Here is a 47,695-nt window from a genome sequence, read left to right as displayed (position 1 = left end):
GTTCTCGACCACGATCGTGTAGTCGATGACTTGCCCTGCGGCGGTCACCGGGTTCGGGCCGCCCGTCTGGGTCTTGGTGATCGTCAGGCTCGCCGCGGCGTTGACGGGCGTGGTCGCGGTGTCGGTGGTCGGGCCCGGCACTTCGTTGGTCGCAACCGATGCGCTGTTGATCAGGTCCGCGCCGGCGTCGATGTCCGCCTGGCTGACCGTGTAGCTGATCGTGTAGGTCCAGGTCTCACCGACGTCCAGCTGACCGTTCGCCGAGATGGACTCGGTCGGTCCGATCAGGGTGCCTGCGCTGCCGTTGGGCAGCGTGTCGGAGGTGCTGACGCCGGTCTGGGTCACGCTGCCGGTGTTCTCGACGACGATCGTGTAGTCGATCACCTGGCCAGCAGCGGTGACCGGGTTCGGGCCGCCCGTCTGGGTCTTGGTGATCGTCAGGCTCGCCGCCGCATTGACCGGCGTCGTCGCGGTGTCGGTGGTCGGGCCAGGAACCTGCGTCGTGGCCACCGAAGCGGTGTTGACGAGATCATTGCCGGCGTCGACGTCCGCCTGCGTGACCGTATAGCTGATCGTGTAGGTCCAGGTCTCACCGACGTCCAGCTGACCGTTCGCCGAGATGGACTCGGTCGGTCCGATCAGGGTGCCTGCGCTGCCGTCGGGCAGCGTGTCGGAGGTGCTGACGCCGGTCTGCGTGACCGCACCGGTGTTCTCGACAACGATCGTGTAGTCGATGACTTGCCCTGCGGCGGTCACCGGGTTCGGGCCGCCCGTCTGGGTCTTGGTGATCGTCAGGCTCGCCGCCGCGTTGACCGGCGTGGTCGCCGTGTCCGTGGTCGGTCCAGGGACCTGCGTCGTGGTGACACTCGCCGTGTTGACGAGGTCACTGCCCGCGTCGATGTCCGCCTGGGTGACCGTATAGCTGATGGTGTACGTCCAGGTCTCGCCCACGTCCAGCTGCCCGTTCGCCGAGATGGACTCGACCGGTCCGGACAGAACTCCGGCACTGCCGTCGGGCAGCGTGTCGGTGGCGCTGACCCCGGTCTGGGTCACGTTGCCCGTGTTCTCGACCACGATCGTGTAATCGATGACCTGGCCGGAGGCAGTGACCGGAGCAGGACCACCGCTCTGGGTCTTGGAGATGGTCAGCGATGGGGTCAATGCCACGACCGGGGTCGTCACGTTGTCCGTGTCGTTGCCGGGCACGGTATCGATCACCGTCGGCGGTGCGAAAACCGTCGCTTCGTTGTCGACCGACGTCTGCGCCTGCGCGCCCGTCGCGGCAAACAGCGTCAACCAGAGTGTCGCGGCCGCGGCGCGGGTAATCATCGTCTTGGTCGTCTGCATGATCATGTCCCGCTCGCGGTAACGGTGGCCTGGACGGTGAACGTCACCGAGGAGCCGACCGGGAAGGTCGGAATGACCACCCCCGGACCGGTCAGATCACCCACGGTGATCGGCCCTGCGGGGCAGACGGCGCCGCCCGACGCCGAACAGCTCACGCTGTTCAGGACAAGGCCGGCCGATGGTGTGTCCGTGACCACAGCACCGCCGGCCGCCTGCGGCCCGTTGTTGGTCACCACGATGGTGTAGGTGGTGGTCTGGCCCGAGATGAACGGCGAGGTCGGGTTCGACTTGTCGATCGCGAGATCCGCCCGGCAGGCCCGGCCCGCGTTGCCGCCCGGCCCGTCGGTCCCCGGGGCGATGACCACCGCCATCCCGGCTGCACCGGGACGCGCGCCGTGGGTCGGCCCACCCGGCGGCGAATCCGCCGTCGTGGTGACGCCCGGCGGGCCGCCCGCGACGTTGACCGATGCCGGCGCAGCGCTGGTCACGACGAAGCCGCCTCCACCGCCGCCGCCGGAGCCGTGCGCGGACGCTCCGGTTGCCCAGGCGTCGCCACCGCGTCCCCCGTCCGCTCGCACATCGAGCGTGGCCGACCATGTGCTTGCGATCACCGCGATGCTGCCTCCGGCGCCGCCGCCGCCGGCGCCGTCGTTGAGCGGGTTGTCGGTGGCGCGACCGCCACGGGCCGAGACGACCCCCGTTCCGGACAGCGTGCCGGCACGGATCATCACGATTCCGCCGCCGGCCGCCGCGCTGGACTGGACCGCCGTGCTGTTGTTGTTGTTGTCGCCGGCACCACCGCCGCCGCCGAGCACCAATCGCGAGATCGAGGCCGGTACGGAAGCGCCGCCGAAGCCCCACTTCTTGTCGGTCATGTTGCTGTAGTCGGGCAGGATCCCGGCATAGCCGGCACTGCGCCAGCCCGCCGCGCCGCGACCGCCGGCCCCGGCATTGCCGCCGCCACCGCCACCGCCGTTGTCCGAGCTCCCGTTCCAGAACGCCCCGCCGCCGCCGGCATTGCCAGGCGCGCCGCGGGCGTTGTTGCCCGACGTCGCGGTACCGGTCGGGTAGCCGCCCCACCCGGCACCGAGGTCGATGATGGCTGCGGTCGCGCCATCGGTTGCGGTCCGCTTCGTGCTCAGCAGTCTCGGCGTGCCTGCAATGCCCTCGCCCTTGCTGCCATGACGGGTCGGGTCGTCCCAGCGGAAGCGCTGGACCGCGTCGTTCGTGGCGCGCACGTCGCCGGCCCCGCCGCGGAATCCTGCGCCGTCGGCCCGGACGGCAAAGCCGTTGAAGTCGAAGCCGAATGCGGCGTCGATCGCGACGATGCCGCCCGAGAAGCCGTCCCACTCCAGCGCAGTCACGTTGCCGGTCAGGATTGCATTCAGCGCCTGCGGAACGCGCACGACCTGGAACGTCCGCCGACCCTGGGTCGGGGTCGCCGCCGCCTGCTGATAGGACAACGTGAGGGGCGTTGCCGAGAGATTCAGCAGCGAGGCGCTGCTCCCGGGACCGGCCCGAACGAACTCGTGGCGACCGGCGATGCAACCGGAGGCCGGGTCCGTGAACCCGCTGGCCGGCTCACCCGCCGCGCCGTTGCCGTAGAGCAGCGAGTCGCTGCTGTTGATGTTGGCGCACTGCATCTGGATGACCAGCACGAGGTCGCCCGCGGCAATCGGGGCCGCAGCGCCCCGGGGGCTGGACAGCGGAATGCTCGTCGATGCCGGACCGTAGCTGCCGGCCGACGGCGTGTAGTAGGTATTCACGACCCCCGCCAGCGACAGGTTCCCATCGGCTCCCGGCGTCGCGCACCGGTTCTGGGCATGGACCAGTCCGGGGAGCAGCAGGGCGGCCGCAAGAAGCGAGACCAGGAACCCGGGCGTCCGGCCCCGTGGGCGAACGTGGGATCTCGGGCCGGAAAACGGTCGTCGGGACGGCAGGTACGGCATCGGTCTGTTGGCTCCGGTTCGAACGCGGCGCCGGGTCGGAATCCGGCTTGCCGCTGGTCGACCCCGTCCGGCGTGCCTCATGCCGGCGTGCGATCGACCACGGTTCATGGAACCGACGCAAAACAACGCGTCGGCTGGATGCCAACAACTCGATGAATTCCCCGAAACCCCTTTGGTCGCGTGACGGTCGGCACGTTCCGGTACCCGGGAAGTGCCGGGCTTTGCGCCCTGCGACGGGAAAGGAGTATAGCGTCAAGGCGAGAGATGTCCAGCCATTTCTGAACCGAATGATGATGTCCGTAGCATATCGGGACCCAGTTTTGTGACGCGTATCACCGTCAAGCGTTCGGCGACAGGGGCGAGTTGGGTCAGTCGCAGGCCTTCGCAGGCGGCCTCGTGCGGCGATCGGAGCGGGGCCAACCGGAACCGGAACGAAAGCAGTCAATCGAAACGCGCCGGCCCGGGGCCGGCGCGTCGGGGGTGGAACGACCCTCGGCCGGTCGACCGAGCGTCAGGCGGAACGATGCGCTCCGCGGAGGCGCTCTCGCGACGCCGCGACGCCCGCCAGCAGCAGGATCAGCGCCAGCGCAACGACGCCCCACCGCTGCATCGTCGGCACCGCGATCGGCATGTTCAGCAGCGTAACCGCGCTGTCGCCATCATCCACGGCGCCGCCTCCCGGACCGGTTCCGATCGCGGTGGCGAAGTTCTGCAGTACGCCCTGTCGCAGCAGGACCGGCGTGATCTCGATGCTGCCGGTGCAGACGAGCACCTCGCCCGGAGCCAGCGTGGTCGGCTGGGCCGGCGTGCAGGCCAGCGTGTCGATCAGGCTGTCGACGATCTCGACATCGGCCAGGGTGACGTTGCCGACGTTGGTCGCGGTCAGCGTGTAGTCGACCGTTTCGCCGGCATCACCGAGGCCGTTGCCGTTGGTGTCGTTCAACACCGCATCCTTGACCAGGTCGATCGCCGGATCCTGCTGGATCGGCACGATCACCTGGGTCGAGGTCGGCGGGGTCTGGTCGCTGTCGGCCGTTGCATCGTTGATCACTTCGCCGGCATCGACGTCGGCCTGGGTCACCGTGTAACTGCCGGTGCAGACCAGCGCCTCGGTCGGCGCCAGCGTGGCCGGCTGGGCCGGGACGCAGGCCAGCGTCGGCAGCAGGCTGTCGACGATCGTCACGTTGGTCAGCGTCACGTTGCCCGCGTTGGTCGCGGTCAGGGTGTAGTCGATGACTTCACCGACATCGATCTGACCGTTGCCGTTCGGGTCGTTGACGTTCGCGGTCTTGACCAGGTCCAGAAGCGGATTCTGATCGATCGGCACCACGACCTGGTCGCTGCCCGGAGGCGTCTGGTCCGAATCGCCGGTGGCATTGTTGACCACGCTTCCGTTGTCGATGTCGGCCTGGGTGACGACGTATTCGCCGATCAACGTGCAGGTACCGCCCGGAGCGACCGATGCGCAGGGCGCGCTGCCGCCGGTCGGCGTGATCAGGTCGTCGACGATGGTCACGTTGGTCAGCGTCGCGTTGCCCGTGTTGGTCACGGTAACGGCGTACTCGAGCACGCTGCCGACCTCGATCGGGTCCGGCGCCGACGTCAGCACCTTGTCGACCACCAGTGCCGGGTTGTTGTCGACCGGCGTGGTGTCGCTGTCGTCGTTGTCGCCGGGCGTCGGATCCGGACCGTTGCTGCCGTCGTCGGCAACCGAGGCCGTGTTGTCGACCTGGTTGACGGCTACCGGCAGCGGATCGTCGATACGGACGCCGAACGCGACGCTGCCGCCCGAACCGGCGGGCACAGTACCCACCGCGAAGGAGCAGCTGCTTCCGGCCGACCCGTCGGGCACGCACGTCCAGCCCGCCGTGCTCGATCCGGCTTCGAAGGACGTGTTGGCCGGCACCGTATCGGTGATCACGACCCCGGTGGCGTCCTGGTTGCCGACGTTCTGGAAGTCCAGCGCGTAGACGACCACGCCGTCCGGTACACCGATCGCACCCCCGTCGTCCTTGACCAGCGTCAGGTCCGGCGTGGCGTCCAGGGGCGTGGTATCCCCGTCCGTGTTGTCGGCCGGAGTCGGGTCGGCGCCGTTCGCGCCGTCGTCGCCGACCGCGGCAGTGTTGTCGATCTGGTCCAGGCCCGGCGGTGCCGGATCGTCCACGGTCACTGCGAACAGTGCCGAGCCGTTGGCCCCGGCCGCGAGCGGCCCGATCGCCAGGGTACAGGCGCTGCCCGCGGACCCGTCGGGCACGCAGGACCAGCCCGGCGTGCTGGCACCGACCGCGAAGACCGTGCCGACGGGGACCGTGTCGGTCAGCACGACGCCCGTGGCGTCCTGATTGCCGACGTTGGCGTAGTCGAGCGTATAGACCACGGTGCCGCCGGGCACGGTGCTGACACCGCCGTCGTCCTTGACCAGCGTCAGGTCCGGTTGTGCGTTGACCGGGACCACCGTGGGGTCGTCGGCGCCGGGCGGATCCGGATCGTCGCTGACGCCGGGCGGCAGCTCGTCGCTGTCGAAGGTCGCCTGGTTGACCACTTCGGTCACACCCGGGGCCAACGGATCATCGATCACCGTGTCGTAGGTGATCGTCGCCGATCCGCCGGCCGCGATGCTCGGGATCGAGACCTGGACCACGGTGTCGCCGGCGGTGTTGCCGACGGCGACCGAGCCGCTGGACGTCGTGACGCTGCCGACCACCAGCGAGCTGTTGGCGTCCGGCACATCGTCGATCACGACATTCGACGCAGCACTCGCGCCGGTGTTCTGCAGGACCAGCGTGTAGCGAAGCGTGTCGCCCGGCGAAACGTCGCCGCTGCCGTCGGCATCGACCTGCAGCGCGTCGTCCTTCGACAGGGACAGGTCGGGCACCGCGATGCTGGCCGTCCCGTCGTCCGGCGGCAGGTCGCGCGCCGCCGGGTCCGCACCCGGAAGCGTATCGCCCCCGACCAGGTCGGCCGTGTTCGGCAAGGGGTTCGGCGATGGCGGCAGGACCGCCAGCGGGATATCGAATACCGCGCTGACGCCCGCACCGGCCGGCAGGGTGCCGTCGGGAGAGACGGCACCGGCGGCAGTGCGGAAGTTCAGGGTCTGCTGACCGACCGCCGGCGTGTCCGGCGAGAGCACCAGCTCGAAGCCGGCAGGCACCGACACCGGCGAGAACCCGGACAGGTCCCAGTCGGCCTCGTCGAACACGTCGCTGACATCCAGGTCGTAGGCCGGTGCGGTGCCGCTGTTGTCCAGCGACAGCGCGATCCGGACCACGCCGTCGTTCTGCAGCGTCATGGTCTTGTCCAGCGCTACGGCGGGCTCGACGACCTCGACGTCGGCCGTGTCCTCGAGGCTGTCGCCGACGAACGTGAACACGCCGCGATTGGTCAGCAGCGTGCCGTCCACGTTCGCGCCGACGTCGACCACGCGACCGACGATCTCGACGACGATCCGGTCGGCCGGACTGTCGATGCCGTCCGGGGCATTGGTCACGTCACCGAACTGGAACCGCACCGTATCGTCGAGTCCGTCGCCGAGCTGGTTGTCCTCGAACACCGGTGTGCCCGGCAGTGTGGTCGTGATGTTTCCACCGACCAGAGTGACGGTCGCACCGATCGCTTCGACCACGCCAGCGGCGGACGCCGGCAGGAAATCGACCAGCTCGGCCGAGTTGGTGACACCCTCGGGGAACACCAGGGTCAGCTCGTAGGTGACGGTCTCGCCGACGGTCAGATCGAGCAATGCGGGATCGTTCTGCGCCATCCCCGTATCGGGCTGGCTCGTATCGACCGCGACCTTGACCAGCGTCGGCGCGATGACGGTGACCTCCGCGGTGTCCGAGTCGGCGCCCTGGCGCGTTTGCCCGGCCACGAACACCGGTTGCGAGTCGTAGAGCAACTCGGCCATGTTGACCAGCGTGTCGCCCGGCGACACGGTGTTGTCGACGGTGAACTGGTACTCGATGAAGCAGGTCGCGGTGGCCTGGTCGAGAACCGGCACATCGAAGGCGATGACCGGTGCGCCGCTGGAGTCGGTGATCAATCCGGGGCAATCGGACACCACGGAGCCATCGCCGCCCCAGCTCAGGCCCGTCGGCAGCGTGTCGGTGATCGTGACGTTGAACGCGTCCGCGGTACTGGCTGGCGTGTGCGTCACGACGAGTCGTGCAGTGACGGTGTCGCCGGCGTCGACGAACCCGTCGGCAGGATCGGTGACGGTCTTGGTCAGGGCCACGGAGGGCGCGACCAGGTCGACCGGCGCCACACCGCTGACCGTGCTCGAGGTGGTCGACAGGGTCGCTTCGTTGAGCTGGTCGACATCGCCGCTCTGGTTGGCGGCCACGTCGAGAACCACAGCGATCACCTCGAACACCATCTCGTCGTCGGCATCGGTGACGCCGTCGGCGGTGTTGAGCACGTCGCCCAGCGTCCAGGTCGCCCGGTCGTCGATCGTGTCTCCATCCATGTCGGACGGTGTGCCCGGGTCATTGACTTCCGGGAGGCCGGCACCGGACAGGTTGGCCCCGACCGACACGACCCGCGAAGACAGGAGTTCCAGCACCGATGAACCGGTCGGCAACTGGTCCGTGACCACGGCGGACTCGCTGGTGCCTTCCGGGAACTGCACGGTGAAGCGATAGGTCACCTGTTCGCCGATGGTCAGATCATCCGGCGCGCCGAACTCGCCGTTGCCGGTACTCGGCTCGCTGGTGTCGAACACCTGCTTGACCAGGCCCGGCTCGGTGACCAGGATCTGGTGGTCGTCGTTTGCGCTGTTGGTGCGCTCGTCGGCGTTCGCACCGACCGCCGAGGTCCAGCTGACGTCGGCGGTGTTGGTCAGGGTTTCACCGGGGGACACGGTCGGGTCCAGCGTCGCCGAGTACTCGATGACGATGATTTCGCCGACGGGGATATCGGTCCAGCCCAACGCCACGGTATTGCCGCTGCTCGTGTTGGTCGCGAAGGGCGGAGAACCCGAGGTCTGGGTGATGCTGCCGACATTCAGGGTCAGATCGGCCGGCAGCACGTCCTGGAGCACGACGTCCTGGGCGTCGGCCGCGGAGCTGCCGCTGTGCTGGATGCTCACGGAGTACAGCACGGTATCGCCGGCGTCGCCGGAGGTGATGCTGCCGCTCTTGACCACGGTGAGGATGGGCTCGACCACGTCGATCCCGGCATTGGCCGAGGCGTTCAGGCCCGGACCGAACTGGACCAGGGCGGTGTTGGTCAGCGGATCGCCGTTGGCGTTCGCCGGCACGTCGACCAGGGTCGCGTCGACCTCGATCACGATGCGGTCTCCCGCATCGACCACGCCGTCCGGTGCATTGGCGACCTGGCCGAAATCGAAGCTGACCGTGTCGGCGATCCCGTCTCCGAGCTGCGCATCGCTGATCACGGCCGGCGGCGAGGGGTCGTCGGCGGTCAGGTTGGAACCGATCGGGAGGACGCGAGCAGCGTCGATCCGCATCACGCCATTGGTGAACGGCAGCGTGTCCGTGAGGACGACCTGCGGCGTCGTGCCTTCCGGCAGGGTCGCGACGATCTCGAAGGTCGCCTGCTCGCCGATCACGAGGTCCTCGACCCCGGCGCGGAACCGGCTGTCACCGGTCTGGGCTTCGCTCGTGGCGATCACGCTCTTGACGATGCCCACGCCGGGGATCGACACGGGCGCCGGGTCGGACGCGCTGTAATCGTTGACGCCGCCGGAGCCGTCGCGTTCGCCGTCGGCGGCACCCGGGCCACCCGGGACGATCGAACCCGTCGGATTCGGTGCGGTGCCCGCGGCCGGCAGCGAGGTCCAGACCGCGTTGGCAACGTTGGTCACGGTGGTTCCCGGCGCGACGCCGTTGGTCAGCGTGGCGTCGAAGGTCACCTGGATCGAGCAACCCGGGGCGACCTCGTCGAAGGTGATGTCGATATCGTCACCGACCGTGTTGTCGATCGTCGTGAGACCGGGGCAAGCGCTCGGCGTCACGGTCAGGTTGCTCACGCCCGCCAGACCGGACGGCAGCGAATCGGTCAGCCGGAATTCGTGGGCCGGACTGACGTTGCTGCCGGCGGCATTCGCGATGTCGATGGTGAAGGCGATGACATCGCCGGCGTCGCCGGTCGTCGGCGACGCCGACTTGGCGAAGGCGATGGCCGGTTCGGCGATGCGCACGGCAACGTTCGGTGCGTTTGCAGCGATCGGCGATCCGCCGCTGCGGATCTGGAAGCTGTTGTTGCGCGTCACGCCCTGCTGGTTGCCGGTGCTGTTGAGCACCAGTGCGTTGAACTCGACGAGCAGGAACTCGTCGTCGACGTCGTCGTCCGCGTTCTGCACGTCGCCGAAGGAGAAGATCGGATCCGTGCCGTCGCCGAACGGTCCGCCGAGGACGTTGGCCGGCGGGATGGCCGTGGCCACCGCCGCGCTGGAAACGGAGCCCGGATCGCCCGACGCGCCGTTCACGTTGCCCACCGGGAAGCCGCTTGCGCTCATGCCGCCCCCGTTGCTGACGAAGGTTGCGCGCGCGGTCCCGTCGTCGACGAAGCGCAGGCCCGTCGGCAGCAGGTCACGCAGGTCCAGCGACGCAATCTCGCCCTCCGGGATGCGTGCGGCCAGGCGGTAGCGAACGATCTCGCCGATCGCCGCGCGGGGCGGGCTCGCGCCGTCCGACGTGCCTGGCTCGGAACTACTGATGAAGTACTTGCTTGCAGCAGGCGGTGCGGTCGTCACGCGCGCCTGGTCTTCCTGGAACGGGAAGGCGGGAGCGCCCGGTTGGCTGGCCCAGTCCATGCGAGCGGTGTTCGTGATCGTGGTACTCGGCGCCACCGTGCCGACCACTTCGCAGTCCTGCGTGACCAGCGCCGTATCGGCGCCGAAGGGCGGACCGCTGCCGCCGCTCGCGGCCAGCGGATCGGTCAACTGCAGGCCACCGGCCAGTGTGCCGGAGAACGCCAGCGGCGCGCCCGTGCCGTCGGTGACCGAAACCAGCGTGCAATTGGTCAGTTCCGGCGCGCCCGCATCAAGAATGGTGACGTCGAAGGCCTGCGCGGAACCGACGTTCTCGGCGGTGATCACGTAGGTGATGCGATCGCTCGCGTCGGCGCCGACCAGGTCGCCGTCGACCGGCTGGCTGGCCGGCGGAGGAGAAATCGTGCCGTTTCCGTCGGTCCCCGATACGCCCTTGGTCACGCGCATGCTCGGCGCGCCGACGTTGAAGTTGACCGGACCGGTGCCGACCGCGACCGCGCCCGGCGTGTTCTCCGAACGCGCCAGCAGGATATTGGTCAGGAACAGGCCGTCGGCGAAGGGGTCGTCGGTGACCGTGACGAACAGATCGACCTGGATGGTTTCACCGGTCGTCGAAGTGAGATCCGGCCAGTCGATGAACAGCGCGTTCTGGGCCGCGTTGATCGAAATGCCGGTCGGCGTCAGCCCCGCCGTATCGTCGGGCCCGTAGACGACGTCGTTGCCGAAGGTCAGGTTCACGTCCGTGACGTCGAAAACCGGCAGCGGCAGGTAGTCTTCGAAGCGGATCGCGCTCGTGTCGCCGGCCGGCACCTGCTTGGTCAGGCGGAACTGGACCACCTCACCGGGCACGTAGAACGGCTGCGGGTTGACGATCTCCTTGGTCAGGCCGACGGGAATGATCCCGACCGACGCGCCGCTGCCGTTGTTGCACGAGTTCGCGCCCTGGACCAGCGAATAGTCCATGTCGACCGTGTTCGGCAGCGCATCCGACGACAGCACCGGCTCGCCGGTGTTCTGGTAGTCCTGCCGGATCTGCGCGTCGTAGGTCAGCGAAATCGACGTGCCGCGACCGAGCGTCCCGGCGGCTGCGCCGATGTCGTAGACCACCGTGGTGGTGAAATCGCCGTTGACCGTGACCGTCGGCGTGATCGGGACGGACCCGCCGTTGACGACCAGGTCGTCGTGACCGACGAAATCGATGCCGTCGGGGATGAGGTCGGTGACGACGAGGGCGTCGGCATCACCGGAATCGGTCACCTGGAACGAGAGGGTGTAGCGAACGGCGTCGCCGGGCACGCCCTGGCCCGGCGATGCGCCCTTCTGTACCACCACGTGCTCGGCCGAGACCGTGGTGTCGGCGGTCGCCGCTGGCAGCGCCTGGGCCGGGCCGGACGGCGGTACGTAGCTTGCCTGGACCGACGCGTCGTTGACCTGCGAGCGGACGTCGCAGAAGGTCTCGTCCAGGATGTCGACGATGTACCCGGAATAGGTGACCTGGACATCGCTCCCCGAGGTCGTGCCCACGGTCGCGCCCGAGCAGGTGACTTCCAGCGAGCCGCCCGGGCTGGCCAGCGACGGGGTCTGGGTCACGCTGCAGCCCGACCCGCCGGTCACGTTGACGCTGCCGATGAACTGGAAATCCGCCGGTAGTTGATCGCGGATCGTCAGCGGCTGAATCGTTGCCGTATTGGCGATGTCGACGGTCAACGTGTAATCGTAGGGCCAGCTCGTGCCAGGCGGCCGCTCGGACTCCGGCGCCGAATCGGTCTTGTCGAACAGCAGCACGGTCGGCGTGACCGGCCCGATGACCTCGGTGCCGATGATCGGACCGTTGTCGCCGGTCGCCGTATCGCCGAACTCGTAGACCGGGGTCAGCGAGACCGGCAGCGGCGAGCCGACGGTTGCCGACGGATCGATTTCGAGGCAGATGTCGACCGGAAGCGGCGGGCCGCCGGCGACCACCGACCCGACCGGAAACTCGAGGATGCGCAGCGAGTGCCCCTCGGTGCCGGTGACCGGCTGATTGATCAGCGGATCGGTCAGTTGATTGCCCGGGGCAGCCGGAAACGTTCCGACATCGATCACCGACCCGGCGCCGAACACATCGGCGCTGATGAAGTTCAAGCCCGGCGGCAGGTCCAGCCGCAGGTAGGGCCCGTAGCCCGGCGATCCGGTGTTGGTGAAGTTGGCCTGGAAACAGAACGATTCGCCGAGAAAGGACTCGGCCGGCACGTTCTCGTTCACGTTCGGCGTCTGGGCCAGCGCTGCACTCGGCAGCACGGCGAGGATCGGAAGAAGGCCAAGCGCAAGCAGACCGTTGCGCACGAATCGGCAGGTCGAAGTCGACGGCATGTATCTCGAATCCCGGGAAGTCTGGAGTATCAGCATAGCAAGCGGCGTGCCAAGCCGGTCAACCGGGGATTTCCCTCAGCGCGTCCGACGCCGGCCTGACACTAAGCGTCAGTTTGTGCCGGCGTCGGCATTCACCGATGCCGCCACGACGCTCAGTCGCGCAGCTCGGGCCGATCGCGGAAGTGCTCCAGCGCCTCCGGATTGGCCAACGCCGAGGTGTTCTTGACTTCCCGTCCGTGGATGACGTCGCGGACCGCCAGTTCGGTGATCTTGCCGGAGACCGTGCGCGGCAGTTCGGGCACGGCGAGGACCTTCGCGGGCACGTGGCGCGGGGTCGTGTTCTCGCGGACCCGGGTGCGGATCTTCGAGATCAGCGCTTCATCAAGTTCCACCCCGTCGCGCAGCACCACGAACAATACGACCCGCACATCGCCGTCGTGGTCCTGACCGACACAGAGCGACTCCAGCACCTCGTCGAGCTTCTCGACCTGGCGATAAATCTCGGCGGTGCCGATCCGGACCCCGCCGGGATTCAGCGTGGCATCGGAACGGCCGTAGATCACCACCCCGCCCTTCGGCGTCAGGCGCGCGTAATCGCCATGGCTCCAGACGCCGTCGAACTTGTCGAAGTAGGCCGCGCGGTAACGGGCGCCGTCGGGGTCGTTCCAGAACCCCACCGGCATGCACGGGAACGGTCGTGAGCAGGTCAGTTCTCCGGTCTCACCGACGACCACATCGCCGTCGTCGTCGCGGATCTCCACCTGCATGCCGAGGCCCCGGCACTGCAGTTCGCCGACGCGGACCGGCAGCAGCGGGTTGCCCAGCGCGAAGCAGGAGACGATGTCGGTGCCGCCGGAGATCGAGCTGAGCTGGACATCCTGCTTGATGTCGCGATAGACGTACTCGAAGGATTCCGGCAGGAGGGGCGAGCCGGTGGACAGGATCGCGCGAAGCTGTTCGAGCCGATGGGATTCGCGCGGCTTGATACCGGCCTTGTCGCAGGCCGCGATCCACTTCGCGCTGGTACCGAAGACCGCGATGCCGAGCTCGTCGGCCAGGTCCCAGAGCCGGTTCCCGTCCGGATGGAACGGCGAGCCGTCGTAGAGCACGAGCGTCGATCCGACGGCCAGGCCGGAGACCAGCCAGTTCCACATCATCCAACCGCAGGTGGTGAAGTAGAAGAAGCGGTCGTCGCGCCTGAGGTCGGTGTGCAGCAGCAACTCCTTCAGGTGCTGGAGCAGCGTACCGCCGGCGCCGTGGACGATGCACTTCGGCACCCCGGTGGTGCCCGAGGAATACAGGATGTAGAGCGGATGGTCGAAGGGCAGCTGCTCGAACTCGAGGGGCCCCGCGTCGATGTCGATCCAGTCTGCCCAGGTCATCGCGGGCCGGCCCGCCGATGCGGGATCGACGCCCGGCTCCGCGTGCGGCACGATCACGACCTGCTCGACCGTCGGCAGCTCCGGCAGGAGCTCGCGGACGCGGGCCATGCAATCGTGGGTCTTGCCGTTGTAGCGGTATGCGGCGGCGACGATGAGTACGCGGGGCTCGATCTGGCCGAAGCGGTCGAGCACGCCGCGCACACCGAAATCGGGCGAGCAGGACGACCAGACGGCACCCACCGCTGCGGCGCCGAGCATCGCGATGACCGTTTCGGGCAGGTTGGGCAGGTAGCCGGCGACCCGGTCGCCGGGTTCGATGCCCAGCGCCCGCAGTCTGGCCGCCACCGCCGCGACCTGGCCATTCAGTTCGCGCCAGCTCAGGGATCGACGATCTTCGGGCTGCTCGCCGGCGAACTCGATCGCGATGCCGTCGTCCGCCCGGCGCAGCAGGTTTTCGGCAAAGTTCAGGCGCGCGTCGGGAAACCAGCGCGTGCCGGGCATCGCAGGCCAGTTCTCGGTCACCCGATCGCCGCGCGAGGCGGCCCGGACATCGCCGAACTCCCAGACCGCCCGCCAGAATTCCTCGGGCTGCTCGATCGAGAACCGGTACAAGCTGGCCGCATCGGTCACCGCGGGATCGAATCCCCGTGCGATGCGTTCGATGAAGCGGGTCAGGTGGGCGGACTGCGCGCGTTCGGCGGACGGCCGCCAGATCGGATCGGACATGCGAGGACTCGTTGCGAGGTCGAAATCGATCTGGAAGCTTACCGAACCGCGCCGCTGGTCGTCACCTGCACTTTCGGCCAGCGGCTCAGCGCGAGGTCCTGCGGCCCGGCGAGCGCCCCGTGGTTCGACCCGGAGCGCGGCGTGGCGCGCCGCTCGCCAGGCGATCGAGCAACGCGCCGACCGTATCGCTCTCGTCCTCCCGCAGAAACGCTTCGACCTCGTCGTGGCACGCCGCGGCATCGAGGCCCGTCAGCGCCGCCTTGACCGCCGCCAGCTGCCCCGGCGGCATGCTGAACTCGCGCACGCCCAGACCCATCAACAACGCCACGTAGCGCGGATCGCCAGCCATTTCCCCGCAGACCTGAACCGGCCGCTGGTGGCGCGCGGCACCCTCGACCACGCCGGCGATCAGGTCGATCACTGCGCGGCTGGCCGGGTCGAACAGGTGACTGACCCGCTCGTCCTGGCGGTCGACCGCGAGCACGTACTGGACCAGGTCGTTGGTGCCGATGGACAGGAAGTCCAGCGACGCGGCGAAGCGCTCGGCCTGCAGGGCCGCAGCCGGTGTCTCGATCATGCCGCCGATCTGCAGTTCCGGGTCGACGGCAACGCCCTCCCCCTCCAGCTGCTGCCGAACCGCCGCGATGCGCTCGCGCGCGGCGGACAGCTCGTCGAGCCGGGTCAGCATCGGCAGCAACACCCGTACCGGGCCGTGCTGGGACGCCCGCAGGATGGCGCGCAGCTGGTTCTCGAACAATTCGGACAGGGCCAGCGACATGCGGACTCCGCGCAGGCCCAGGGCGGGATTGGGCCCGGCGAAGCGGGTCAGCGAGGCCGGCAGCTTGTCGCCCCCTGCGTCCAGCGTGCGAATCGTCAGCGGCCGCCCGTCCAACGCCGCCAGCGCATCGCGGAAGGCCTCGTACTGGCGTTGTTCGTCAGGGACCTCATCGCCGCTGAACAGGAACTCCGTGCGCATCAGGCCGATGCCCGTCACGCCGGCGATCACGCAGCGCTCGATCTCCGGGACCTGCTCGGCGTTGCCGAACAACCGGAACCGCCGACCGTCGCGGGTTCGGTCCGGTTCGGCGAGAAAGCGCGCCAGCTGTCGGCGTTTGCGGGCGACCAGCTTCAGCTTGTCGCCGTAGTGGGCATGCAGGCTCTCGTCCCGGGTCGCCAGCACCGCGCTGTAATGACTGTCGATGATCACCGGCTCGCCTTCGCGCAACACCCGCATCGCGCGGCGCACGGCCATCACGGTCGGAATGCCGTAGGCCCGCGCGAGAATCGCGCTGTGTGACCAGGGCCCGCCGTGCTCGGTGATCAGGCCGGCCACACCCCGTTGCTGCAGCAGCACGACCTCGGCCGGGCTGAGCGATTCGGCCAGCACCACGGTGCCGTCCAGCGCTGCTGGCGTCCGCTCGGCCAGCAACCCGCTGCCGGCCTGGCGCAGCTCGCGCTGGAGCAGGCCGACCACCTGGTCCAGGTCTTCACGACGCAGCGCCAGGTACTCGTCTTCCATCTGCTCGAACTGCCTTCGCAGCGCTGCGGCCTGACGGTCCAGCGCCCATTCCGCATTGATGCCGTCGGCCCGGATTCGCGCGATCGCTTCGCCGACCAGCGCATCGTCCCGGATCATCATCCGGTGCATCTGGAGAAGGTCCGAGGCCGGTCCGCGCGTGTCTCCCGAAAGGTCGCGCTCCATGTCCTCCAGCGCCCTCTCCGACGACCGACTGGCTGCTTCCAGCCGATGCACCTGGGTGTCGATCTCGTCGCCCTCGACGTGATACTCCGGCAGCTCGAGTTCCCCCCGGCTCAGCAGATGGATCCGGCCGACGGCAATGCCGTCGGAGACGCCGGTGCCGCTCAGGGCGAGGATCACTGCTCTTCCCCGAAGCGATCGGCAACCAGGGCTTCGAGCGCATCGCAGGCGGCCTGCTCGCCGTCGCCGTCGCACTCGAGAACCAGTTCGCTGCCGCAGGGGGCCGCCAGCATCAGCACACCCATGATGGACTTGGCGTTGACCCGGCGGCCGTCCCGCTCCAGCCACACGTCACAGGGGTGCGCCGCGGCCGCCTGGACCAGGCGGCTTGCTGCCCGCGCGTGCAGACCGAGCCGGTTGACCAGCGTGACCTCCCGCCGGATCACGGCTTCTCTCCGGAGCCTTCGGTCCGCGACCGATCGGCGGCCGATCGCTCGATGGCGCGCAGACCGCCGGCCGCCACCATCCGGGCCAGTTCGGCCGGCTCCGTGTCGGCATGGTTCACCCCCCGGAGCAGCATCGGCAGGTTGACGCCGGTCACCACCTCCAGCCCCCGCGAACCGGCAAGCTTGACCGAGAGATTGTGCGGCGTTGCCCCGGGCAGGTCGGTCAGCAGCACCGCCGGCCCCCGATCGAGCTGCTCGTCGAGCCAGCGCGCGAGATCGGCCTCGATCCGCTCCAGGGTCTGTTCGAAGAAGAAATCGAAGGCCTCGCAGCCCGCTTCGGGGCCGACGATCTCGCGTGCGACCCGGACCAGCGCCGCGGCCAGGCCCGAATGGCCGACCACCAGGCAGCGGGTCACTGCTGCAACTCCCGGTGATGGGTCGTCACGGCCAGGCCGTTCTCGCGCCAGCGCGTCGCCAGCTCGTCGACCAGGTAGACCGAGCGGTGCCGCCCCCCGGTGCAGCCGATGGCGACCGTCAGGTGACTGCGCTGCTGTTCGGCCCAGGCCGGCAGCCAGCGGCGGACGAAGCCGTCGACGTCGTCGAGAAACTCGCCGACGACCGGCTCGGACTGCAGGTAGTCGCGCACCGGGCGCTCCAGCCCCGTCGCACTGCGAAGGCCCGGCTGCCAGTGCGGATTGGGCAGGCAGCGCGCGTCGAAGACAAGGTCGACGTCGCGCGGAACGCCCTGCTTGAACGCAAAGGACTCGAGCACGAGGTGCGAAACCTGCGACCGCCGGCCCGCTTCGACCAGGTCCCAGATCCTTCGCCTCAACTGGTGCAGGTTCATCGTGCTCGTGTCGATGACCGGTTCGGCATGATCGCGCAGAGGCGCGAGCAGCTGTCGCTCGCGTTCGATCGCCTGGGCCAGCGTCCGCTGGTCGGCCAGGGGGTGGCGGCGACGGGTCTCGGAATAGCGCCGCAGCAGAACCTCGTCGTCGGCCTCCACGAACACCAGTTCGACCGCGAAGGGCATGGCCTGGAGCACGTCGGGCAGGTCAGCGATCGCATCGATGCCGGCGCGGGCGTCCAGCCCCACCGCCAGGCGTCCGAAGCGTTCGGGGGACCCATCGATCTGTTCGGCCAGGGCCGGCAGCAGGGCCGCCGGCAGGTTGTCGACGCAGTAGAACCCCTGGTCTTCGAGCGCGTTCAGCGCCACGGACTTTCCACCGCCGGACAGTCCGCTGATCACGATCACCCGCACGGCGTCGCTCGCGTCGTTCACGGCTCGGGCTCGCGGCCCAGCAGGCGGCCGTGGCGCTCGATGAAGTCGGCCGTGGCGTCGAAGCCCTTGAGCTGCAGCATGAAGTTTCGCACCGCGGCCTCGGCAATGACGGCAAGGTTGCGGCCCGGCAGCACCGGCAGGAGAATCCGCGGAATGTCCATGTCCAGCACGGGCGCCGAGTCCGAACGGCCGGCCAGCCGGTCGACCGAGCTCTCGTCGCCGGGCTGCGGCTGGTGCAGGTGAAGGATCAGCCGAAGGAACTTGTTGGTCTTGACCGCCGCATCGCCGAACATCCGGCGGACATTGAGCACCCCGAGCCCGCGGACTTCGAGGCAGTCCTGCAGCGCCTCGGGGCAGGTGCCGTCGATGATGTCGGGCGTCATCTGGGTGAACTCGGGGCTGTCGTCGGCGATCAGGCGATGGCCGCGAGTGATCAGCTCCAGCGCCAGCTCGCTCTTTCCCGCGCCGGGATCGCCGGTGATCAGCACCCCGATGGTGAAGATTTCCATGAACACGCCGTGGACCACCTCGCGGTGGGCCAGCGCGCGGGCAACCTCGTACTGCAGCGTCGAGACCAGCTCCCAGGCCGGCCGCGGCGAGCGCAGCACGGGCGTGGCGCTGTCGCCGGCCAGTTCCTCGAGGTCGTCGCCGACTTCACCGCCGCCGGCAACCACCAGGGCGGCCGGCCGCATCGAGCAGATTTCGGCAATCGTCTCCCAGCGCTGCCGGGCGTCGAGCTTGTCGAGCCACTCCTGCTCCTCGGCACCGAGGACCTGGACCTGGTTGGGATGGATGAGGTTCAGGAACCCGACCAGCGACGGTCGCGCCCGGAACGACGCCACCGACAGGGTGCGTCGGCGCGCTTCGCGGCGTCCGCAGACCCAGTGCAGTTCCAGCCGCTCGCCGAGGCGCTCCACCAGTTCGGAGACGGCGAGCGTCTGGCTCACGGGTCCTGCTCGTCGAGCACGCGCAGCAGTTCGTCGGAGGTTTCCAGCGTTCGCAGGCGCTCGCGCTGGTCCGGGTCGGAGAACAATTCGGCGATACCGGCCAGCAGCTTCAAATGCGCTTCGCTGCAACTCGACGGTACGGCCAGGGCAAAGAACAGGTCGACCGGCTCGGCGTCCGGGCTGTCGAAATCGATCGGGCGCTTCAGACGAAGCAGTGCGCCGACGGCGCCGGGCTGGTCGACCCGGCAGTGCGGAATCGCCACCCCGTGACCGAGACCCGTCGAGCCCAATCGCTCCCGCTGGCACAGGCCCTGGAAGATATCGCGACCGGGAGCGGCGTCGGGTGCACTGCCGAGCAGGGCGGCCGCCTGCTCGAGCAGCGACTTCTTGCTCGAGATCGTCTGGTCCAGCGAGACGCGGTCCAGCACGAGCAGATCTGCAAGTCGCATGATGGGGCGTTCGGTTCGGGGTCGAGCGGGTCGGAGCGCTGGCTGGTGATCAGCCGGCTTCGGCGCGGCGCTCGTGGCGATGGTGGTCGGTGACCTTCTGCTTGTGTCGACGAACCTGGCGGTCCAGCTTGTCGACGAGCAGGTCGATGGCGGCGTACATGTCCTCGGCATCGGCGTCGGCGTGGATGTCCTGCGGACGCCCGCCGACGCTGACGGTGCCCTCCGCGAAGTGCTGGACGCGCTCCAGCCGGAGAACGATGTGCGCGGAGATCAGGTTGTCGAAGTGACGGTGCAGGCGCTCCAGCTTCTCGGAAACATAGGCGCGCATGGCCTGGGTGACTTCCACGTTCTGTCCGCTGACTTCGATCTGCATGATGATCTCCTTTCGATGATCCGAGGGCCGACTGCGCACGCGGCGCGGAGGCCGACCCGAGGAGTGCAATGGTATACCAGTCGCGGGCCGTCTTCAGCCCGCCCCACCGCGAAGCCGTGCGTCGCGACGCCGCCGGGCCGAGTTCGGGATGCCGAGCTGTTCGCGGTACTTCGCGACCGTCCGGCGGGCCAGCAGCAGCCCGTCTTCGGCGAGACGGTCGACCAGCGCCTGGTCCGATAGCGGCCGGCCCGGGGGCTCTTCGGCGATCAGGCGCTCCAGCCGGGCCTTGACGGCTGTCGCCGACACCGGACGGCCGTCGCGGGTCGGGATGGCGACCGAGAAGAAGTACTTCAGTTCGAAGGTACCGCGCGGCGTATGCATGTATTTTCCCGTCGTGGCCCGCGAAACCGTCGATTCGTGCACCTCGACGCGCTCGGCCACCTCTTTCTGCAGCAGCGGCTGCATGCCGACATCACCGTGCTCGAGAAAGCCCTCCTGGTGCGCGACGATGGTCTCGGCCACCGAACGGAGCGTGTGATTGCGCAGTTCCAGGCTCGAGATCAGCCACTGGGCCTCTTTCAGCCGGTCCTTCAGGTAGCTCTTGTCGTCACCGAGGGTCTTCTTGATCAGCTTGACGTACTCGTCGTTCAACCGCAGCCTCGGGTCGTTGTCGCGGTTCAGGCGGACTTGCCAGCCGCCGTCGGCCGGGAACACGTAGACGTCGGGCACCAGGTAGTTCTCGTCGTCGCGCCCGTAGCGCAGCCCGGGTCGTGGGTCCAGCCGCCGGATGACCGCCAGAGCGCCCTCGACGTCCTCGACCTCGAACCCCGTCCGGCGCGCGAGAAGGGCGGCATCGAGATCGCCCAGGTCGTCGAGGCAATGGTCGATCAGGTGCTGGGCCAGGCCGCGGTGCGGCGTCTCCGACGGCAGGGTCCGCAGCTGGATCGCCAGGCACTCCTTCAGGTCCCGGGCGGCGACTCCGACCGGCTCGAAGTGCTGCACGCGCTCGAGCACGGCGGCGATCTCGTCGATCGAGACCAGCCATTCGGGGGCCAGCGACGCGCGCAGCGTCGCCAGATCGTCGGCGAGGTAGCCGTTGTCGCGCAGGGCGTAGATGATCGCCCGGGCGATCGCCTCGTCCTGTTCGGAGAAATGGGCCAGATTGGCCTGCCACAGCAGGTGATGGGTCAGCGACTCGTCGTCCGGGTCGCTGATGAAGCGGTCGTAATCCGGCGCTTCGCCGACCTCGGAGAACCCTTCGGGCAGGTCGTTCCAATCGTAGTCGTCGAAGTCCCGGGAAGAATCGGCGCCTTCGTCTCCCGAGGCGTCGGCGGACGCTTCGTCGGCGCCGTACTCGGACTCGGCCGCGCCCTGCTCGCCAGCGCTGCGGTCGTCCGCATCCGGCGCCCCGTCGGCATCGAGTTCGAGCAGCGGGTTGGATTCCAGCGCCTGCTCGATGTGTTCACGCAATTCGAGCCGGTTGAGCTGCAGCAGCGCGATCGCCTGGCGCAGCTGCGGGGCCAGTTTGAGCTTCTGGCCGAGCTTGAGCTTGAGTCCGGTCTGCAGTGCCATGCCTGCATTGTAGGGCAAGAATCGCCGCGCCCCGCCGGGCCCCGGCGCGCCGATGGCCGGTCAGAGGTGAGCGAGCACGCGCTGGCGAGGCCCGGCCAGCGGATCGGAGCGGATGAAGGCCATGACCCGATCGAGGTAGTCGGGATGCAGCCCCAGCAAGCGCTGCATCGATGCCTCGCCGGGGGCCAGTCCGAGCGGACCGAAGCTGGCCTGCCCATGGTGCGCCACGAACGCCGAATCGCAGAGCACGTGGCGCCATCCGGCGCGGGTCGCTCGCATGCACCAGTCGTTTTCTTCCCCGTAGCCCCGGCCGAAGGTCTCGGCATCGAACGACCCGATCTGCTCGAGGCAGGCCCGGCGGAGGAACATGCAGAAACCGACCGCGGTCGGCAGGTCCGGATAGCACGGCTCGACGGCCGCGCAGGCGGCCGCCCAGCGCTCGACGTCGTCCGGCACCGGCGCCGCCTCGCAGAAGGTCGGCAGGGAAACGATTTCCCCGTTGTTGGTCCACGGCGTGACCGACGCGATCGCGGGATCGGAGGCCGCGCAGCGCCGGATTCGCTCCAGCCAGTTGCCGGCCGGAACCGTGTCCGAATTCAAGAGCACCACGTCGTCGGAAGCGGCGCGCTGCATGCCGAGGTTCACGGTGCCGACGAAACCGAGGTTGCGCGGATTCCGCTCCACGGCCCAGGCCGGATCACAGGCCGCGTCGAGAATGCCCTCGATGGCCGGGTCCGTTGACGCGTCGTCGATGACCAGGACCCGGGCCGGGTCGCCGTCCAGCGTTCGGCGCAGCGCACGCAGGCAGCGCCGGGTCTCGTCCGGCGCGTTGAACACCGGCACGATGACGGTCAGGCCGGGAGGACTCACGGCTCCGGCGACTCGGCCGTGCGCCAGCGATGCGGCAGGGTGACGAGGCCCAGCGAACGACTGCGCCCGGAGACCGAGAATTCGCGCTCCAGCGTGTCCTGCAGGCGGAGCCCTTCCGGGTCCATGGCGTGCGCACGGACCACGTAGCTGCCCGGAAGCAGCGCCAGGTCATCGAAATCGATACCGATCGTGTAGCGCCCGTCCGCGCGGCGCTCGAGCTCGACGCCGTCGTGGTCCGAGGCGACGCCGAAGACCGGCGTGCCGTCGGCCCGTACGATGCCGACCAGGGCCTGGGGCGCGCGATCGTCGGGCGAACGAAGCGCAAGGTCGACGGTAAGCGTCTCTCCGGCGGCGAGGTGGACCGGCCCGTCGTCGCGGCGAGGACCGAGTTCCAGCGCATCGACACGATAGCGGGCGCCGTCGGCCCGCTTTCGCCCGGACTTGTCGCGTGCCTCTGCATCGCGCCGCTCGTGCCAGGCGAGGTAGCCCTGGGTGACGTCGAACACGTCGCCCCAGGCACGCGCCCGCCCGTGCTCGAGCCACAACGCGTGCCGGCACAGCTTCTGCACCTGATACATGTTGTGCGACACCATCAGCAGCGTGCCGCCGTCGGCAAGGTAGCGCTCGATCCAGCGGATGCACTTCTTCTGGAACGACTCGTCGCCGACGGCGAGCACCTCGTCGGTGATCAGCAGGTCGGGACGGACCGAGGCGACCACGGCAAAGCCGAGTCGGACGACCATGCCCGAGGAGTAGGTCTTGATCGGTTCGTGAATCGCCTCGCCGATATCGGCGAAGGAGAGAATGTCGTCCATCCGCTCTTCGACGTCGCTCCGTGACAGGCCGAGAAAGGCGGCGTTCATCCTGAGGTTTTCCAGCCCGGTGGATTCGGGCTCGAAGCCCGCGCCGAGTTCGAGCAGCGCGGCGATCGACCCGCGTCGCTCGATCTCGCCCTCGCTCGGGGCCAGTACGCCGGTGATCAACTTGAGCAGGGTCGACTTTCCCGCCCCGTTGGCACCGATGATGCCGACCGATTCACCGGGCAGGACCTCGAAATCGATGTCGCTCAGGACCCGCTTGTCGCCTTGCGTGGTCCCGGAGCGCAGGATCTGCAGTACGGCGCGCCATCGGTGGCTGCCCGGCCCGCGGGAGGGGTAGGCCTTGCCGACGCCGGAAACGCGCAGCAGCGGCGCCGTCACAGGTAGTCCTCGAAGTACGGCGCCAGCCTGCGGAAGAACGAGCGCCCGAGCAGAAACGCACCCCCGCCGACGGCCAGCATGATCCAGGTCGAGCGGCCGGGCAGGAGGGCGCCCTCCAGCAGCGCAGCCCGGAGGTCGTTCATCAGGCCGGCCACGGGATTGAGCAGCCACAGGTCCTGCCAGTTCTCGGGCAGCATTTGCGGCGCATAGAGAATCGGGGTCAGGAAGAACCAGAACATCAGGAGCGTGGGCAGCAGGGTCTCGAGGTCGCGGAAGAACGGCCGCAGTCCGGCCGCGATGAAGCCGAGGCCTGCGGCCAGGCCGTACAGCGCAGCCAGCGTCACCAGCGCGGCAGGCAGGCCGCGCCAGGTCAGGTCGACGCCGAACAGCGGCAGCGCAAGCAGAACGGCGAGATAGCCGAGACACTGGAGCAGGAAAGCGGTGGTGGCATTGCTCAGCGCCAGCAGTTCGCGCGGGAGAGCGACCTTCGCGATCAGGTTGGCATGCTCCGGCATGCTCGCGGTGGCGCGCAGGATCGCGTCCTGGAACGCCAGCCAGGGCCACATCGCGATCGCCAGCCAGGCGACGAAGGGGATGTCCATGCCCTCGGGCACCCGCGCCCGGAAGATCACCCCGAACACCACGGCATACACGCCAAGCAGCATCAGCGGCGTGAGAACCGTCCACAGCCAGCCGGAACGGCTGCCGACGAACCGGGTCCGCAGGTCGCGGCGAATGAGTTCGATCAGCATCGGAAACGGCTACCTGGGCTGGAATCCTGGCCTATGGAGTGCTCGAGATCGATCGGGCCGACACAGCCGACCTTCGGACGGCAGGACCGACCTGTCGCCGGTTCATGGTCAGCGCCCTGCTGCCGATCCCCGGTCATCGTATACCCGATCGTGTCTGCGTGCCGACCGATCCCGCCGTTCGAGCGTCGGAACCTTCGCTCCTCGGGACCGGCCATCGACCTGCAGATCTTCTCGCTCTCCGCGCTCCCGCAGCGCGGGACGGCCCGGCATCGGGTCGCGGTGGCGGATTCGACGAAACGCGGCCGACGGGAGCCAGCGTCGCCGGAGCAGTCGCTCGGGCGGGTTAGCGGAACGGCGGGCGTCGGGATGGCAGCCGCGGGGCCGGCCGCCGCTCACTCACTCGAAGGGATAACGTTCCAGCACTTCGGCGACGCCGCCTTCTACGATTTCCAGGTCCTGCGCGTAGTACGACCGCAACAGCCGCTCCACGATCTCCTGGGCATGCTGCTGGCGAGCTTCTTCACGCAGCTGATCGGCGACTTCCTCGAAGTCGCGGATCCGCTCGGACTGGCGGTCGTGGAGCACGACGACGTGCCAGCCGTAGCCCGACTCGACCAGTTCGACGTCACCGGGCTCGAGCGCGGCCAGGCCGACGCGGAACCGCTCGTCGAGGCGGGCCGTTTCGATCTCGTCGAAGCGGCCGCGGTTGTTGACCACACTCGGATCATCGGAGTGCTCGGCCGCCAGCTCGGCGAAATCCTCACCGCTCTCGATCCGTTCGAGCAGTTCGGCGGCGCGCGCCCGGGGATCCGGGTGGTTGGCGATGAGCAGGTGCGAGAAGCTGACTGTCGGTTCGGCCGTGAAGCGGTCGCGATCCAGCTGGTAGAGCTCGCGGGCCTGGTCGGTGTAGTCGTCGAGCGACTGTTCCGCGATGATCCGGTCACGGTATCGCTCCGCCAACCAGGTCGAGACCATCAGGTAGAGCTCGGCCTCGACGAGTTCATCGTCGAGCGCACCCTCGGCGATCGCCCGATCGGCAAAAGTGCGGATCTGCAGCTGGTCCTCGATCAGTTTCTCTAGCCGGGCCGGCCCGTTGACCACGTCGGGTCGGGCGTCTTCCGGGATCGCCTGGAGGCGGGCATCGAGCTCGAGGTGGGTCAGCCGCGCCTCACCCCGTCGGGCCAGCACGGAGCTCGAAAAATCGATGTCCAGCGAGCGCTGGACATCTTCGGCGAAGGTGGGGCCCGGTAGCACGGGCCCCAGCAACATCAAAACGCCGGACAGCAGGAGCGGCCCACCGAACGATGGGTTCTGGAAGCGCGACATCGGCAGCCTCAGTTCGCGGTGACGAGGTCGCCACAATCGGCCGGACGGGCGGTTCCCGGCGGAATGTCACACTGCCACTGGAACGGCGGCTGCGAGATGGTCGTATGCAGCGCGTTCAGGTAGTAGGTGGTGTTCGGCTCGAGCTCGCACTCGTTGAACAGACCGCTTGCGGTAGTGACCTCCCAGTTGATGCCGCCGTTGGTGATCAGCTTCTTGCAGTCGCTGTCTTCCTGGTCGAGGAAGTCGCCCGGGCACTGGCTGAAGGTCACCAGCGTCTGACCGAAGTTGAAGGAGCTCTGTGGATTGTTCAGCTCGAATCGACCCGAAGTGCCCGTCGGCACGCCGGCGGTCGTAAACTCCAGGCTGATGTACTGGTCGCGCTGGGTCTTCCAGTAGGGCGAACCGCTATCCGGGAACGGACCACCGAACACGTCGCCCCAGGTCAGCGTCGGATCACTGAAATTCTGGTTGAAGATGTTGGACAACGCGGTCGTGTCCTGCGTCAGACCGGCCGGCGGCACGCGACCTTCGTCGATACAGTTCTGCGGTCCGCCGCCCCCGCCCGACACCACGGTGAAGCTCACCTGACGCGTATCGGTGACCGGGCCGTTTTCGCACAGCAGGTCGGCGATGTAGTCGTCGGGCGACAGGCTGCCCGTGTTCACCGACTGGTTGCCCTGCGGCAGCTTGCCGGTGCTGTTCCAGGTGGTACCGGTCAGGCCCGAGCCGGTGCATTCCCACGCACCGCGCGAGTTCCAGCTGAAGCTGACGTTGCCGCCCTGGCTGACCGAAGTCGGCGAGGCGCTGAACGACGTGATGTCGACCTGGACGTCATCGCAGTTCGCGGTACCGGTGCAGGCCTGCGGGTCCAGTGGCGTGGCCGTCAGGTTGCCGGTCACCGGATCGACCTGGACGCTGGTGCCGTCCTGCAGGACGATTTCGGTGTTGGTGTCGTTGTTCAGCAGGATGCTGGACGACTGCGCAATCGCCACGTTCGCACCGCCCGTGCCGATCACGGCGGCGAGTGCTGCGGCGATGGCAGCGGGAAGAGCGGCGGCCAGGGGGCGTTGTGTAGTCATGGGATGTCCGTTCATGAAATCTATTTGAACCTCAGAGGTGGCTTTGGACACGGACTGTGTCGTGCCTTCGTTTCGCCATTTTACGACAGCGGAAATTAAGAAAGGTTTAAGTGGGTTACGCCACTCCCGAAAAGGGAAAGGGCCGCCCGGAGGCAGCCCTTTCGTTGTTCGCAGTCGGGGCCGGAGGCCGACCCGGACTGTGGATCCAACCGTCCCTTACGGGCTCGGCGGGACGAACGCCTGCAGGTCACGGCTACCGCGGTGCTTGAACGTGCCACCGTAGTTGGCCAGGACGGTGCCACCGCCCAGCGTGCCGTTCGAGTAGGTGTTCACCCAGAAGCCGATCGTCGGCAGGCCGAGGTACTCGACCAGGCTGCCGGTGCTCGGATCCGAAGCCGGACGCGTCGCGTTGTCGAACGAGAAGCGCACCCAACCATCGGTGAAGCCGGAATCCAGGACCGGGAAGGTCGTGAAGCGCGGCTCAGCCAGGATTTCGGTCGCGTCCGGAGCCGAGGCACCGTCGGCGAAACGAATCACGTTGGCCTCGTAGCACAGCTCGAAGTCGTTCGGGCCGGGGCCGTCGGGCGGCGGCGGCGAAACGATCGGGCCGATGATGACCGGGTTGGCCGGAGCTTCTTCACGATCCCAGAATTCGAAGTCGACGACTTCGCAGGCGCCGTCCGGACCCCAGGTGGAGGTGAACGGAGCGACCGGCGTGGTGTCGATGGCGAATTCCGGATCCACGTAGAAACGCTTGGTCGGGAAGTTGACGACCCACTCGGACTGAGCGTTGATCGACGGATCCACGACGTATTCGTTCATGACCGTGTTGTACAGGACCGTAGCGGAGACAGCTTCGACCGGATCCGTCCACTGACGGGTGTCGACGACACCGCCGATGAAGACGTTCGAGACGTCGTCGCCGGAGTTCAGGTTCGGGAAGATGGAACCCGGATCGGTGTGCAGGATACGACCCTGGACGAAACCGTCGATGGCGTCAGCGGTGTAGCTGAACATCGTGCCCGACGGGACGTTGATGATCGAAGCTGCGCCGAACAGGCCGCCGCTCGGGGGCTCGTGGTCGACGTCCTGGTCGACAACCCAGTAACCGTCCGAAGCACCGACCGAGGTCCATGCGCCGACCAGCTGGGCGCAGTCGGCCGGACGCGGCAGTTCGCCGGAGCCGTCGCCTGCGTCGGTCAGGACGTGGGTGGCCGCGGTTGCGGAACCGTTGGTCAGGTCGACCAGCGTACCCATTTCGATGACTTCGATGTAACCGGAAGCCGTACGCTCGATTTCCTGCGGGCCACCGTCACCGGCATAGCCGAACGACAGGAAGTCCTGCTGGCCGAGACGATCGGCTTCGGTTTCGCCGGCTGCCAGCGTGTCGTTACCGAAGAAGTACGGAACGGTGCAGGACGAATCCGGGATCAGGATCTGGCCGCCGCCGGCGTCGGTTGCCGTGATGGCAGCGACCCAGACGTCGTAGGCAGACATGTAGAGGTTGAAGTCAAGAACTTCGCGAGAGTTCAGGGCTTCCAGGAAGCGGACTTTGACCGACTTCGCGTTGTCAGTGGTGTTGACAATCGAAATCAGCGTGTCGTTATCGCCGCGGGCGGAATAGTACGGGTACAGGAGGACCTGACCGAGGCCGTCCGGGTTCAGGTTCACAGCGTTGGAAACGCTGACCATCCCCGCAACGCCCGTCAGACCTGCGAGTACCGCAGTCGTCAAGGTCTTTCTTTTCATTACAACACTCCTAGGTTTTTACACAGGGCTCTGCATTGAGCAATTTCTGATCATAACGGGCAGCAACGACCCAGAATCAGATTTTGCCAGTCTATATTACCGAAGCCCGGCATGTAAAGCAACATTCACGGGGGCGGGGCGCACCGCCGCCCGGTCAGTCGCCGGGCACGTACCACCAGTTGTCGTCGATGCGGACCCAGGTTTCCTCGATCGGACGCTGATTCCCCATCCCCGACAGCTGCGCGGGTCCCGATGATAGCCGATAGCCGACCAGCATTTCCATGGTGCAGCGGTCGTCCTCGCAGGTCGCCGCGCGGGGCTCGGCACTGACCCAGCGGACCGGGCGGTTGGACATGTCGGCGCGATAGGCCTCCACCGGCGTGCGCTCACGAAACGCCGGCGTGTGGAATTCCAGCGCCGCGGCAAAGTCGCCGGCCAGCAACGCGTCCCAGCGGGCCTGGGCCCGTTCGGCCACCACCTCGTGATCGGGCCGCGGCGGTTCACCGGCGCCGCAGGCGGCCAGCACGACGGCGGCGGTCGCGATGAGCAAATGGGTTCGAATCATGGTCTGAACGTCCTTGGTTGATGAATCGGGGACAACGGCGGTGGGCCGGCTCGCTGCAGGTCGGCATCAGTCGCGGATGCCCTCGAACCCGCCGGCGATCGGCTCCAGGCCCTTGAACTTCTTCTCGAACTCTCGGGAGATGTCCTCGAGCTGGGCCGTGCTCTCGACCACCGTCGGGGTGATCAGCACCAGCGTCTCGCTGCGGTCCGTGGACCGAGACCGGCTGCCGAACAAGCCGCCGATCAGCGGGATCCGGCTCAGTCCGGGCACGCCGCCACTGGACCGGGAGTTGGTCTCTTCGATCAGGCCGCCGAGCACGATGGTCTGACCCGACTGGACCGCGACTTCCGTCGACACGTTGCGAGTGTTGATCGGCCGGTTCGGATTGTTCTCGTCCGGCGGCCCCGGGGACGAGACTTCCTGGCTGACGGTCAGGTAGACCAGTCCGCCCGGGTTGACCCGCGGCGTCACATCGAGAACCACCCCTGTATTGATGTACTGGGTGGTGCCGAGGCGGCTTCCGGCATCCGTGCCGGTCAGGAACTGCTGGGACTGGACCGGAATCTGGGTGCCGACGTTGATGTTGGCCTGGGCGTTGTTGCGCACCATCAGCGACGGTGCCGAGATCGTCCGCACGTCGGACACGCTGTCGAGCGCACGGATCACGGCCCCGACGTAACTGCTTCCGATTCCCCCGGCCGGAGTCAGCGAAGAAAGGAAATTGGACCCGTCGCCGAACTGCGCGAAATTCTGGTCGTTGCTGCCGACAAAGCCACCTTCCGGGAGCGTGTCCGGCATCGAGTTCTGCAGGAACCAGTTGACGCCATACTGCAGCTGGTCGGTCAGCTGGACGACCAGGACCTGGGCTTCGATCAACACCTGCAGCGGCTCTTCGTCCAGCCGTTCGATCGCGTTGAGGATCGAGTCGTACTCGCTCGGCGAGGCCTGGATCAGAAGCGAGTTGGTCTCGAGCACCGCCGTGATGCGGATGTCGCCGTCCTCGCCCAGGGTCACGGTACCGCCGCCGCCCGAGCGGGTGCCGCCCTCGTTCGAGGCGCGCGCCTGGGGCCCGGTCTCGTTGCGGAACTCGCTGACCGAGCTGGCGGTGGCCTGCTCGAGCCCCGGGGCCAGGGACCCGCGGCTCTGGCGCTGGGTCTGGCGGCTGCCGCCGCCCTCGCCGCCGAACACGTTGGCGAGGTAGCCGGCCAGCACGTCCGCATCCAGGTTCTTGACCCGGTAGACGTACAGCCGCGCGCCGGCTTCGGGGCTGGAGCGGTCGAGCCGGTCGATCCATTTCTGGATCTCGTCCAGGTAGCGCTCCTGCGGCGTGATGACCATGATCGAGTTCAGGCGCTCCATCGGCATGATGCGGAACATCCCGGCCAGCGGCGACCCGCCCTCGCCTTCGCCCTCGCCGAGCACCGTTTCCAGTTCCGCCGCCAGGTCGGCGACCTCGACCCGGGTGATCTCGAAGATTCCGACCGACATGCCGGCCAGCCAGTCGACATCGAAGGTATCGATGATCTGCATGTAATTGCGCAGCTCGGCCGGCGTGCCTGCCAGCATCAGCAGGCTGCGCGCGTTGTCGGCGCTGAGCACGGCGTCCTCGCGGGCGTAGGGCTCGAGGATGGTCACCATCTGGCTCGGTGCGATGTAGTCGAGCGGCACACCGACGACCTGGTAGCCCCGGCCCAGGGCCTCGGCGCCGATCCGCGGGGTCAGGTTGCCGCGAACCGCTTCGGAAATCGGCAGCACGTGGTAGCGATCCTCGCGCCAGATCAGCGTCGCACCGTTCCAGCGCAACAGCATCTCGAGAATCGGCAGGATCTGGTCGCGCGACACGGGGCGCGCGGTCGAGAACGTGACCTCGCCGGAGATGCCCGGCGCGATGACGTAATTTTCCTGCAGCATGTGGCCCAGGATCGCGTGGATCACTTCCTGGATGCCCTGCCCTTCGAAGTTCAGGGTCACCTCGCCCTCGCCGTCCGGCGGCAGCGGGCGGGCGTTGGCCGCGTCGCGATTGATGAACACGCCGGTGCCGGGATAGGTCTCGCTGCCGGTGAACGCCTCGCCGTCCTCGCCGCCCTCGGGGCCGAGCGTGATCGGGCCCTGGTTCTCGCCGGCGCGGGAAAAGCGCTCACCGGCCGGAACGCCCGGGTCGGTGACGGCGCGCCGGTCGGCGGTCGCGCAGCCGGCGAGCAGCAGGCAGACCAGCAGGCAGAGCAGCGTCGGCGCGAACAGCGCGGATCGTCGATGTGCGGTGTCGATGTGCATTCGGTGGTCCATGTTCTGGCGGTTGTGGCCGTCGGACGCGCAGCGCGTCCGATCAGCGTCCATCGTTGTCTCGTTGTTCGCGGGCCCGCCGCTCGGCCTCGGCGCGCAGCTGCGCCCGACGCTCGGCGACCCGGCGGCGAATTTCCTCGGCCCGGGCGCGCGCGGCGGCCTGGGCCTCGTTGTCGACCGGCTCGGCCCCGGTCTCGGCGTCGGTCGTCGGCTCGGCCGCGGCCTGGCGCGCGTTCGGCGGCGGCCGCGTCGGCGCCCCGGAAGACAGGGCGTCGGTCTCGACGATCAACTCCAGGTCCGCGCTGCGGCCGGAATCGGTTGCGAAGCGCACGCTGCGCGGCGAGATCTCCTCGAGCTTCCACGCCGACAGGTCGCCTTCCAGCGCCATGCCCTCGCGCAGGACGACCGTCTCCTGGCCACGCGGGTCGGCGATCATCGCCAGGCGCAGGTCGGGCGTGATGATGATGCCGGCCACACGCGCCTCGAGGTCCGGCACCTCCTCGACCACCGCGACCTCGGTCTCGGCGTCTTCGTCGGCCGCCTCGCCGGTGTCGATCTCCGGCAGCTGGCGGTCCTCGAAGAACACGGGGCGCTCGGTGATCACCGCGTAGCGGTCGAGCTCGCCGATCTCCAGCGTGGGCGAACGGGCCTCGCCGTCGACCGTCGCTGCGGCCCCTGCCGGCTCGATCCGATCGGCGTCGGCGCGCCCGAGCAGCAGGAAGTTCAGCGCCCCGATCACCGCCGCCAGGCCGATCCCGGCCAGCAGGATTACGCTCAGCAGGTTGTTCCGACCGTCGATGCGCATCATTCGAAGCCCTCGCCGGGCTGGTCCAGGTAGCCGAACATCTCGAAGCGGATGTCGAGCTGACCGTAGCGATCGCTGCCGCGCCGGCCGCGCTGGCTGAGCGACGCGCGCTGATTGATCATCAGGTTGTCGATGAAGATCAACGGTACGGCGCGCTCCAGTTCGTAGAGCACCCGGATGAAGTCGGGCAGCGGGCACTGCATGCGGACACTGACACGAACCGACTGGAATCGTTCCGGATCGCGCGGACGCTGCGGCGTGGTGTTGGTCACCTGGCACACGGAGGCATCGTCGGCGCGCGCGTCGATCTGCTCGCGCAGGGTCCGGATCAACTCGGCAGCGGCCACGTTGAAATCGCCGCCCTCGAGGAACAGCGCGCTGTCGAGGCGCTGGCGCTGGAGCTGCTGCAGCCGCTCCTGCAGCTCCTCTCGCTGCGCGGCGGTGGCCTTGAAGCGGGCGATCTGTCGCTCGAGGTTGTCGATCTCCGAGCCGAGTGCGAGCTGGCGGGTCACGAACCAGTGGAAGCCGACCAGGTAGACCAGCACAAGCGCGATCACCAGCAGGCCGATGGCCAGGGGACGACCCTGTTCGCGGTCGGGCAGGATCTGCATCAGTCGGACCCTCCTTCGACGTCGGACCCGCGATCGGCGTCGGCCGGGGCCGAAGCATCCGCGGCCGCCGACGTGCCGTCGGCACGCTCGATCCGCGACGAGGTCGTGAAGCGCTCCTTGCCGGTCACCGGGTCCATGGTGATGTTGCCGCGGATCTCCGTGTCGGCGAGCAGCTCGGATTCGTTGAGCAGGCCGATCACGCGCTGGGACCCGTTGGTCAGGCCCTGCACGGTCAGCTCGTCGCCCTGGAGCTGGAAGCGCTGCAGCCAGATGTCGTCGGGCAGCAGACGGGTGGCCTCGGCCAGCAGCTCGATCGCCGGCGGCTGGGCGGCACGCTTGTCGGCCAGGAAATTGGCCGCCAGCAGCGATTCGTCAAGGCGCTCCTGCAGGCGCATCACCTGGCGCGCCTCGGCGCGAAGGCCGTCGGCCTGCTCGCTCAGCAGGGTGACCGTGCGCTCGCGCAGGATCAGGGTCTGGGCCATCACCAGCGCGACGACCACGACCAGCGCGGCACCGAGCAGCACGTTGAAGCGGGCCCGGGCGTGCACGTAGTGCGGCCGCTGGTCCTCCGGCAGCAGGTTGAAGCCTTCCGGTTCCGCCTCGTCGCCGGGACGCAGGGTGTCGACGCGGTGAACCGTCGCCCCGATCGCCTTGAGCCGCTGGACCAGTTCGTCGACCGTCTCGCGCGGTGCCATGCGGAGTTCGACGTGCAGCCGACCGCGCTCGTGATCGTGTTCGGCGATGCGATGGTCGAAGTGGACCTGGTCCGGCGTGAACGGCGAGACCTGGTCGATCTGGAAACGCAGCGCCTGGCCCAGGTTCGCCTCGACCGCGGCCGGCAGTTCCACCGGCAGCGCCAGGACCGCGTCCTCGTGCAGGCAGACGCGAACCTCGGGCTTGCCGTCCTCGAACTCGGCCAGCAGGTCGCGCCAGCGACCGCGCAGCAGTTCGAGGTCTTCGCCGGCGCCGAACACGTCGACGACCTCGGGCGCGTCGCCGACCCGCCAGATGCGCAGGTCACCGCCGCCGGTTTCGGCCGGGACGATCCAGAGCTGCGGCTTCGGCGGCATCAGGCGCTGGCGCAGGCCGGCCGGGACCAGCGGCGCCAGTTCCCCACCCCACCACGCGAAGAACGCCGGCAAAGGCGTGGCGCGGTAGCGGCGGCGCGCAGCATCGCGCAGCTTGTCGGAGAGTTCCTGGATCATCGATCTCTAGTCTTGGTGTTCGTCCGCGCCACGGTCAGCTCGTCGGCGCCGACGAGCCGGCCGGTGCGGTCTCGTTTTCCGACCAGCGGACCACGCGGAAGGGCCGGCCGCGGCTGTCGGTGCCGAGCCGGATCGTGGCCGTGATCTGGCTCCAGGTGCCGCTGTCGAGCGTGGCCCTGGCTTCGACCGTGTGGGTGAGTCCGCCGCCGCGCTGGTTGACCAGCGTCCCGTCGGGCAGCATCAACTGCATCTGGTCGCCGGGATGATACTGCGAGCGCTCCTCGATAAACAACCTTGCGGCCTCCTCGTCGATGTCGGGCAGCGTTCTCAGCACGCTGAGCGGGGCAAAGGCCGGATTGAAGTTCGCCCGACCCGAGTGGATGGTAAGACTGGCCTCGACGGCGCGAAAAAGTTCCCAGCTCATGCCGACGACCTGCTGCAGTTCGTCCACCGATTCGAACGGCGCGTTGGCCGGGCCGTAGGGGTAGCCGGCCTGCTCGTATTCGGCGATCTCCGCCCCCAGCGGCCGCGCCATGTCGTCCGGGTCGACCCAGTCCTGGATCGCCTCGGTCAGCAGTTCGGCGGTGCGCTCGTCGACACCCACCGAGACGAACAGGTTGATCAACAGCTCGGGCTGGGCCTGGGCGGCGGCGTTGATGTCGATCAGGCCGGTCTCGTCGGTGATCCGGACCTCCACCTCCGCGCCGCCGAAGGCGAAGACGTAGGGCCGCCCGTCGGCCACCCAGCGGGTCTCGAGGTCGGGATTGCGCAGTTCGACCACGGCGCGATGCAGGCCCGCCTCGGCGGCGTAACGGGCATCGGTGGTATCGAACAGGAAGCGCGACTGCAGGCTCTCGGTGCGCGCCAGCACGGCGAAGGTACCGATGATGACGGTCAGCAACACCAGCATCCAGAGCACGACGATCAGCGCGATGCCGCGCTCGGGAACAGGTGGACGCCTGTCGACCGTGAAAGCCGTCATGATGGCCGTCGTGGTTGCCGCTGTCACTGCCGGTCCCGATCGTCGCCGTTCTGGAGCCGCCGGTTGACCGGCGAGAGGATCGAACTCGAGCCCCGCAGCTGGGGCTGCATGGTGCTCGCGCTATCGACCATCAGGGGCGTGCTCAGGGGAGGGAAGTCCAGCCCGTTGTCGCGCTCGAAGTCCAGCGTCATCGTGACCGCCAGCGGCATCCGCCCCGGCTCGACCCAGGCCGAATCCCAGTACACCGCCTCGCCGTCCTCCTCGAAGCCCAGGTACTCCAGCGAAAGGTCGCCGACGTTCTCGAGCAGGGTCACGGGCGGTTCGGCGTCGAGGTCGCCGGGCTCGTAGCCGTTGAGCATGGCGTAGGCGAACACCAGGTCCATGCCCTCCCGGCCGCGCTCGATCCGGAATTCCTGGACGTAGGGCCCGCCGAAGCTCAGGTAGCCGGGCAGCGGGGCGACGAAACGCAGCCGGTCGCGCTCGCCGACGAACCGGACCGGCTCCTCGTCGATGTCCTCGATGATCAGCGGCATCGCCTGGGCGATGCGGGTCCGGATGAACTCGTGGACCACCCGAAGCCGGTTCGATTCCTCGATCAACTGTTCGCCCGAATGGGTCGCCCGCACGCTGGCCCGGAAGCCGCCGTAGGCCATGGCCATGATCAGCGCGATCAGCGCCGTGGCCAGCAGCAGTTCCACCAGCGTGAACCCGCGCTGCCGATGGCGCGGCTGCGGCCTCGAGGTACGGGACCGCGTCACGGCTGCAGGCCCTGTCGTTCGGCGTAGAAACGATCGACCGAGCGCAGCGTCTCGAAGGTCGCCGAGCGCTCGGCCCGGCCCTCGCCCCAGTACACGGTCATGGAAACGCGGTACAGGTCGATCGGGAGTTCGTCGTAATTCACGCCACGATCGTCCTGGATGAAGTACGGCTCGATGTCCATTTCCCAGCGATAGCGGTCGTCGGACCCACCGTCGCCGAAGTCGCCGCCGTAGCGCCCAGGCTCCGGCAGCGCCTCGATGCCGATCATGTCGAGCTGACTCTGAGCCAGCAGTGCCGCCTGGGTGAAATCGCCGGAGCGACGGGTGTTGCTGATCGACGTGGACAGGATCTGCAGCATGACGCCGAACAGCACCGCGAAGATCGCGAAGGCGGCCATGACTTCGACCAGCGTGAAGCCCGCCTGGGCGCGCGCAGGGCGCAGGGTCGTCGAGGAAAATCGGCGCATCACGAGTCCTCCGGAGCGTCCTGGCTGATCTCACCGGTCAGCCAGCCCACGGTGACGAACCACTCGCGGTCGTCGACGCTGAGCAGCACGCTGCCGCCGGTCGAAGCGCCGTCGGGATAGAAGCGGATGCCGCCGGCGTTCTCGCCGGTCAATTCCGAACGCGCGGTGGTCAGGGTGATGTCGAGCCCCTCGGGCAGCTGGCGGGTCTCCTCGCCGGCGGCCTGCCAGGTGCGCGCATCGGCATCGACGCGGAACACCGTCTCGGCCCGTTCCACGATCGCCCGGCCACGCGTATGGCGCAGCCCGGCGATGATCTCGCGCGCCTCGTTGCGCAGCTCCGCCCCCCGGAGAGATCGGCTGATCGAAGTCCCGACCAGCCCGAACAATGCGATGACCAGGACCATCACGATCATCAGCTCGATCAGGCTGAAACCGGACGTACGCCCCCTGCTCGGGATCGGCGCAGGTCGACGTCCCGTATCGGTCATTGCTCCCAGTTGGCGACGTCCTTCGCCGCGCCTTCACCGCCGGGCGAGCCGTCGGCGCCGTAGGACAGCAGGTCGAAGTCACGGTGCTCGCCCGGGTACCGGTACTGGTACGGGTTCTGCCACGGATCCTCGAGGTTCGAGTTGTTCACGTAGGGCCCGTTCCAGTTCGAAACGTTGGCCGGCTCCTCGACCAGCTCGCGCAGTTCGCGCGGCGCACGCCCCGTATCGAGGTAGAACTCGTCGACGGCCATCGACAGGCGCTGGATTTCCGCGACGGCGGTGCGCGCCTTGGCGTCCTCGCTGCGGCCCATGATGTTGGGCACGACCAGGCCGGCGATCATGCCGAGGATGACCAGCACGACCAGCAGTTCGATCAGCGAGAAACCGCCGGCGGCGGACTTGGAATGCATTGCGTTCATGTTCGACTCCTTCATGCTTCGATTCGACCGCGGCGACGGCGGAGAATTCCCCCGCACCTCGCGCGTGCCTCCATCCGACGTGTCTATCCGACCAGTTCGTTGATGCTCAGGATCGCCATCAGCACCGACATCACGATCACGCCGATCACCGCCGCCAGGCCGAGGGTCAGGGCCGGCACCAGCAACGCCATCAGCCGGTCGATCGTGGTCTTGACCTCGCGATCGTAGGTGTCGGCGACCTTCAGCAGCATCGCGTCGAGCTGTCCCGTTTCCTCGCCGACATTGATCATCTGCAGCGCCAGGCGGGGGAAATGGCCGCTCTCGTTCAGCGCGCGGGCCAGCGGCGTGCCGGTCTTGACCTTCTTCGCCGCCTGGCCGACGTCCTCGCGGAGCACCGTATTGGTCATCACGTTGCGCGAGATCGAGATCGCCGACAGCAGCGGCACGCCGTTGATCAACAGGGTGCCGGTGGTCCGGGCCAGGCGGGCCATCTCGATCTTGGCGATCACGTCGCCGACCCACCTGGTGGCCAGGAACCGGCCGTCCCAGCGCAGGCGCGTGGCCGGCCGGGCCATCTGGCCGCGGAACCACAAGGCGATCAACGCGGCGCCGCCGGCCAGCGCCCACCAGTAGCCCCTGAGCACTTCACCGATGCCGACCACGATCCTGGTCATCAGCGGCAGGTCGGCACCGAAGTCCTCGAACATCGGCGTGAACTGCGGGATGACGTAGATCATCAGCAGCATCAACGAAGCGATCGCCAGGATGACCAGCAGCGCGGGATAGATCAGCGCCGAGACCACACCGTCCCGGAGTTCCTTGGCGCGCTCGAGGTATTCCGACATGCGCGCCAGGGTCTGGTCCAGCGCGCCGCCCAGTTCGCCGGCGCGCACCATGTTGATGTAGAAGCGCGAGAACACGCCGTGTCGCTCTTCCAGGGCCTCGGACAGCGAGATGCCCTCGCGGACCCGGTCGCGGACCTTCGACAGCAGCCGTTCGACGCGCTCGTTCTCGGCCAGTTCCACCAGGATGCCCAGCGATCGATCGAGCGGCAGGCCGGCGCCGAGCAGCGTCGCCAGCTGGCCCGTCAGGTCGCCGATCTCGCGTTGCGAAAGGCCCTGGCGGCCGCGGAACAGGGTCTCGAGCCGGAACCCCGCGCCGACTTCCTTCGCCTGGACCGGGATATTGCCGGTTTCCTGGATATGGGCGACGACGAGGTCGGCGCTGGGCGCTTCCATCTCGCCGGTCAGGGTTTCCCCGGCCGGCGTGACCGCCTTGTATTCGAAGATCGGCATCGCCTCGCGCTCAGGCTTCCTGCGTCACGCGCAGGACTTCCTCGACGCTGGTCACCCCGTTGAGCGCCTTGAGCATGCCGTCCTGGTACATGGTGCGCATGCCTTCGGCGACCGCCTGGCGCTCGAGTTCGCCGGCGGTAGCCTGCTTCATCACCATCCGGCGGAGTTCGTCGGTCATGGTCAGCAGTTCGATGATGCTCGACCGCCCCTTGTAGCCGGTCGGATTGACCTCGGAGGTGCCCGGCCGATAAAGCGTGATCGGGTCGGCGTCGGTCAGTTCGCGCAGGCCGAGCTCCTCGACCATCTCCGGCAGGGCCTGGAACGGCTCTCGGGTTTCCGGGTCCAGGCGGCGAACCAGGCGCTGGGCCATGATCGCGTTGACCGTGGACGTGAGCAGGTAGTCTTCCACGCCCATGTCGAGCATCCGGGTCACGCCGCCGGCGGCGTCGTTGGTGTGCAGCGTGGAGAGCACGAGGTGACCGGTCAGCGCGGACTGGATCGCGATCTTGGCGGTTTCCAGGTCGCGCATTTCGCCGATCATGATCACGTCCGGGTCCTGGCGCACGATGGCGCGCAGCGCGGCGGCGAAGTTCAGCCCGATCGACGACTTGGCCTGGATCTGGTTGACGCCTTCGAGCTGGTACTCGACCGGGTCCTCGACCGTGATGATCTTGCGTTCCGGCGAATTGAGCTGGCTCAGGGCGGTGTACAGCGTGGTGGTCTTGCCGGACCCGGTCGGGCCGGTGACCAGGATAATGCCGTGCGGCATCTCCAGCGCCTTGATGAAGGCATCGCGGGTGTCTTCGGCAAAGCCGAGGCTGCCGAAGTCCAGGGTCACGGCTTCGCGGTCGAGAATGCGCATCACGACGCTCTCGCCGTGCGAGGTCGGCACGGTGGACACGCGCAGGTCCAGTTCCTTGCCCGAGACCCGGTGCATGATCCGGCCGTCCTGCGGCAGCCGTCGCTCGGCGATGTTGAGCTTGGCCATGATCTTCACGCGCGAGATCACCGCGGCCGTCGATCGGGCCGGCGGGGCCTCGACTTCCTGCAGCACGCCGTCGACGCGGTAGCGCACCTTCAGCCGGTTCTCGAAGGGCTCGATGTGGATGTCCGACGCCCGCGCTTCGACCGCGCGACCGAGAATCAGGTTGACCAGGCGGATGACCGGCGCTTCGGAGGCAAGGTCCCGCAGGTGCTCGACGTTCTCCTCGTCGTCGCTCTCGACGTCGGCGCCCAGCCCCTCGGCGATCTGGCCCATGGCGCTGCGACCGCCGCCGAAGTAACGCTCGATCGCGTTGTCGATCTCCGAGGTGATGCCGACGCTCGGCTCGACCTTCAGACCGGTGGCCATGCGAAGCGCCTTGAGCATGGCCGGGTTCTGCGGATCGGCCATGACCACGTGCAGCGTGTCGTCCTCGACCTTGACCGGCACCAGGTGCTGCTGCTTCATGAACCGCGTCGAGACCGAATCGATGTCCGGTGTCTGCTCCGGGTAGTCCTTCTCGGAAAACAGCGGAATGCCGAGCAGCTCGGACTGGGCCGAGGCCAGGTCGCGCTCCGAGACCAGGCCCAGGCGGACCAGCAGGGTCAGCAGATTGCCGCCGTGCTGCTCGCGGTAGGCGCGTGCCCGCGCCAGGTCCTCGGCGCGCAACCGGCCCTGGGCGATCATCAGCTGGCACAGATCGGCCGCGCGGTCCTCGAGGTGGTCGCCGACCTGCGGCAACAGGTCGGTCTCGCCGGTGGCGGTCAGAGCATTTTCCATGGCCGGGATTATACGGGTCCTTTCCTGCAACGCCTGCAATGGACAGCCCCGGCGGCGGTGTGGTTCCGCCGGGTTCGCGCAGGTGGCGCTCAGCGCCGGCGGGACAGCACCACGTCCTCGAGGAACGGACGGTTCATCAGGATCCAGGTCGCCAGGGGGATCACGGCCGGCAGCATCAGGTAGCCCAGCTGGTAGAACAGCGCAATCATGGTCGGGCTCACCGCGCTCTGGGCGATGGCGGCGACCCCTTCCGGCTGGACCTTGAAGGCGACTTCCTTCATCGCGTCCCAGAAGGCACCCCAGGCCGTGACCAGGGACACCACGACGTAGCCGATGCCCATCTGCGCCAGGCGGCGCTTCGCCGACATCGGCGTGGCCATGATCAGCCCGAACAGCAGCGCCATGCCCCAGGCATAGATCATGATCTCGCGGTCGGCGAGCGCGATCCGTCCCTCGGGCCGAACGAATTCGAGCTGGATCTCGAGGCGGTAGCCGAGCTGGACGACGTCACGGAAGATGTCCGGGAAGAACCCGGTCAGCGCCCAGTCGACCAGGCGGGTCGGAAACCACATCAGCACCGAGGCCAGGTAGAACCACAGGAAGAAGCCCAGCGGCAGGTAGAGCAGCGCCAGCAGGAACATCTCCTTGATGGGGTTGCCGGTGGCGTCCTCTTCGGGGGCGGGCCCACCCGCCGTTTCCGGGGATCGATCGTCGCTCATGGTGTCCGACCTGCGGCCTGTCCGAAGGCTCCTAGTCTACCCACTGGCGGGCGTTCTCGAACATCCGCGTCCACGGCGACCAGTCGCCCCATTCCGGCGGCGCCCAGGAGTAATTGACCGCGCGCAGCAGGCGCTCCGGGTGGGGCATCAGGATGGTCACCCGGCCGTCGTCGCTCGCCAGGCCGGTGATGCCCGCCGGCGAGCCGTTCGGGTTGTCGGGATAGGTCTCGGCAGGACGGCCGTGACCGTCGACGTAGCGCACCGCGACCCGGGCCCCGGCCTGCGCGGCCTCGTCGGCGAACACCGCGCGCCCTTCGCCGTGGGCGCTGGCCACCGGCAGGCGGCTTCCGGCCATTCCGGCCAGCAGCACCGACGGCGAATCGACGATCTCGACCAGGCTCAGGCGCGCCTCGAACTGGCGTGACCGGTTGTGTTCGAAGCGCGGCCAGTTCGACGTACCGGGAATCAGCGGGGCCAGCGCGCTGAGCATCTGGCAGCCGTTGCACACGCCCAGGGCGAAGGTCGATTCGTCGGTGAAGAACGCCTCGAACTGCTCGCTCAGGCGCCGGCTGAAGCGGATCGAGCGCGCCCAGCCCTGTCCGGCACCGAGCACGTCGCCGAAGGAGAACCCGCCGCAGGCGGCCAGGCCCCGGAAGCCGGTCAGCGTCTGCCGCCCGTGCTCGAGGTCGCTCATGTGGACGTCGACCGCCTCGAAGCCGGCGGCATGGAACGCCTGGGCCATCTCGCGCTGGCCGTTCACGCCCTGCTCGCGCAGGATCGCGACCCGCGGGCGGGCTCGCCCCACGGCAGCCGGCGCGGCCGGCTCGAAGGTAACCACCGGCGACAGCCCCGGTCGCGACCAGTCGGCAAGCTGCCCGAATTCCTCGTCGGCGCAGTCGGGATGATCGCGCAGGCGCTGGATCTGCCAGCTCGTCTCCGACCACGCCTGGTGCAGGTCGGGCAGGCGCCGATCGAGCAGCGCGGTGCCGTTCTGCTCGACGACCAGCCGGTCGTCGCCCGAGATCCGACCGAGCACGGTCATCGTTCCATCGAGGCCGGCCGTCGCGAGCCGGCGCTCGATCCGGTCCCGATCGGCCGCACGCGTCTGCACGACGAAACCGATCTCCTCGTTGAACAGCATGGCAACGGGGTCCACGCCATCGGGCAGCTCCAGCGCGACCCCAGCGTGGCCCGCCAGCGCCATTTCCAGCACGCTGACCGCCAGCCCGCCGTCGGACCGGTCGTGCAGGGCCAGCGCAAGGTCGTCGGCAACCAGCGCCTGCACCGTGTCGAACAGGGCGGCGAAGCGCTCGGCGGAATCCACGTCGGGGACCGGCCCGAGCGGCCGGTCCAGCGCCTGGCTCAACGCCGAGCCACCCAGCCGCTGGCCCGGCAAGGCCAGCAGCACCAGCTCGCTGGGTCCGGCATCCAGGCGCAGCTCGGGCGTGACCGAGCGCCGCACGTCGGCCACCGGCGCGAAAGCCGAGACGATCAGCGACACGGGCGCGGTCATCGTGCGGTCCTCGCCACCGTCCGACCAGCGGGTCTGCATCGACAGCGAATCCTTGCCGACCGGGATCGCCAGCTCCAGGCTGCGGCAGAACGATCGGGCGACGGCCTCGACGGTCTCGCGCAGCGCCGCGTCCTGGCCGGGTGCGCCGCTGGCCGCCATCCAGTTCGCGGACAGCTTGATCGATCGCCGCCCCGAGAGCACCGTTCCCGCCAGGTTGGTCAAGGCCTCGGCGACGGCCATGCGGCCCGATGCGGGCGCATCCCAGACCGCCAGCGGCGTGCGTTCACCCATCGCCATCGCCGTGCCGGTGTGATGGGCGTAGTCGGTCAGGGTGAGCGCGCAATCGGCCACCGGGACCTGCCACGGACCGACCATCTGGTCGCGCGCGCTCAGGCCGCCCACCGTGCGGTCGCCGATGGTGATCAGGAACTGCTTGCTGCCGACGGAAGGAACGCGCAGGACCGCATCGAGCGCTTCGTCGGCGGAAACGCCCTCGAGCCCTTCATCACGCACAGGGACCGCGCGGCGCGTGACGTCCATCGCCAGGCTCGGGGTCTTGCCGAGCAGCACGTCGAGATCCAGGTCGACCGGTGCGTCGGCCTCGCCGTCGTGCAGCCGGAGCCGGTGTTCCCCGGTCGCCGGGCCGAGGTCGGCATACGGGCAGCGCTCGCGCTCGCAGATCGCACGGAAGCGGTCCATGTCGCGTTCGGCGACCGCCATCACGTACCGCTCCTGCGACTCGTTGCACCAGATCGCCATCGGCGACAGCGAGGCATCGGCGGCGGGAATCGCGCGGAGTTCGAGCTCGGCCCCGACCCCGCCGTCGTGGAGCAACTCCGGGATGGCGTTCGACAGCCCGCCGGCGCCGACGTCGTGGATCGACGCGATCGGGTTGTCCGCGCCGAGCGTCCAGCAGCGGTCGATCACTTCCTGGCAGCGTCGTTCCATTTCCGGGTTGGCGCGCTGTACCGAGGCGTAGTCGAGATCTTCCGAGGACTGGCCGGAATGCACGGACGAGGCGGCGCCGCCGCCGAGCCCGATCAACATGGCCGGACCGCCCAGCACGATCACCCGGTGACCCGCCGCCAGCGGCAGTTTCTCGGTCTGTCCCTCGGCGATCACGCCGGCGCCGCCGGCGATCATGATCGGCTTGTAGTAGCCCCAGAGCCGCCGTTCCTGGCCGTCGTCGGTCGAAGCCGACCAGGCACGGAAATAGCCGCCTAGATTGGGCCGGCCGAACTCGTTGTTGTAGCGGGCCGAGCCGATCGGCGCCTCGATCATGATGTCCAGTGGCGCCGCCAGCCGCGACGGCGGCGGGGGCGCGGTTTCCCACGGCCGCTCGAAGCCGGGAATTCTCAGGTCCGAGACGCTGAAGCCGGTCAGTCCGGCCACCGGGCGGCCGCCCCGCCCGGTCGCCGCCTCGTCCCGGATCTCGCCGCCGGCGCCCGTCGCCGCACCCGGGTCGGGGGAGATGGCGGTCGGGTGATTGTGCGTTTCGACCTTGATCTGGATGTGCTGCCGGAGCGGGACCGCGCGCCAGGTCGGATCGTCGATCCCCGTATCGAGGAGTTCGCCGTCGAAGCCCTCGAGCACCGCAGCGTTGTCGTCGTAGGCCACCTTGACGCCGTCGGGCACGTTGCGATGGGTCTCGCGAATCATGCCGAAGAGCGAGCCTTCGAGCGCCTCGCCGTCGACCGTCCAGGACGCATTAAAGATCTTGTGTCGGCAGTGCTCGGAGTTGGCCTGGGCGAACATCATCAGTTCGGCATCGGTCGGTGCACGGCCCATTTCCGCGTAGGCGGCGGCGAGGTAGTCGATCTCTTCGTCGTTCAGCGCCAGGCCCATGCGCCGGTTCGCGGCCGAAAGCGCGCCCGCCGGGTCGTCGCCGAGGGCCACGTGAGCCAGCGGCTCCGGGTCCAGCGGCGCGAACCAGCCCTCGAGGTCGCCGAGCTCATCGACCAGGGCCTCGGTCATCCGGTCGTGCAGGAGATCGCGGGCCTCGCCGTCGAGCCGCTCCGGGGAGATGCCGTCCAGGCGGATCCACCAGCCGCGCTCGATGCGCCGTACACCCTCGACGTGACAACGCTGCAGGATGTCGGCCGCCTTGCTGGCCCAGGGGCTGATCATGCCGCGTCGGGGAACCACGAACAGGGAATCGGGCGCAACGCGATCGTCGGTCAGGGGTTCGGCGTCGAGCAGGCGACGAAGATCGCGCGAATGGGATGACCAGACCGGCTCCGGCAGGTCGAGCATCAGCAGTTCGCGGCTGGAGAGCTGGACGCGGGTGCCGAGGCTCCGCCCCAGCGCGTCGGCGAGGGCGGCGATCTTGAACCGCGGAAGCCCACCGCGGCCGAGCAGGAATTTCATCGGGCGAATCTCCCGGGCAGGACGAGCGGGTCGAAGCGCGGCCGGACTCCGCGTCGCGGACGCGTTCGGCTTGGTGCAGGACGGGAGAGGCAGAACACCGGATCGGCCCACTTCGGCGAAGTCGGGATTATATCGCCGCGGCCACTGGCTCCGGCGGCCCTTCGAACGTCGGGACCAGGAGGCGCGCGTGAAATCCCGTCTGGCGGGATGGATTCGTCGAGGCGAATCGATTCGCGCGCGGCGTCACGGCCGGGCACGCGCCGGCGCGAACGACCGGGTCCGTGGCGGACCCGGTCGGGACCTTGCGTTCAGTCCCCGGTGTGCTGAGCGGCGAGCTGCTCCAGCCGGCCGCGCAGGTCGTCGGCAGGCACGTAGCCGGGAATCAGGTCGCCGTCGAGGGTTACCAGCGCCGGAGTGCCGGTCACGCCGATCGCCTGCCCGAGCTTGTACTGGTCAGCGACCGGCGAGGTGCACTCCGGTGCATCCGGGCTGCCGCCCGCCTTGGCTTCGTCCATCGCGGCTCGCTGGTCGGCCGCGCACCACACGGCGTCCATCTTGCGGAATGTCTCGGAGCCGATGCCGGCGCGCGGAAACGCCATGTAGTTGATCCGGATGCCGGCCTCGTTGTACTCCTCGATCTGCTGGTGCAGTCGGCGGCAGTATCCGCAGTCGACATCGGTGAACACGATCAGGTCGTAGGCCGGGTCGTCCGGCCCGAACCGGATTAGCTGGTCCGAATCCAGCGATGCCAGCAGGTCCTTGCGGATTTCGGTGCGGGCCTGGTTGGTCAGATCGGTCCGCGATTCGAGATCGAGCAGCCGGCCCTGCATCAGGTAGCGTCCGTCTTCGGTCATGTAGACGATGTCGCCGCCGAGTCGAACTCGCAGCATGCCGGGCACGGCCGATTCGGCGATGGCGATTTCCGTGTCTGCGCCGGCCAGGGTCTGCAGGCGATCCCGCACGGCCTGGTAGTCCTGGGCCAGGCCCGTCGTTGCAGCCACCAGCAGCGCAAGGGCGCCAGCGACCCGGTGCATCGTCTTGTCGAATTCGTGATTCACGGCATTCCTCTTCATTGAGCGGTTCGGCACGGGACTCATCGGATCATCCCGCAGCGGTCTGGACGGTTTGAACGGTGAAGCCGGGGGAAGTTCCGAAGGGAACGCCTTTTTGCACGTCCCCACGAACCCCATCGGCCCGCCCGGCCGACCACCGGGCGCGACGCTAGTCTAGCCGCGCGGGTGGTGGCGATGGTGGAGATTCTTCAGCCGTGCCTGGGCGACGTGGGTGTAGATCTGCGTGGTTGCCAGGTCGGCGTGGCCGAGCAGCAGCTGCACGACGCGCAGATCGGCGCCGTGGTCGAGCATGTGGGTCGCGAAGGAGTGCCTCAGCTTGTGCGGTGAAAGCCGGCTGCCCAGGTCCAGGCTCAGCGCGTAGCGCCGGATCCGGTGCCAGATGGCCTGCCGGGTCAACCCGGCGCCGCGACGAGAGACGAACACGTCGTCGCAGCCGTCGTCGCGCGACCAATCGGCTCTCGGCCCGTCCAGCCACTTTCCGAGCCAGTCAGAAGCCTCCTCGCCGAGGGGAACCAGTCGTTCCTTGCCGCCCTTTCCAGTAACCCGAAGCAGGCCCTGACGCAGATTCACGCCGGCCCGCTGCAGTCCGGCCAGTTCGCTGACGCGGAGGCCGCTGGCGTAGAGCACCTCGAGCATCGTTCGATCACGAAGGCCGATCGGCGTCTCGACATCCGGCGCCGCCATCAGAGCGCGGACCTCGGCTTCGGTCAGGGTGCCCGGCAGGCGAAGTGGTCGTTTCGGAGGCTCGAACCCGGCCAGCGGATCGCCTCGCATGTAGCGTTCCCGCCGAAGCCAGGCGCAGAAACGCCGCAGTGCGCTGAGTTGCCGGCGAAGCGTGCTGACCTGCAGCCCCGAGCGCAAGCGGCGGGCGAATTCTGCGAGGAGAGCGTGGCGATCGAGTTCGATTCGATCATCGCCGGAAACGAAAAGACCCGGCCGATCGAATCCGGCCAGGTCGGTTCGGTACGCGTCGAGCGTTTGCGGGGAAAGACCGTCTTCCGCCCACACCGCATCGATGAAGCGGTCGACCAGGTCGTGCACCGAGGGCCGGCGCACGATGGACTACTTCCCGGTGATCCGCGCGATCCCTCGCTCGGCCATCTCTTCGAGATCGGAGAGCTTGGATCGCGTTGCGCCGACGAAATCGTCGAGCGCTCGACGGCCTGCGGCAGCTTCTCGCGCAGCCAGGTGGGATGCCGCTTCGCCGAGCTGTTCGGCCGCCTCTCGAATGGTCTCGGAGACTTCCGCCAGCTGGCGCCAGGCGTCAGCGCCTCGGATCAGAGGGGCTTTTTTTTTGCGCGCTTCTTCGACGCCCGCTTCTTCGACGCCCGCTTCTTCGACGCCTTCTTCTTGGAGGCCTTCTTCTTGGAAGCCTTCTTCTTGGAAGCCTTCTTCTTGGAAGCCTTCTTCTTGGAAGCCTTCTTCTTGGAAGCCTTCTTCTTGGAAGCCTTCTTCTTGGAAGCCTTCTTCTTGGAAGCCTTCTTCTTCGAAGCCTTCTTCTTGGACGCCTTCTTCTTGGACGCCTTCTTCTTGGACGCCTTCTTCTTGGACGCCTTCTTCTTGGACGCCTTCTTCTTGGACGCCTTCTTCTTGGAGGCCTTCTTCTTGGAGGCCTTCTTCTTGGAAGCTTTCTTCTTGGAGGCCTTCTTCTTGGAGGCCTTCTTCTTGGAAGCCTTCTTCTTGGAAGCCTTCTTCTTGGAAGCCTTCTTCTTGGAAGCCTTCTTCTTCGAAGCCTTCTTCTTGGAAGCCTTCTTCTTGGAGGCCTTCTTCTTGGAAGCCTTCTTCTTGGAGGCCTTCTTCTTGGAGGCCTTCTTCTTGGAAACCTTCTTCTTCGAAGCCTTCTTCTTCGAAGCCTTCTTCTTCGAAGCCTTCTTCTTCGAAGCCTTCTTCTTGGAAGCCTTCTTCTTGGACGCCTTCTTCTTGGAAGCCTTCTTCTTGTTCGTCTTCTTCTTGACAGGCGCGGGTGCCGCCGGCGGAGTCCCTGCGGCCGGACCGGCGTCGTCGCCGACCTTCTGCTCGAGCGTATTCTCGGTATTGTTCTGCATCGTCATCCTCCCCGGTCGGCGATCGTGATTACCGCTACTGTTGAACCGCTACTGTCCTACTGAGTTCTGGCGCGTCTGGTTGATGTGGTTGATCCACTCCTGCGCCGCTTGA

Annotated in this window: 36 protein-coding genes (1 of these 36 running past the window's edge); 1 reads left to right on the top strand and 35 read right to left on the bottom strand. The window is 68.0% G+C overall.

What is annotated here, in order from left to right; translation table 11 throughout:
* The 34 genes from KUV67_13835 to KUV67_13670 all read right to left on the bottom strand — a co-directional run.
* Window positions 1–1,353, bottom strand: a 1,353-nt coding sequence (locus tag KUV67_13835) for a DUF11 domain-containing protein (protein ID MBY6205967.1), incomplete at its 3' end; no start/stop codon positions are given.
* A complete protein-coding gene (locus KUV67_13830) occupies window positions 1,350–3,296 on the bottom strand; it encodes a DUF11 domain-containing protein (protein ID MBY6205966.1) in 1,947 nt (648 codons plus the stop codon). The genes KUV67_13830 and KUV67_13835, both read right to left, overlap by 4 nt.
* 511 nt (window positions 3,297–3,807) lie before the next feature.
* On the bottom strand, window positions 3,808–12,375 hold the full coding sequence (locus KUV67_13825) for a DUF11 domain-containing protein (GenBank protein MBY6205965.1): 8,568 nt from the start codon (window positions 12,373–12,375) through the stop codon (window positions 3,808–3,810).
* 152 nt (window positions 12,376–12,527) lie between these two features.
* Window positions 12,528–14,483 carry an acetoacetate--CoA ligase gene (locus KUV67_13820; GenBank protein MBY6205964.1) on the bottom strand — a complete coding sequence of 652 codons (1,956 nt, stop codon included), beginning with the start codon at window positions 14,481–14,483 and terminating at the stop codon, window positions 12,528–12,530.
* 85 nt (window positions 14,484–14,568) lie between these two features.
* Entirely contained in the window at window positions 14,569–16,362 is a 1,794-nt protein-coding gene (gene ptsP / locus KUV67_13815; GenBank protein MBY6205963.1) for a phosphoenolpyruvate--protein phosphotransferase, read from the bottom strand.
* Window positions 16,359–16,628 (bottom strand): HPr family phosphocarrier protein, encoded by a 270-nt coding sequence (locus KUV67_13810; protein ID MBY6205962.1) that lies wholly within the window; start codon window positions 16,626–16,628, stop codon window positions 16,359–16,361. Before KUV67_13810 ends, ptsP begins: the two co-directional genes overlap by 4 nt.
* Window positions 16,625–17,044, bottom strand: a complete 420-nt coding sequence (locus KUV67_13805) for a hypothetical protein (GenBank protein MBY6205961.1) — start codon at window positions 17,042–17,044, stop codon at window positions 16,625–16,627. The genes KUV67_13810 and KUV67_13805 overlap by 4 nt, the downstream gene beginning before the upstream one ends.
* Entirely contained in the window at window positions 17,041–17,889 is an 849-nt protein-coding gene (rapZ, locus tag KUV67_13800) for an RNase adapter RapZ (protein MBY6205960.1), read from the bottom strand. Before rapZ ends, KUV67_13805 begins: the two co-directional genes overlap by 4 nt.
* A 17-nt stretch (window positions 17,890–17,906) precedes the next feature.
* Complete coding sequence (hprK, locus tag KUV67_13795; protein MBY6205959.1) at window positions 17,907–18,857, bottom strand: HPr(Ser) kinase/phosphatase; 951 nt, start codon at window positions 18,855–18,857, stop codon at window positions 17,907–17,909.
* The gene (locus KUV67_13790; GenBank protein ID MBY6205958.1) at window positions 18,854–19,306 is read right to left on the bottom strand and encodes a PTS sugar transporter subunit IIA; all 453 of its coding nucleotides are present in this window, start codon (window positions 19,304–19,306) and stop codon (window positions 18,854–18,856) included. Before KUV67_13790 ends, hprK begins: the two co-directional genes overlap by 4 nt.
* Window positions 19,307–19,355: 49 nt before the next feature.
* Window positions 19,356–19,679, bottom strand: coding sequence for a ribosome-associated translation inhibitor RaiA (raiA, locus tag KUV67_13785; GenBank protein MBY6205957.1), 324 nt, complete (start codon window positions 19,677–19,679; stop codon window positions 19,356–19,358).
* Window positions 19,680–19,772: 93 nt separating this feature from the next.
* Window positions 19,773–21,251, bottom strand: a complete 1,479-nt coding sequence (locus KUV67_13780; protein ID MBY6205956.1) for an RNA polymerase factor sigma-54 — start codon at window positions 21,249–21,251, stop codon at window positions 19,773–19,775.
* 60 nt (window positions 21,252–21,311) lie between these two features.
* Complete coding sequence (locus KUV67_13775) at window positions 21,312–22,121, bottom strand: glycosyltransferase (GenBank protein MBY6205955.1); 810 nt, start codon at window positions 22,119–22,121, stop codon at window positions 21,312–21,314.
* A complete protein-coding gene (locus tag KUV67_13770; protein ID MBY6205954.1) occupies window positions 22,118–23,320 on the bottom strand; it encodes an ABC transporter ATP-binding protein in 1,203 nt (400 codons plus the stop codon). Before KUV67_13770 ends, KUV67_13775 begins: the two co-directional genes overlap by 4 nt.
* Window positions 23,317–24,072, bottom strand: coding sequence for an ABC transporter permease (locus KUV67_13765; protein ID MBY6205953.1), 756 nt, complete (start codon window positions 24,070–24,072; stop codon window positions 23,317–23,319). Before KUV67_13765 ends, KUV67_13770 begins: the two co-directional genes overlap by 4 nt.
* 396 nt (window positions 24,073–24,468) lie before the next feature.
* Window positions 24,469–25,398: a peptidylprolyl isomerase gene (locus KUV67_13760; protein MBY6205952.1), complete on the bottom strand. Its 930-nt coding sequence runs from the start codon at window positions 25,396–25,398 to the stop codon at window positions 24,469–24,471.
* A gap of 8 nt (window positions 25,399–25,406) precedes the next feature.
* Complete coding sequence (locus KUV67_13755; protein ID MBY6205951.1) at window positions 25,407–26,477, bottom strand: hypothetical protein; 1,071 nt, start codon at window positions 26,475–26,477, stop codon at window positions 25,407–25,409.
* A 216-nt stretch (window positions 26,478–26,693) separates the two neighbouring features.
* A complete protein-coding gene (locus KUV67_13750; GenBank protein MBY6205950.1) occupies window positions 26,694–28,226 on the bottom strand; it encodes a hypothetical protein in 1,533 nt (510 codons plus the stop codon).
* 154 nt (window positions 28,227–28,380) lie between these two features.
* Window positions 28,381–28,791 carry a hypothetical protein gene (locus tag KUV67_13745; GenBank protein MBY6205949.1) on the bottom strand — a complete coding sequence of 137 codons (411 nt, stop codon included), beginning with the start codon at window positions 28,789–28,791 and terminating at the stop codon, window positions 28,381–28,383.
* Between the two features lie 66 nt (window positions 28,792–28,857).
* The gene (gene gspD / locus KUV67_13740) at window positions 28,858–31,128 is read right to left on the bottom strand and encodes a type II secretion system secretin GspD (protein MBY6205948.1); all 2,271 of its coding nucleotides are present in this window, start codon (window positions 31,126–31,128) and stop codon (window positions 28,858–28,860) included.
* Window positions 31,118–31,882: a hypothetical protein gene (locus tag KUV67_13735; protein ID MBY6205947.1), complete on the bottom strand. Its 765-nt coding sequence runs from the start codon at window positions 31,880–31,882 to the stop codon at window positions 31,118–31,120. The genes gspD and KUV67_13735 overlap by 11 nt, the downstream gene beginning before the upstream one ends.
* Complete coding sequence (locus KUV67_13730; GenBank protein ID MBY6205946.1) at window positions 31,879–32,490, bottom strand: type II secretion system protein M; 612 nt, start codon at window positions 32,488–32,490, stop codon at window positions 31,879–31,881. Before KUV67_13730 ends, KUV67_13735 begins: the two co-directional genes overlap by 4 nt.
* Window positions 32,490–33,695, bottom strand: a complete 1,206-nt coding sequence (locus KUV67_13725; protein MBY6205945.1) for a PilN domain-containing protein — start codon at window positions 33,693–33,695, stop codon at window positions 32,490–32,492. Before KUV67_13725 ends, KUV67_13730 begins: the two co-directional genes overlap by 1 nt.
* Before the next feature lie 34 nt (window positions 33,696–33,729).
* Window positions 33,730–34,677, bottom strand: coding sequence for a general secretion pathway protein GspK (locus tag KUV67_13720; protein MBY6205944.1), 948 nt, complete (start codon window positions 34,675–34,677; stop codon window positions 33,730–33,732).
* A 23-nt stretch (window positions 34,678–34,700) separates the two neighbouring features.
* A complete protein-coding gene (locus KUV67_13715) occupies window positions 34,701–35,435 on the bottom strand; it encodes a prepilin-type N-terminal cleavage/methylation domain-containing protein (protein MBY6205943.1) in 735 nt (244 codons plus the stop codon).
* The gene (locus tag KUV67_13710; protein ID MBY6205942.1) at window positions 35,432–35,902 is read right to left on the bottom strand and encodes a type II secretion system GspH family protein; all 471 of its coding nucleotides are present in this window, start codon (window positions 35,900–35,902) and stop codon (window positions 35,432–35,434) included. The genes KUV67_13715 and KUV67_13710 overlap by 4 nt, the downstream gene beginning before the upstream one ends.
* Window positions 35,902–36,390 (bottom strand): GspH/FimT family pseudopilin, encoded by a 489-nt coding sequence (locus KUV67_13705; GenBank protein MBY6205941.1) that lies wholly within the window; start codon window positions 36,388–36,390, stop codon window positions 35,902–35,904. The genes KUV67_13710 and KUV67_13705 overlap by 1 nt, the downstream gene beginning before the upstream one ends.
* Window positions 36,387–36,809 (bottom strand): type II secretion system major pseudopilin GspG, encoded by a 423-nt coding sequence (gene gspG / locus KUV67_13700; protein MBY6205940.1) that lies wholly within the window; start codon window positions 36,807–36,809, stop codon window positions 36,387–36,389. The genes KUV67_13705 and gspG overlap by 4 nt, the downstream gene beginning before the upstream one ends.
* 83 nt (window positions 36,810–36,892) lie before the next feature.
* Complete coding sequence (locus KUV67_13695) at window positions 36,893–38,104, bottom strand: type II secretion system F family protein (protein ID MBY6205939.1); 1,212 nt, start codon at window positions 38,102–38,104, stop codon at window positions 36,893–36,895.
* Window positions 38,105–38,114: 10 nt separating this feature from the next.
* Window positions 38,115–39,866: a type II secretion system ATPase GspE gene (gene gspE, locus KUV67_13690; protein MBY6205938.1), complete on the bottom strand. Its 1,752-nt coding sequence runs from the start codon at window positions 39,864–39,866 to the stop codon at window positions 38,115–38,117.
* A gap of 89 nt (window positions 39,867–39,955) precedes the next feature.
* Complete coding sequence (locus tag KUV67_13685) at window positions 39,956–40,585, bottom strand: hypothetical protein (GenBank protein ID MBY6205937.1); 630 nt, start codon at window positions 40,583–40,585, stop codon at window positions 39,956–39,958.
* A gap of 31 nt (window positions 40,586–40,616) precedes the next feature.
* Entirely contained in the window at window positions 40,617–44,465 is a 3,849-nt protein-coding gene (purL, locus tag KUV67_13680) for a phosphoribosylformylglycinamidine synthase (GenBank protein MBY6205936.1), read from the bottom strand.
* Between the two features lie 308 nt (window positions 44,466–44,773).
* Window positions 44,774–45,523 carry a DsbC family protein gene (locus KUV67_13675; GenBank protein ID MBY6205935.1) on the bottom strand — a complete coding sequence of 250 codons (750 nt, stop codon included), beginning with the start codon at window positions 45,521–45,523 and terminating at the stop codon, window positions 44,774–44,776.
* Window positions 45,524–45,691: 168 nt separating this feature from the next.
* A complete protein-coding gene (locus tag KUV67_13670) occupies window positions 45,692–46,579 on the bottom strand; it encodes a site-specific tyrosine recombinase XerD (GenBank protein ID MBY6205934.1) in 888 nt (295 codons plus the stop codon).
* Here KUV67_13670 and KUV67_13665 point away from each other — a divergent pair.
* Entirely contained in the window at window positions 46,574–47,611 is a 1,038-nt protein-coding gene (locus KUV67_13665; GenBank protein ID MBY6205933.1) for a hypothetical protein, read from the top strand. The two genes, KUV67_13670 and KUV67_13665, sit on opposite strands and share 6 nt — an antisense overlap.
* Before the next feature lie 20 nt (window positions 47,612–47,631).
* On the opposite strand, the gene KUV67_13660 is transcribed toward KUV67_13665, so the two are convergent.
* Window positions 47,632–47,695, bottom strand: the 3' portion of a protein-coding gene (locus KUV67_13660) for a hypothetical protein (GenBank protein MBY6205932.1). It continues 1,304 nt past the right edge of the window; the window shows 64 of its 1,368 coding nt (coding positions 1,305–1,368); its start codon lies off the right edge, out of view; the stop codon is at window positions 47,632–47,634.

Origin of the sequence: Halomonas denitrificans (assembly GCA_019800895.1) — a bacterium.
Lineage (GTDB): Bacteria > Pseudomonadota > Gammaproteobacteria > Xanthomonadales > Wenzhouxiangellaceae.
This window is presented reverse-complemented; position numbering and strand designations above follow the sequence as displayed.

What these genes read in the sequence shown, in the direction of transcription:
- KUV67_13830 (MBY6205966.1), bottom strand. Translation starts at nt 3,296, where the DNA reads ATGCCGTACCTGCCGTCCCGACGACCGTTTTCCGGCCCGAGATCCCAC.
- KUV67_13825 (MBY6205965.1), bottom strand. Translation starts at nt 12,375, where the DNA reads ATGCCGTCGACTTCGACCTGCCGATTCGTGCGCAACGGTCTGCTTGCG.
- KUV67_13820 (MBY6205964.1), bottom strand. Translation starts at nt 14,483, where the DNA reads ATGTCCGATCCGATCTGGCGGCCGTCCGCCGAACGCGCGCAGTCCGCC.
- KUV67_13790 (MBY6205958.1), bottom strand. Translation starts at nt 19,306, where the DNA reads ATGCGACTTGCAGATCTGCTCGTGCTGGACCGCGTCTCGCTGGACCAG.
- raiA (MBY6205957.1), bottom strand. Translation starts at nt 19,679, where the DNA reads ATGCAGATCGAAGTCAGCGGACAGAACGTGGAAGTCACCCAGGCCATG.
- KUV67_13780 (MBY6205956.1), bottom strand. Translation starts at nt 21,251, where the DNA reads ATGGCACTGCAGACCGGACTCAAGCTCAAGCTCGGCCAGAAGCTCAAA.
- KUV67_13765 (MBY6205953.1), bottom strand. Translation starts at nt 24,072, where the DNA reads ATGCTGATCGAACTCATTCGCCGCGACCTGCGGACCCGGTTCGTCGGC.
- KUV67_13760 (MBY6205952.1), bottom strand. Translation starts at nt 25,398, where the DNA reads ATGTCGCGCTTCCAGAACCCATCGTTCGGTGGGCCGCTCCTGCTGTCC.
- KUV67_13755 (MBY6205951.1), bottom strand. Translation starts at nt 26,477, where the DNA reads ATGACTACACAACGCCCCCTGGCCGCCGCTCTTCCCGCTGCCATCGCC.
- KUV67_13750 (MBY6205950.1), bottom strand. Translation starts at nt 28,226, where the DNA reads ATGAAAAGAAAGACCTTGACGACTGCGGTACTCGCAGGTCTGACGGGC.
- KUV67_13745 (MBY6205949.1), bottom strand. Translation starts at nt 28,791, where the DNA reads ATGATTCGAACCCATTTGCTCATCGCGACCGCCGCCGTCGTGCTGGCC.
- gspD (MBY6205948.1), bottom strand. Translation starts at nt 31,128, where the DNA reads ATGGACGCTGATCGGACGCGCTGCGCGTCCGACGGCCACAACCGCCAG.
- KUV67_13735 (MBY6205947.1), bottom strand. Translation starts at nt 31,882, where the DNA reads ATGATGCGCATCGACGGTCGGAACAACCTGCTGAGCGTAATCCTGCTG.
- KUV67_13730 (MBY6205946.1), bottom strand. Translation starts at nt 32,490, where the DNA reads ATGCAGATCCTGCCCGACCGCGAACAGGGTCGTCCCCTGGCCATCGGC.
- KUV67_13725 (MBY6205945.1), bottom strand. Translation starts at nt 33,695, where the DNA reads ATGATCCAGGAACTCTCCGACAAGCTGCGCGATGCTGCGCGCCGCCGC.
- KUV67_13720 (MBY6205944.1), bottom strand. Translation starts at nt 34,677, where the DNA reads ATGACGGCTTTCACGGTCGACAGGCGTCCACCTGTTCCCGAGCGCGGC.
- KUV67_13710 (MBY6205942.1), bottom strand. Translation starts at nt 35,902, where the DNA reads ATGCGCCGATTTTCCTCGACGACCCTGCGCCCTGCGCGCGCCCAGGCG.
- KUV67_13705 (MBY6205941.1), bottom strand. Translation starts at nt 36,390, where the DNA reads ATGACCGATACGGGACGTCGACCTGCGCCGATCCCGAGCAGGGGGCGT.
- gspG (MBY6205940.1), bottom strand. Translation starts at nt 36,809, where the DNA reads ATGAACGCAATGCATTCCAAGTCCGCCGCCGGCGGTTTCTCGCTGATC.
- KUV67_13695 (MBY6205939.1), bottom strand. Translation starts at nt 38,104, where the DNA reads ATGCCGATCTTCGAATACAAGGCGGTCACGCCGGCCGGGGAAACCCTG.
- gspE (MBY6205938.1), bottom strand. Translation starts at nt 39,866, where the DNA reads ATGGAAAATGCTCTGACCGCCACCGGCGAGACCGACCTGTTGCCGCAG.
- KUV67_13685 (MBY6205937.1), bottom strand. Translation starts at nt 40,585, where the DNA reads ATGAGCGACGATCGATCCCCGGAAACGGCGGGTGGGCCCGCCCCCGAA.
- purL (MBY6205936.1), bottom strand. Translation starts at nt 44,465, where the DNA reads ATGAAATTCCTGCTCGGCCGCGGTGGGCTTCCGCGGTTCAAGATCGCC.